Below are 56473 nucleotides of genomic sequence, written 5' to 3' on the forward strand. Positions count from 1 at the left end.
TTCTCCATCGTGCTTGCAAGTGGCGGGCAGAAGGAAGCCCATGCCTTCCTCGATGCGCTGGAGATTTTCGGTCTAGGCTATTCCTGGGGCGGTTATGAAAGCCTCGCGGTTCATGTGCGTCTCAATGACCGGACCGTAGCCAAGGGTGACTATCCGGGACCGGTGATCCGCCTGCAGATCGGTCTGGAAGACGTGCCGGATATCATTGCCGATCTCGAAAAAGGCTTTGCAGCGATCTAAGCCGGTTTTGCAGCGGTTATCTTGCGTGACCGCGCTCGAACCTTCTTTTTTGCCGTTTTCAAGGGTTTAGGCTCTCTTTCGGAGAGCCCTTCCACAACGGCCTCTATCATGGTGCAGGCGACGAAATCCGCCTGCATTTCTTCCCGCAGCGCCTCCCGGTCAACGGATCGTGCTTCGCCTGGATCATACCACAGCACCACACCGATGCGCAGAGAAGGTTGCAGCCGTCGCAGACGGCGAACGGCAAAACGGGCATGACGTGCCGCGCGACGATCCAGAAAGCAGATCATCAGCGTATCTTTACCGGAAAGATCCAGAGTCCTGAGATTGGCAGGATTGAGCGCATCATGAGCGGCGGCTTCTGCTGAAGCGCCCTGCACGGCAAGCACCTGTGCCAGCATGATCGCCGCCGTGTCGTCGAGTCCCTTTCGTCCCCCGAATGTCAGAAGCGATCGGCCTTCGCCGGACGGAAGCTCCAGATCGGATGCGCTTCCATCGCCATCAGGATTTTCAATCGCGATCTCTTCGTCATCACCCTCCTCTTCGCTCGCAATCTGCTCCAGATTGGCCACCAGCGTCTTTGCGCTTTCGGCGACAACCTGCAATTGCGGTTCAGTCAGAACCCCGCGAAGACGATCCTGCTCTGCCATCAAAAGGGCCGGGATCGCCACCGAACCGTAAAACTCGACCAGATATTTCCGTTCCAGCATTTCCTCGGCATTATCCGTGGCTTCGTCCGGGTCGCCTGCCAGAAGGCGCTGATAGAGGCGCTCCTTCGGGTCGAGCACCGGCTCGTTGCCAAACAGGATTTCCAGAAACTCGAATTGCGGCACGTGACGCCCCAGCACGACGAGGCAGACCGTCAGCGGTGTCGACAAAACGAGGCCAACCGGCCCCCATAGCCACGTCCAGAAGATGGCAGATACGATGATTGCAAGCGGTGAAAGGCCAGTACGCGAACCATAAAGCCACGGCTCGATCACATTGTTTATAAGAAGTTCGATGATGACGAAGAGCCCGATTGTCCACAGCAGCAGGTTCCAGCCGGGTGCAACGGCAAAGGCGAGGAACAACGGCAGGATCGCCGCTATGACCGGGCCGATATAGGGCACGAACCGCAGAACGATTGCCAGCATTCCCCAAAGGGCAGCGTTGGGAATACCCAGAATCCAGAGCCCGAAAGCGAGAGGCACGCCATAGGTGATATTCACCACAAGCTGCGTCAGCAGATATTGACCGACCCGCTTTCCGGCATCCTGCAAGGCTTCCGTCGTTCGGTGAAGATCACCATAGCCGACAAGCCTTATGAAGCGATCCCGCAACTCCTCCCGTTCCAGCAGCATGAAGATCACGACGACCACAACGAGGCCCGTCGTCGCCAGCGGGCCGATGAGCGGCTCGATGATGCTCCTGAGCGTTTCGACCGGATGACGGGGTGCGAATATCTGGACGAGAAGCGGTTTTTCCTCCGGTTGATCCGAAGGCAAGGCCTGGGTCTTCTGTTCCGGCCTGTTGATTTCAGTACCGATACGCTCGGCAAAGCGGTTGAGCCTGTCGAAGAAACTGTTGTCTGAGCTGGCTTCCTTGAGCGTCCTGATCTTCTCGATGATGTTGTACTGATAGGTCGAGATATTCTGCGCGACTTCCGAGACCTGAAAGGCAACCACGGCACTGAAAACGGCCACGATCAAGAAGCCACCGGCCACACTCGCAATCACCGCGAAGAGCCGCGGAAGGCCGGCCCTGCGCAGAAAAGCGACGATCGGCGCAAGCGCGAATGTCAGAAGCACCGCTATGGCGAGCGGCAGAAAGACGTCTTTTGCAAAATAGAGAATGGCAACGGCCACAGCCATTGCAGCCAGGGTTGGCAGGCGTGGCGGTGCCGACGTGATCGGACGCACCGCAGAATCCGGATTGTCGATACTCTCCATGAACCCCTCTTTTGCCGCGTTATTATTTTCGGCTTGTTAGCCGCAATAACTGAACAGGAGGCGTTCGGTTCCATTTGTCGAGAGAGCAGAGATCAAATTACATTAGTGAATACTAATAATAATATTGATTAAAATATACGCATAGCTTGATAAGTAAATATTAATATAATTAAAATACCGACGAGATCGAGATTACCGTAAGTACTGGAAATATGTGGGGACCTGCTTTGTCGTTCATGTCGCTGAAAACCTTTAACAATCATAGCCTATGCATAGCCCTGCTATCTCTACTTTTAGTAGCAGTTTCGTCAATCTCCTATGCTCAGCAAACAGCGAAGCCTGCGCAGGTCGGCGTCTATGTCAGCGAACCATTCGTCAACAAGCAAGGCGATTCTTATTCCGGGATGGCCATAGATATCTGGCAGGACATTGCCGCGCGCATGAACCTTGCTTCGCAATATGTCGAATATCCGAACTATACCGAACTGGTGAAAGCTGTCTCCGAGGGCAAAGTTGACGCTGCCGTCACAAATCTGACTATCACGGAAAGCCGCGCAGAAATCGTCGATTTCACGCATCCATGGTTTGACGCAGGCTTGCGTATCATGGTCCACACCGAGGCGGGCAGCGGCTGGGACGACCTTATCAGCCGCCTCAATGATGCGGGACATCTGGCAACCTATGCCTGGATACTCGGTATTCTCGTTGCGGCCACGATATTACTCACGATCTTCGACAGGCGTTTCGATGAAGGCTTTCCGAAGCGCTGGCGCGAGGGGCTGGCGGAGAGCTTTTATCATGTGGTTTCCGTTGCAACATCCGGAAAGACCTCGCGTAAGAACCTGTTCGGCTGGGTGGGGCGCATCTGGCAGACATTCTGGATGGTGTTCGGCATAGCGATCATCGCCTACATGACCTCATCGATCACGAGCGTCATGACGGTCGCTCATATCGACAACAATATTTCCAGCCTTTCTGATCTACAGGGGAAATCCGTTGGCGTGCGGGCGGGCAGCGTTGCAGAACAATTCCTGAAGTCACGTTCCATCGCGACCGTTGCTTTCGATCACATGCCGGAAGCAACAAACGCGCTCGTCAACGACGAAATTGCAGCCATCGTCGGCGACGGTCCTGTGCTGGAATATTACGCCCACCAGCACGCCGACCAGCCTCTCGATCTCGTCGGCAATGTCTTCAGTCCCGACAAATATGGCTTTGCTTTTCCGCGCCATAGCGAGCTTGTCAAACCCGCCACGGTGGCGATCATCAGCGCCCACGAGAATGAAGAGGTTGCCAAGCTGAAAGCCAAATATTTTGGCCCTGAGAATTAATGGCAGATGCAAAAAAGGCGGCCATTGGCCGCCTTTTTATTGTTCCTGCGAATGAATTACCGGCCCGCTACGATGGACGAAATAATGCCGGTTGCGATGCCGATCAACATATAATCATTGTTGACCTTGACCCAGTGGTAGCCACGCGGCGGCTGGCGCAGCTTGTAGCTCGAATAGTTGTTCACGACATGACCGCGATAGTTTGGCGGCAGACGGTTGCCCTTCTTCCAGCTCTGGTGGCGGCGGTTGTCATACTTGCGCGCATCATATTTCGGACCACCCTTGTGCATCTGGCTGTGCGAAGGCTGGCTGTGATGCGACGGATAAGGCTGTGCCATTGCGGCAGGGGCTGCGAGAAAGGAAAAGGCAGCAAGAGCAATAACGATCTTCTTCATGTCGGCATCCTTTGTTGTATTCGATGTGGGGACAATGCGCCTGCTAATGTGAATGCCAAGTGAACGCTCCCATTAAATAAATTTAATGATTTCATCGGTCTAGCGCAAAGGCATCATCCTGCATTTCCCATCCGTTCAAAATGCGCTAGGTAGAAGCCAAATTCGTACGTACCTCTCAACGAGGTAAGTGTCAGAGGACTGCATCATGATGAACTGGGTTTTCATTCTGCAAGGCGTTATCGCGTTTGGGCTAGCTGGACTGGCCATTGTAGTCATCCTGCGTCATCGCCGCCACTGAGGCGCCCCGGACTGGGCCCCGGACTGGGCCTGGGCCTGGGCCTGCGATATTTTTCGCACCGGCCTGCCGGTTCAAAGCAACCGAACACGAAATCAATCGTTTAAACTTAGTCTGATTTTTCTCAGGAGGAGACAGGGATGCGGAAAGTGGCGCTTGGGTTGGTTGCCTTACTCGCAATTACGGGCTGCACAACCACGGAAAAGGACATTTCCATCGGCACCGGCGCAGGTGCCATCATTGGCGGCATTGCTGGCGGTGGACGTGGTGCGCTGATCGGTGCCGGTGCGGGCGCATTGGGCGGCCTGCTGGTGCGCGAATTGCGCAACGGCAATTGCCAGTATCGCGACCGTCATGGCCGCATATATGTGGCTCGCTGCAGACGATAGTCGCGGACATATTCAACGATCATCAAAAGCGCCGGTTTTCCGGCGCTTTTTGTTTTCGACAACTTTGGACTGCCTGACTTGCCGAGCGGACCTGATTGGAACCTTCTCTCGCCGATGTCGTTTAACAAGCAATAAAGACAGTTCAGGGAGAACTCCGATGAAGCTTGCTTTCAAAGCCGCCCTTGTTGCCTTGGGCGTATTTGCGGCGGGCGCGGCGCAGGCGGCGAACGCCATATCCACCACCAACCTCAATATTCGTACAGGTCCCGGCACACGCTATGCGACGCTTGGCTCCATCCCCAGCGGAGCGCCTGTGAATGTGCGTGGCTGCACATCCGGCTACGGCTGGTGTCAGGTGAGCTACGGTCCGACCTATGGCTGGGCATCTTCGCGCTATCTGGCATTTCGAGAGGGAACATCCAGCGGTTATTCCGATGATTTCGGTCGAACGGCTGCGCTAATCGGTATTCCGCTCATTGCTGGCGTCGCCATAGGCTCCGCACTCAATGACCGCGACGACTATTGGTATCGTGATCGCCGCTATTATCGCGACAGACATTGGGATCGTCGTGGATGGCACGACCGTCCCGGCTGGCATGGGCGCCCCGGCAATCACGGGCCGCGAGTCTATATGAGACACCGCGTTCCTGACGGACCGCACGGACAGTAATGGACATAGGAACGAAACTGGAAACGCCGCGAAGTGCTCGCGGCGTTCTGTCATCGCGGGAAGCTCCACACAGTCTCTATTCTGTCTTCAGATAAACTTCATGCCAGAGGGTGATGCGGTCAGTTTCATCGAATTTCAAAAGCAGCATCGCTTCGAATTGATCCGTTGTTTCATCAAGACGCACGACTGTAGCAGTCATTGCCAGCACCGCCGAACTTCCTTCCGCAACAACCTCCTGCACATCATAGTCGATAGCGTGGATCGTGCTGCGGAAACCATTCAGAAACGTCAGATAATTGGAATGATTGGCAGGATGGACGCGTCCATTGGCCTTGACGACAAACTGGTCCGCGAATCTCTCCGCGATGATTGCCTCGGTAAGCGTTTCGCTTTGAACCAGATGCTTTCGGTTCCAATCCAGAAGGCCCAACGCCAATTGTGTTGTGGTTTGCTTGTGCAAGATGACCTCCGGAAATTAATTGACGGGTGGGCGGTGTGCCCCGCATGACATCAAACAGGTGAACGCTAAAAACTCGCTCAATCGGGCACAAAGAAACTGAAGAGAACATGATACTCCCCTCACATCAAAAAAGGGGGAGCTATTTCAATATGTTGGGTGGGTGGAAAAATAAGGTGGCGATCCCGACAGGATTCGAACCTGTGACATTCAGCTTAGAAGGCTGACGCTCTATCCAACTGAGCTACGGGACCTCGCCTTTCGAAAAAGATCGAAGATATTTCAATGAACGCAGGGCTTTGCCAGCAAAGCCCTGCCGAATTATCGCATCGTCCGGCCTGAAACAAGTGTCAGGCCAGACAGGCAATCAATGCGTCTCAATGCGTCCAGGGCATTGTCCGGTCGAAGCGGAAATTATCCGAATAGGAAACCTTGCGGCGCTTCGGCTCATTCGGCTCGATAATGCGATAGGCGATGCCGTTGCGCTTTGCGTAATCGACTGCTTCTTCCTGCGTGGCGAAGAACAGACGAATCTGGCTCTTCATATCGCCGGAAGAAGTATAGCCCATCAAAGGCTCGACCATACGCGGGCTTTCCGGCTCATATTCCAGAAGCCACTGATCTGTCTTGGCCTGACCGGACTGCATGGCAGTCTTAGCTGGACGGTAAATACGTGCAACCATTTGAAGAACCCTGAACTACTCTCTTGCCCCGCTGGGGAGCTGAAAATCCACCAAGCCAATAGTTTACACGGGAATGCATGTCAACGCGATAAAGGCGCACGCCACAGCCTGTGCCGGGACGTTCATATATCGACCAAATCAAATCTTGGGGAAGTTGGTCGGAGCGGCAGGATTCGAACCTGCGACCCCCTGATCCCAAATCAGGTGCGCTACCAGACTGCGCTACGCTCCGTGGCCCTCTCGGACGTTGAGTTCCCTAGAGAATTCGCATTCCTAAGGCAAGAGCTATTTTCAATCTTCAATAAAAAAATAAGCCGAACCGCTCATTGCAGGAGATGTTGTGCCCTCGAACCTGACGCTAGTGGATTGAATTTGACGTTTGATACCCTTCCGATATCAATCCCGTTTCAAACGTCAAATTTGAAAAATCCTCTAGATTCATAAAGTTACTAGTGGTCTTTTTGATTCCAACATTTGCTCAGCGCTCATATCCGAGGGATGCAAATGTCGAAAGCAGAACCACTAGCACAAAGGCTATGCTCAGCTTCGCATCGTCGGTCCGAATCTTTCGGAGCGCAATCACAGGATGTTCAGCGTGTTAGGAGAGTTGACCACTCCACGAGGAACCAGCGGAGATTTAGGCCGTTCATTTCAGCGGCGGGCGCAAAACCAACGATGGATAGGTGCCATGTACAAATTTTCGGCAATCGCAGCGGTGATTATGGTGGCTGCTTTTTCAACCGCCTCCGCACAGGCACAGAGTATCGAAATAGGTCCCAATGGTATCCAGGTTAATCCTGATGGCGACCGGCGCCCCATGCATGAGGGTGGGGAAATCAGCGAACGAAGAGCAGCGCGAATCGCACGCAGTGAGGGAATGGACGAAGTCGAAAGCGTTTCACGGCGCCGTAACGTCTACGTTGTTCGGGGGATAGACCGTCGCGATAATGATATGCGCGTGGTGATTGATCGTCGTACTGGCGAAGTGCTTGAGGTACGCTGACAGCCCCCGAACGATGTATTCAGCAGCCGCGCCCGCAGGCGCGGTTTTCCTCTTGGGGATTTGCAAAAGATGATGACCAAGCGCGATCTGCACGAAGGCTTGGTGATTTCGCGCCATTTTTGTGCGCGAATCTTACCAGTTTCCCATTGCATGACGTAACGAGCAGTTGATGGATACCCTGCCTGGGTACAACTTGAAGCAGCACGGACCAGACTACATGCAAGCGCTTGAAGCGCTTTCCCGTCCGAAAGTAGCAGAATCAGCGAATTGACAGCTCTGGTAAAGTAAGCTTACCAATTATCTGTCTACATAAATTAGCACTTCGTAATTCAACTGCCATTCGGGAGAGGATGGTCGTTCATTGCATAACCGTCGAAAAAATTGCGACGGCGCATTCATTATCAAGGAGAGGAACTGCACATCCAGGAAGGGAGGACCTATGCCCTGGAATCAAGTTTATGACCCTTTGGGGAGCATGTTCTGGTCGACATTGCTTGCCGCCTTGCCAATTGTCGTCCTGCTGGGCGGTATCGGCTTTTTCCACATCAAAGCACACACCGCAGCCATACTCGGGCTTCTGACAGCGCTTGTCATCGCAGTCGTCGGCTTCGGAATGCCTGCCGACATGGCGGGTGCCACCGCCGTTTACGGTGCCGCCTATGGACTTCTGCCCATTGGCTGGATCATTCTCAACGTCATATTTCTCTATCGGCTGACCGAACAGACCGGCCAGTTCAATATTCTGCGTGATTCCATCGCCGGCATCACGCCGGATCGTCGTCTCCAGCTTCTCTTTATCGCCTTTTCGTTCGGTGCTTTCTTTGAGGGTGCCGCGGGTTTCGGCACGCCTGTAGCCGTGACGGCTGCGATGCTGATGGGGCTGGGTTTTGCTCCCCTGCCCGCGGCTGGCCTTTCACTGATCGCCAATACGGCGCCGGTCGCCTATGGCGCGCTTGGAACGCCGGTCATTGCGCTTTCGGCGGTGACCGGAATTGACCTTTTGCAACTCTCCGGGATGATCGGACGCCAGCTTCCGTTCTTCTCCGTCATCGTGCCCTTCTGGCTGATATGGGCCTTTGCCGGTCGCAAAGGCATGCTGGAAGTCTGGCCTGCATTGCTGGTGGCAGGTGCTGCCTTCGCCGTTCCGCAATATCTGGTGTCCAATTTCCATGGGCCGTGGCTGGTGGATGTGGTCGCTGCGATCTGCTCGATGGCGGCACTCGCCGGTTTCCTGCGCATCTGGCAACCGAAGCGAATCTGGACCTCGACCGGCAAGGAAGGCGAAGCGGATTCGGCCCCTATGCCAGCGCCGCCGAAGCATTCCACCGGAACCGTTTTCCGGGCCTGGACGCCCTGGCTTATCCTGTCGGTGTTCGTGTTCCTCTGGGGCACGCCGCAATTCCGGACATGGCTCGACTCGCTCTGGGTCTGGAAAATGCCGATCCCCTATCTGCACAACCTGGTGTTCAAGGTTCCGCCCGTCGTGGCCGAAGCGCATTCCGAGGCCGCGATCTATACGCTCAATCTGCTTTCGGCCACCGGCACGGGCATCCTGCTCTCTGCCGTGGTCGGCGGACTTGTGCTCGGCTTCAACCCGCTAAGGCTTCTGAAGGAATATGGCGAGACCGCCTACGTGGTTCGCTTCTCGCTGATCACGATCTCGGCCATGCTGGCGCTTGGCTATGTCACGCGCTATTCGGGCACCGATGCGACCCTCGGTCTCGCTTTCGCGCAGACCGGCTGGGTCTATCCGTTCTTCGGGGCGATGCTGGGCTGGCTCGGCGTTGCGCTGACAGGGTCCGACACGGCGTCGAACGTCCTGTTTGGCGGCCTGCAGAAGATCACGGCGGAACAGCTCGGCCTGTCGCCTGTCCTGATGGCGGCTGCAAACTCCTCTGGTGGCGTGATGGGCAAGATGATCGACGCACAGTCCATCGTCGTCGCCTCAACCGCGACGCAGTGGTACGGGCATGAATCGAAGATCCTGCGCTATGTGTTCTTCCATTCCATTGCGCTGGCCGCACTCGTCGGCCTTCTGGTGATGGCTCAGGCCTATCTGCCGCCATTCACCTCCATGGTTCCGACCGAAACACTACCGGCCATCACGCACTGACGTGAAGTGAACGACAGACGAACCCACGCGAGCCCCCTCGCGTGGGTTTTCTGCTTTTCTGCGAAGCCTCTCGGGGGAACAAAATCGCACGCGCACGCGTTTTCACTTCACTACCAATAAGCTGGAGACTGAATGTGAATAGAAACGGGCTTTATCTGATTATTGGCGCGCTGATTGTCGTGGCTGCGGGTCTTGCGGTTTATGTCTATCGTGAAGAGACCAAACCCGCCGGAATCGAGATGAAAATCGGAGAAGGTGGTGTTTCCATTCAGGAAAATTGAAATCGGCAAGACGTTATAAACATATAAACCGATTAAGATTTCAAACGCTTACGCTTTTTGATGCAACATTTCGGACTTCGCCATGTTATTTGGGGCACCAGATAAAACGGAGGACCGAAATGGGTATCCAGACTGTTTCCGACGAGCTTTATCGTCGTCATGAACGCGAATGGGCAGAGCTGCGCAACGCAGTTGAGGCAAGCGAAGCCAACCAACGGCAGCAAGAGAAGGCATCAGGCCAGACCTCTTGCGATGACAAGACGTCTGGGCACCAGTAAGTCTTCACCAATCTACCTTGAAACGCCGCGAAAGCGGCGTTTTTTGTTTCCGCTTCGTCGTTCCAGCGTTCGCGCCAGACGCTGTGGTAACCAAATGCGAAGGAACAATTGGTAGTGTCTCCCCATCGCGATTCGAACAGGAGACAGACGATGGCTGCACGGAAACGCACCACCCGCTCGCCCCAGCGCTCCACAAAGCGCTCGGCCAAGTCGTCGGGCAAGTCTTCCGGCTCATCCACCCCCGTTCTCGCGCTTGCCGCAATTTTGGGTCTAGGTGCCTTCAGCTTGTGGGCAACCTCTCAGCATAAGAGCCCGCAAGCCGCGATAACAGCCCTGTTCCAGCGCCCCGCTTCCAAGCCGAATACACAGCCCGCAGCACGAACCGAGCCAAAGGCGACCGTCACCAGCAAAGCCTCCGAGAGCAAGCCCCCCGAGAGCAGGGCGCCGTCGAAGGATTACGGCGCCGCTGTCGGCCCTGTACCGCGTCCATCGGCACCCGTTGTCGCGGCGCCCGTTGTGGCACCCGCACCGCAAAAGCCGGCGCAGCAGGCGGCAATCCAGACCGCCACCCCGCCGCGCCCCACAAATCAGGTTGTCGTATCCTCGCCCGCCGCTGCGCTACGCTCCATGCCGCCGCGTGGCGTCAACACTCCGGCAAGCTCCCCATCGGTGATTTATGCCAAGGCGCGGCTCACCATCCATAAGAATGCCTGGGACAAGTCGCCATCTATCGGCGTCGTGGAAAAAGGTCGCGAGATGCGCTCCTATGGAAAGACCGGACGCTGGCATCGCGTGATCGTCCCGAAGACGAACATGATCGGCTGGGTGCACGAAGATCAGCTTATCGGTGGGCGCAACAAGCCTGACAGCGCAAGCCTTATCACCGGCTCGATTGCCAGGAAGACGCAAACTGCAACGGCAGCCGCACCCAAACAGGCTCCAAATCCAGCGCATTCACGCATGGAGCCGCCAAAAGCTGTCGGCCAGAAAAACTAGAGCGGTTCCGGTTAAAACGGAGCCGCTGGAACCGCTCTATCTCTTTGTTTTTACGCATGTCTTTTTCCCAAAAACGGTTCCGACTTTTGGGAGACATGCTCTAATCCAGACCACGCGCCATTGCTTCGAGCTGCCGGTCGCCCGGCAGATAATCGAATCCTGCTTCAATCAGTGATGAACTGTCTGCGACCAGATCACCGTAAAGCTGGTCGTAGAGACCGCTTTTGCCCGCCGCCGATAGCAGGAGCCGCATGAAGACCGGTGGAACGGGTACAAGACGCAAAGGCTTTCCCAAGGCAGCACGCAGCTTCGTCACGAGTTCTTTTGTGGAGCGCGGTTGCGGCTCAGCAAGATGAAACACCCGCCCGGCAACCTTTTCGGCAGGCGCCACGCTTAAAAATGTCAGCGCATGTGCGACGTTTTCAAGCGACACGAAACTGCGCCTGTTGTTTGCCAGACCGAACGGTAACGGCAATCCGCTGTTGCAGAGCTTTATCAAGGCTTTCAAGTTCGCCCGCGCTCTAGGACCGTAAACGAGAACCGGGCGCGCAATGACGATCTCGATCCCGTTGATTCCGCGCAGATCGGCTTCCGCCTTCGCCTTGGCACGGCCGTAATCATCACGCGGCTTCAGCGGCATGTCCGGCGTCAGCGGCGACGGATTTCCCACAATCGTATAGATCGTGGATACAAACACGAAGCGCTTTACGCCGGCGGCTTTTGCCTTTGTCGCGAGTTCTACGGCCAGTCGATGATTGACCGCATCGAATGTATCTGCATCCGGTCGTTCCGCGCCGGTGCGGTGAGCAAGTGCTGCAGAATGAACAACCGTTTCAACACCTGAGAAATCCGGATCAGTCAGTTCATTCCGGGACAGAGGCAGGACTTCATGCCCTTCCCCGACCAGCACTTGAGTGAGTGCGCTTCCGATAAAACCACCCGCCCCGGTAACCGCTATCTTCATCCTCAGCGATCCGGCTGTTCGCTGCCCGCCAGAACCTGTGCGGCAAGCGTGCGCGTGATGCGGCTTTTCTGCTCAAGCGCCGCCCGGTCGAGCTTGTCGACGATCAGGATCGCCGACAAAAGCGAGCGCTCGATCCGGCTCACCAGATAGGCGACGACATGCGGTTCGACGCTTACCTGCCGGTCCGCGAAGAGCTTGTGAATGACGCCGGAAAGCAGCAGGTCGTCCGGTTCTGAAATTTCCACGACGGTTGCGGCCTTGAGACGCGAGGCAAGATCAGGAAGCTTTACGTTCCAGTTGGCTGGCCACAGACGAGAGGTCATGAGCAGGGAAGGCCCAAGCCCCTGAGCCGCATTCTGCCGAACGCTATTGATGAGATGGAAAAGTCCGGTTTCATCGAAAGGCGCAGCACCAATATCATCGATCAGCACCGGATATTCGGCAGCGCCGTTCACGGCTTCCTCGGTAATGTGCGTGGGGTCTACCAGAAGTGCGCCTGTTCCGGCGCGCCAGATTTCCGCCAGATGTGTCTTGCCTGATCCGGTCGGTCCGGCAAGGATCGTGACAGGCGACAGCCAGTTCGGCCAGCGATCGATAAGATCGACGGCGGCACGGTTGGAATCCGTGACGATCATGTCTTCCCGATGATAACCGGGCTGATGCTCAAGATTCAACGGAATCTGGCGCGGTGCCTCACGCATCGCGGCCTCCTGCAAATCCCGTTTCAAATCCTGCCCGGTTACGACCCAGTCTCATTTCTCTTTGCCTGCATTCTCGCCTGCCTCGATCAGCGGCCCGGCGTCGGGGTTCGGCTGATGGTAGGCAGGATCATACATCGGTGAGTGGAGATAGCTATTCAATGCGAACCGCACAAGCACCCCGACTGCAGCCGCTGCGGGCACTGCCACCAGCATTCCGGTGAAGCCGAACAGCGAACCGAAGGCAAAAAGAGCGAACATGAGCCAGACCGGATGAAGCCCCACGGACGAGCCGACGAGCTTCGGCTGGAGGATGTTTCCTTCCACAAACTGACCAAGGAAAAACACACCCGCGACGGCACAGATCATGATCCAGTCAGGCCAGAACTGGACCAGCGCCACACCGATGGCGAGCGCCAGGCCGACAAAGGAACCGATATAGGGAATAAAGCTGATGAGACCGGCAAAAAAGCCGATCAGCAGACCGAAATTAAGCCCGGTCAGCGTGAGACCGATGGCGTAATAGGTTCCCAGAATGAGGCAGAGCGTTCCCTGCCCGCGAATGAAACCGGCGACGGCGGCATTCATCTCGGCGGCGATGCGGCGCACGGTATGAAGCTGGCGGCGCGGCACCCATGAATCGATGCTGCCGACCATGCGGTCCCAGTCCAGAAGCATGTAGAATGCAACCACCGGAGTGACGACGAAAAGCCCCGCAATATCGATCAGCGATTTCCCCGAATTCCACAGGGACTGAAGCAATGTCGACAGGAAACCGGCACCCTGCTGGAGCAGCGAACTCAGATTCTGCTGAATGACCGAACTGTCAATGCCGATATATTTCTTCAGCCATTGCGAATCCTCATTTGCCAGCAACGACTGCAACTGGGTGATGTATTCGGGGATTTTGGAAATGAAATCAGCGAGCTGCGTTGCGAGGATCGGCACGACGATCATCAGGCCGAGGATCAGCGCCATCAGGAAGATGAGCAGGATGACGATTGTGGCCGCAAGCCGGGACAGGCCGAAACGTTCGAGCCTGTCTGCGACAGGGTCGAGGAAATAGGCCAGCGCCATGCCCGCAACAAAAGGCAACAGCACTGAACTGAATACGACGAGAAACAGAATGAAGACCGCGACGGTCCCCACCCAGAACATCGCCTGACGACGTACCGAAGAGCCGGTCAGCGCGCCGACTTCCACATTGACGTGGATATCACCATCGCGAACTGTCGCTTCCGACTGACGGATCGTTCGGCTGGCGCTCGTGCGCGTGGGTGTCGGTTTCTTGACCATGTGCATCTATTTCCAGGAAACGTATTGGATAGAGCCAGTCCTGATAGCAGAATGGCGTTACGGATATCTTAGTGCGAACGGGAACAAGTTAGAACGGTTACTGAGGATTGCAATGTCTGTGCGAAAAGCCTGACGAAACACAACCTTCTATCGAGTTATGGACGGTGCTTTACGATTTCAGGCAGAATCCTGCGCTGTTTGGCTCTTTTCGGGCTTTGTGGCCTTGCAGGCAGCGCCGTCTCGTGCCATTGCGCGCACATTCTCTGTTTATCGCATTTTTCTTGAGCAAAACCGTTACACGCTTTTGCCGAAAATGCATTAAACAGCTGCGTGGATAAGCACCCAATTTCAGGAGCAGGCCATGACCATGGAAAATAAGCCCGCCGATAAGCCTGTTGGCCAGAACGGCCTGACCTATGCGCAGGCTGGTGTCGACATCGATGCTGGTAACCTGATGGTCGAGAAGATCAAGCCCCTCGTGCGCTCCACGCGCCGCCCCGGTGCGGACGGAGAGATTGGCGGCTTTGGCGGCCTGTTCGACCTCAAGGCCGCTGGTTTCAAAGACCCGGTACTCGTTGCCGCCAATGACGGTGTCGGCACCAAGCTGAAGATCGCCATCGATGCCGACAAGCACGACACGGTAGGCATTGATCTTGTTGCCATGTGTGTCAACGATCTCGTCGTTCAGGGTGCTGAACCGCTTTTCTTCCTCGACTATTTTGCGACCGGCAAGCTTTCGCCGGATCAGGGTGTCGATATCGTTGCGGGCATCGCCGAAGGATGCCGGCAGGCCGGTTGCGCGCTGATCGGTGGTGAAACCGCTGAAATGCCCGGCATGTACCGGGATGGCGATTATGATCTTGCCGGTTTCGCCGTTGGTGCGGCCGAACGCGACCGTCTACTGCCGCGTGGCGATGTTGCCGAAGGCGATGTCATCCTTGGCCTTGCTTCGTCCGGTGTGCATTCCAACGGATTTTCTCTGGTGCGCCGCATCGTCGAACTCTCCGGCCTTGGCTGGAAGTCCGATGCCCCGTTCCAGCCGGGCGCGACGCTCGGCGAAGCGCTGCTGACCCCGACACGCATTTATGTGAAGCCTCTTCTTGCCGCGATCCGCGCTTCGGACGGCATCAAGGCGCTGGCACACATCACGGGCGGCGGTTTTCCCGACAATATTCCGCGCGTTCTGCCGGAAGGTCTCGCTGCCGAAATCGATCTTGCGTCCATTTCCGTTCCGCCAGTCTTCTCCTGGCTTGCCAAGACGGGCGGTGTCGAGCCGAATGAAATGCTGCGCACATTCAATTGCGGCATCGGAATGATTGCCGTCGTGAAGCCTGAGAAGGTTGAGGAAGTCGTGGCTGTCCTTGCCGCAGAAGGCGAAAAGGTCGTCACGCTCGGCCGGATGGTGAAGCGTGAAAAAGACGGCGTCGTCTATAAGGGTACGCTTTCGCTATGAGCCGCAAGCGGGTCGTCATCTTCATTTCGGGCGGCGGATCCAACATGGAGGCGCTGATCCGCGCTGCGCAAGCCGCCGATTTTCCGGCGGAAGTAGTGGCGGTTTTTTCCGACAAGGAAGAAGCTGGCGGCCTTGCCAAGGCAAAGGCTGCCGGAATTGCGACACAGGTTTTCAAGCGCAAGGACTTTACCTCGAAGGATGCGCATGAAGATGCCATTCTGGACGCACTCGCCGCGTTGAAGCCGGATATGATCTGCCTTGCTGGCTATATGCGTCTTCTGTCGGGCCGTTTCATTGCTCCCTATGAAGGCCGCATTCTCAACATTCACCCTTCCCTGCTCCCGCTTTTCCCCGGACTGCATACCCACCAGCGCGCGCTGGATGCGGGTATGAAAGTCGCAGGCTGCACCGTTCATCTTGTAACGGAAGGGATGGATGAAGGTCCGATACTGGCACAGGCAGCGGTGCCGGTGCATGCTGGTGACGATGCCGAAGCGCTCGCGGCCCGCGTTCTGAAAGCCGAGCATCAACTTTATGCATTGGCCCTTCGCAAATTTGCCGGCGAACAAAACAGCCAGCCGGATTTCACCGGAGCGATGGTTCTCAGTGCGTGATAGCGCGCGACAAATTAATCACATCCCAATTTTTTTGTTAATAAAACTTTAATTTCCCGCAAAAAGCTCTAATTCCCATTCGTAACGGAACTTGCTTCGGCAAATCTCGTTAAGGGACGTGTAAGCGTCTCTTTCAATATGTGTTTTAGAAGAGGACAAAGACATGTCTCTCCGTTTTTCGACTTCCTTCCTTTCGGCAATGACCGTCATTTCCGGCATTGCGGTCGCGGCTCCAGCCATTGCTGCCGACTACGTAGCTCCTCCCGCTTCAGGTCGCACCCAGCCGCGCTCGGAAGTCGGCACGCTGTCCTGCGATATTTCTCCTGCAATCGGCGTCATCATCGGCAGCCAGCAGGATGTGGACTGCGTATTCAGCCCGGCCCGTGGACGTGGTCCGGCTGAGCGTTATACAGGGACGATTACCAAGCTCGGCATCGATGTCGGCTTCATAAATGGCGGCCGTGTCGCCTGGGCCGTCTGGGCTCCGACCGTTCGTCCCGAAGGCGCTCTTCAGGGCCGTTATGTCGGCGCATCTGCCAATGCAGCGATTGGCGTCGGCTTCGGCACCAACATCCTGACCGGCGGTTCGTGGAAGACGATTTCGCTTCAGCCGATTTCGCTTCAGGGCCAGCGCGGCCTGAATGCTGCTGTGGGTGTTTCCAAGCTGAGACTGCGTTACGCTGGCTAACAAGCAGCGCGAATAAACAACAACGCCGGGACGCATATATATTTTATATATGCGTCCCGGCGTTGTTGGATAAATATTTATGCGTTTATTTTGCGTATCCAGATCTTGGTGTCGTGCACCGCCAGCCCGCCATAGGGGGCGGCAGGTTCAGCGCCGATCAATATATTGATCCCCTCGCCGCGCTCGAATGTCGAGTTCGGAAAAATGCCCTCCGACACGACGACCCCGCGTTTTTGTCCGGCGCGCAGCACGGCATGAAGCACCAGTTCGCCACGATGATTGCCGATCTCGATCCGCTCGCCATTCTCGATGCCAAGTTCTGCCGCATCGTCGGGATGGATAAGCAGTTCAGGCCGGATTTCCTTGGCAAGCGATGTCAGCGTCTCGGCGAAGGTCGAGTTCAGGAAATTATGCGCCGGTGAAGTCGTCATGCGGAAGGGATGTTCGGCATCCGCCGTTTCAATCACTTCCCAATAATCCGGAAATTCCGGTATCGACTGGAAATCACCCTGAAGCCCCATGACTTCCGGTGGCTTGTTCGGCGACGGGCTTCCGGTCCAGTCAGGACGAAAGCGGAACTTGCCATCCGGCCATTTGAAACCATTGATATAATGCGCATCTTCGAAAGGCGGTTGCAGATCGACAAAGCGCTTTTCCTTCAATTCATCGAATTGTGGCAAGTCGCTATTGGCGTTCATGTTGTTAATCAGCGTGCGCTCATCCAGATCGAAGCCCGGCAGATCGCCAACACCGAGGCGCTTTGCCAGTTCGTTGATTACGAAGATATTCGGACGCGCATCGGCGAGAGGCTCGATCAGCTTCGGCCCCAGAACCACATGCTGCTGCCCGCCGCCGCGATAAATATCGTCATGTTCGAGGAACGTCGTGGCTGGCAATGCAACATCGGCCATCTTCGCCGTATCGGTCATGAATTGTTCGTGCACGGCGACGAAAAGATCCTCGCGCGCAAAGCCTTTGCGAACCAGCCGCTGTTCCGGCGTCACATTCATCGGGTTGGTGTTCTGGATCAGCATTGCCATGACGGGCGGGCCGCCATAAAGCGCCTGCGCGTCACCGGTAAGAATGCGACCGATCTTCGACTGATCGAGAAAACGAAGCCCCATATCCTGCATGGCGCGACCTTCGATCTCGCGCTTGTCCATCTTGAAGATGCCGGAGTTCGAGTGGAATGCCCCGCCGCCTTCATAAAGGAAAGCACCTGTCACGCAGGCAATCGAAGCGGCTGCATGCATGTTCACCGCGCCGTTGCGTTGGCGGGTGAAACCATAGCCGAGGCGGAAATAAGTTCGCTTGGTTTTGCCGACGAGATGGGCAAATGCTTCGATCTCTTCAACGGACAGGCCGGTGATCGCGGCTGCCCATTCCGGTGTACGGGTCTGAAGATGTGCTTCCAGCCCCTTCGGATCGTCGGTGTAGCGCTCCAGATAATCCCAGTCTGCAAAGCCGTCACGAAACAGCACATGCATGACCGCGCAGGCAAAGGCGCCATCGGTTCCGGGTTTCAGCACAATGCCCATATCCGCCTGGCGGACGGTCGCATTGGCATAAACGTCGATGACGACGATCTTGGCGCCGCGTTCCTTACGTGCCCGGACCGCGTGGGTCATGACATTGACCTGCGTGGCGGCGGCGTTGGTGCCCCAGATCACCACCACATCGGCCTTCGCCATTTCACGCGGATCAGGACCGGTCAGGCTTCCTGTTCCCGCAAAATAGCCGGTCCAGGCCATATTGGTACAGAAACTGTCGAACTGGTTGGAATAGCGCTTGGCAAAGCGCAGGCGATTGATCGAGTCGCGCTGCACCAGCCCCATGGTGCCCGCATAGTAATAGGGCCAGACGCTCTCGCTGCCATAATCGCGCTCGGCTTTCAGGAAACGCTCGGCAATGAGATCAAGTGCGGCTTCCCATGAAGCTTCCTTCCACTGCCCAGCACCTTTCGCACCGGCACGAACCAGCGGATGCTTCAGGCGATCAGGATGATGAACCCGTTCCGCATAACGCGCCACCTTGGCGCAGATGACGCCAGCCGTGTAGCTGTTGTCCTTCGCGCCGCGCACGCGCCCGATGGTCCGCTCATCGAGAATTTCGACATCGAGTGCGCAAGTTGACGGACAGTCGTGCGGACAAGCCGAATGACCGGTTTTGATGTTCGAGATTGGAGCGTGCTGGTTCATATTACTTTATTAGCCCAAGCCACTTCCTGCAGAAACGAATTTCTGCCGGAAGATTGTCACTGTGACGAAATAAATTTTCAAGACAAGCGCAATGCAATCGCACCGAGAACAATAAAGCCGGCAGCCACGAAACGTGGTAGCCCGACTTTTTCTTTCAATACCAGAGCCGAAATGAGCACACCGAAGAGTATCGCGGTTTCGCGGAGTGCCGCCACGACGGCAATCGGAGCCATGGTCATCGCCCAGAGTGCAAGGCCATAGGAACCGAGCGTACCAACGCCACCGATCATGGCCGGTCGCCAGTGATTACGCAGATACTGGATGAAACGGTCCGGTTCGCGGTAAAGGGCCCACCCCGCCAGCGGTATGGCGTTCATCAGGAACAGCCACAGCGTATAGGAAATCGGCTCGCCCGACACACGGACACCGAGGCCGTCAATGATCGTATAACTTGCTATGAAACCGGCATTGGTCAGCGCAAGCAAGGCAGTGCGACTTGAAGCTCCACGATTTCTTCGCCGCGCATCAAGCGCCATCGCCAGAACGCCGGAGCAGATCAGCACGATACCAAGCCAGCTCTGCCAGCCCATGATCTCGCCGACCAGCGGCGCACTGACCAGCGCCACCAGCAAGGGCGGAGTGCCGCGCATGATCGGATAGGCTTCGCTCATATCGCCGGATTTATAAGCCGCCGCCACGAGCGACATATAGAAGGTCTGCGTAACCGTAGACAGAAGCATGTAAATCCAGCTTGCCGGGTTCGGCAGCGGCAGAAAAGGCAAGGTGAAAAGGGCGATCAACCCGGCAGCGCTGGTCACACTGGCCGCACTGAAGAACTTGTCTCCGCTTCCCTTTACAATTGCGTTCCAGCTCGCGTGGAGGAACGCGCCAAAGAGGACGATCAGAAGGACGCCACCAGACATTTCGGGACTCGACTCAAAGGATAAGGAGCGGATGTTGAAGGTTGTATGTCACATTTGTGACAGGAGTGATATTGCAGGAACGACGCAGAGCGAGGTCTTTTTGGATATCACTGCCTCTTGCCGAAAAGAGACCGACATGAAACAAGCGCAACCATGAATTATCGTCACGCCTATCACGCCGGAAATTTTGCGGATGTCGTCAAGCACGTCATCCTGACGCGCCTTGTCGAGTATCTGAAACGCAAGGATCAGGCCTTTCGCGTCATCGACACCCATGCAGGCATCGGCCTCTACGACCTGAAGGGTATCGAGGCAGGCAAGACCGGCGAATGGGCAGGCGGTATCGACCGCATCCTGGACGCGGTGAAGAAAGGGCAGATCGAGCAGCCCGTGCTGGATTTGCTGGAGCCTTATCTTGCTGCCGTCCGCGCAGTCAATGAAGGCGAAAAGCTGCGCCATTATCCGGGATCGCCCTTTCTCGTGCGGCATTTGCTGCGCAAGCAGGATCGCCTGTCCGCACTGGAACTGCATCCGCAGGACTCCACCAAACTGGCGAAGCTATTCGACGGTGATTATCAGGTTCGGGTGACCGAGCTGGACGGCTGGCTGGCGCTTGGCGCTCACCTTCCACCGAAGGAAAAACGCGGCATGGTGCTTGTTGACCCGCCTTTTGAAAAGGAAGGCGAATTCGATCGTCTGGTTGATGGCCTGGCCAAGGCGTACAAGCGTTTCGGCGGTGGCATTTATGCGCTGTGGTATCCGGTGAAGGACCGTAAGGAAACGGAACGTTTCACCAGACACTTACGTGAAACCGGCATTCCGAAGATCATGCAGATCGAACTGGCGATTCGTGCGCCCTCCGAAGAACCACGCCTGGATGGCACCGGTATGATTGTCGTCAACCCGCCCTATACACTTGAAAGTGAGATGCAAACCCTGCTTCCCTGCCTTACCAAGCTTCTTGCTGAGGAAAAAGGGAGCAATTTCAGCATCAAGTGGGTGAGAAGCGAGACGGATCGCACTTGACCCGCGTGAATTGCTGACGGAAACTGCGCCTCAATGCTTCGGCTATCATAGACTTGAACGGGTGCCAGCCCGCAATTTGGGACAGGACAGAGATATGCAACGAACCCTGGAACGTATCGGACAGTATTCACGCGCAGCCCTGTTTGCGGCGTCTGTCCTTCCTCTGACGCTTGTGTCTCTGCCGGCCAGCGCCGCAGACTATCTCACTTCTGCTCCAGCAGGCGTTGCCGATGCAGGCGCTTGCAGCCAGCAGAGCGTTTTGCGTTCGGTGGTTTCCGATTTCGGCTATCAGGTACGTCATGTCCCGAACCTGCCGCAGGTCGGTATTTCGGCCATGAGCGATGTTCAACTGACGCGCTATGAGCCGAAGACCAATCCGGCCCAGATCGAACGCACCTATTGCAAGGCAACCGCCGTTCTGACCGATGGTCAGTATCGTTCGGTCTGGTATATGGTCGAAGAAGGTCAGGGCTTTGCCTCGATGGGCCGCAATGTCGAATTCTGCGTCGACGGTTTCGACCGCTGGTATGTGTACGACGCAAGCTGCCGCGTTCTTCGCTAAAAATTAAGCGGCTTGATACGGTCAGCCGTTGATTAAGTGGAGGGCACATGCTGCGGAAGTTTGGTGCAGCGGCGGTTACGTTGCTCGCAGCGGCGGTTGCGAGTATTTTGGCAATTGCGCCGGGTCGGGCAGATGACGTTCCGGGCGAGTTCGACTTTTACGTCCTAGCCCTCTCCTGGTCGCCCAGCTATTGTGCATCGGAAGGCCCCCGCGCCAACAAGCAGCAATGTGGAACCAATCGTCCCTTCGGTTTCGTGGTGCATGGTCTCTGGCCGCAGAATGAATGGGGTTACCCAGCGAACTGCCAGCTCGACAATGCCCGCAGCCGGGGCAGCTATGTGCCCCGCCCGATCATCTCCCGCCTTTCCGATATCATGCCTTCTGCCGGTCTCGCCGCTTATCAATGGCGCAAGCATGGCAGTTGTTCGGGTCTGTCGCAGGATGAATATTTCTCAACGCTGCGCAACGCTTTCGATCAGGTCAAAATTCCGCCCAGCCTGCGCAATCTGGCGAGCGGTCGGCGTGTTGATCCCCTTCTCGTTGAAAAAGCTTTTATCGCAGCCAATCCCGGCATGAAACCGGATGGTATCTCGATTAGCTGCAAGCGGAACTATCTTCAGGAAGTTCGCATCTGCATGACAAAAGACCTGCAATACCGTGCTTGCGGTCAGGTCGATGCCAATGCCTGCCGAAGCCGCTCTGTCATGATGCCCGCCACGCAATAAACTTTACATATCCGGTTTAGGAACGAACGATGACACAGATACTCTATTCGCCTGCTTCGCCCTACAGCGCGAAGGTGCGCATGGCCGCTCACCATGCCGGCATTCCGTTTGAAAGCGTTGTCGTCAACACCTCGGCGGAACCGGAGAACCTGATCCACGCCAATCCGCTCGGAAAAATTCCGACGCTGGTGACGGATGACGGCAAATCGGTTTTCGACAGCCGTGCGATCACCCAGTATCTGAACCGGGTTTCGGGCAACAAGATTTTCCCGCGCAATGCCGAAAAGCGCACCGATGCAGAGCGCTATGAAGCCATCGCCGACGGTCTTTGCGACGTGCTTCTGGCGCATGTCTACGAACGCCGCATGCGTCCGGAAGAGAAAATTCATCAGCCCTGGCTCGACCTGCAATGGCGCAAGGCCGAACGCGCACTCGACCTTCTCAACGAAGCGCCGCCGCGTCTGGCGGGCAAGCTGCATGGCGGCCATATCGCCGTTGCTGCCGCGCTTGGCTATCTGGCGCTGCGCTTTGAAGGCAAATGGGAACGCAACCGCTCCAAGCTCAAGCGCTGGATGAAGCGTTTTCAGGAACTGCACCCGGAACTGACGGAACTGCTGCCGCGCGGCTAACCGGTCTGGAAAGAATGAAACCCCGGATTTCCGGGGTTTTTTTGCAGATTATTGTTTCTTGTCGAGCGCCTGCAATATCCGATAAGCGGCTTTTACGCGCTCATCGATCAGATAATTCCGGTTGGCAAGCAGGACGATTCCGGTCTTCTTGGCGGGAATAAAGGCCGCATAGGCACCGAAACCGTTGGTCGAGCCTGTCTTGTTGACCAAGACATCGGCTGACGGCTGCAAGGGCTGATCGAATTTGCCGATTTTGTGCGACTTCAGCGCCATGTCCGACGAATTGCCCGCAAGAAGTGTCTTGAGCGCAGTCGGATAGCTGTAGAACTCCCAGCCAAGCCCCTGATTGTTGGCACCGACGTGATAATAACCCGTATGTGTCGCGGCGACGGCCTTCTGGAAATCAGGCTCCAGAGATGAGCTGTCGATATTCAGCTCAATGAAGCGGGCGAGATCAAGCGCTGTGGTCTTGATGCCATAGGCCTGCGCATCCAGCGCGCCGCCAGATACCCGGATCGGCTTGTCGGCTTTGGAATAGCCGTAAGCGTAGTTCTTCATCCGGCTTTCCGGCACATTGACGAAAGTGTTCTTCAGACCAAATGCAGGCAGAAGCTTTTGCTCCACCAGGACATCGAACGGCTTGTCCATGCTTCGTGCCGCCAGATAGCCGAACAGGCCGATGCTGGGATTCGAATAACGGCGCTGTGTGCCTGCCGGATAGTCCGGCTTCCATTTCTTGAAATATGCCAGCATCGAACTGTCATCGGTGACAGCATCGGGAAATTGCAGGGGCAATCCGCCCGGTGTGTAGGTCCCAAGATCGAGCATGGTGATCTTGTCGAAGCTGCTGCCTGCCAGTTCGGGAGCCCATTTGGTCGCGGGATCGGACAAGGAGAATGCGCCGGTCGCCAGCCCATAGCCGCTGAGCGTCGCAGTAAACGTCTTGCTGACCGAACCGATCTCGAAAATCGTGTCTTCGTCGACTCTCTGTCCGCTTTCCTTCGATGCCACGCCATAACCGAAGAAGTGGCTCTTGCCGTCGATGGTTATGGCAACCGCCATGCCGGGAATCTTCTGCTCGGCCATGAGCGGGCGCATGGTTTCATCGACGATACGGCGCAAATCGTCATCGTTCACCTTGCTTGCAGCCAACGCACCGCTATTCGGGATAATAGCGGCGGTGGCGAGGAAACCGATCAAAAATGTCGTAGATTTTCTCATGACAGATGAATAAACCTCATGATTATGCGTTCCGCTACGTCTTTCTCAAGACATAGCCGGTATTGCGCGATTCATTATATTGAAGCCCGTTTACAGCATTTTTTCAACGCTTCTGCGGGATATAAGCCTATCAGGCCCTGCTGATATACGATGCTTGCGCAAAGAGGACAAACGACGTTATCTAGCATTTGGCATTAGAAAAATTTGGGGCAACATGGTTCGACCGCATCTCCCGCTCAATTCCCTGCGCGCCTTCGAGGCGTCGGCGCGTCACTTGAGTTTTACGAAGGCCGCGATTGAACTTTGCGTTACACAAGCCGCTGTCAGCCATCAGGTCAAAAGCCTCGAAACCCGCCTGAATGTGACTTTGTTCGAGCGCCTGCCGCGCGGGCTGATGCTGACGAGCGAAGGAGAAACGCTGCTCCCCACATTGAAGGACGCATTCGACAGGATTGCCGGAACGCTTGAACGTTTCGAAGCGGGGCATTATCGGGAAATATTGCGCGTGGGTGCAGTCGGCACGCTGGCCGTCGGCTGGCTTCTGCCACGTCTGCGCGATTTTCAGAATCGTTATCCGTTCATCGATCTGCGGCTTTCGACCAACAACAACCGGGTGGACATAGCGGCGGAGGGCCTCGATTACGCCATCCGTTTCGGCAGCGGCGCCTGGCATGGCATCGACGCAACCCGATTGCTGGAAGCACCGTTGTCACCGCTTTGCATTCCGGAACTGGCACAGGAATTGCGAACACCAGCCGATCTCGCGCGGCATATTTTATTGCGCTCCTACCGTGCCGATGAATGGACGCAGTGGTTTATGGCAGCAGGCGTCACGGGCGACATGCCCCTGCCCCGAAGCATCATGTTCGATTCGTCGCTCGCGATGATGGAAGCAGCCATGCAGGGAGCGGGCGTAGCACTTGCGCCGCCGCTGATGTTCTCCCGTCAGTTGCTCTCGGAAACGATCATTCAGCCATTCGACACAACGGTGACGATGGGCAGCTACTGGCTGACGAGGCTGCAATCACGGTCGGAAACGCAAGCAATGGCTGCATTTCGCGACTGGCTGGTTGAGATAGCGAGCCTCTAACCCTAAAAAACATAACAAAAAACCGGGCAGTTGCCTGCCCGGTTTTCCGTGTTCAATTATCAGATAATTAGAACTTGTAGCCAACGCCGACGCGGATGTCGTGGGTGTCGAGCTTGTTACGAACCGTTTCGGTGCCAAGATCATAGTTCTTGTTGCCGAACTGGGTGTAACGGTATTCGACGCGGCCCAGGATGTTGTCCGTGAGCTTGGCTTCCAGACCGGCACCAGCAGTCCAACCAACGCGGAACTTGCTTTCGTCGTCAAAGCCGTTGTCGAGCTTAACCTGCGAACCGGCAACACCAGCAGTGATGTACGGCATAACCGGGTTCAGGTCGTAGCCGAGACGTGCGCGCAGCGAGCCTTCGAAGCCCTGCTTGACTTCCAGACCGTCCTTGGACTTCTTGGCCCAGGAGTAACCGGCGTCACCTTCAACACCGTATACGAACTGGTCCTGCTGGAAGTTCCAGCCAGCGTAAGCGCCAGCCTTCATGTCGTCAGGCTTGATGGTGCCAACGGCGTCGGTCTTGGCCTTGTTCCAGCCGTAGCCGAGGTACAGACCGGTGTAGCCACCAGCCCAGCTATACTGCGGAGCCATTTCAACCGGAGCCGGAACAGGAGGCTGTTCCTGAATGGCATCAGCAGCGAAAGCAGTCGCAGAGAACGGCAGCAGCGCAGCCGAGGCGATTACGAGAGACTTAAGAGTGCGCATAGCATTCTCCTTACACAAATTACCTTTTGCGCGGTCCCTTATCGGGCGGGCGATGTTGGGAGCAAATCGTCCATGCCGCGCTGACAGGACCGACATATCGGCGGTAATTGCGGCACGAAATGCCCGCTTCTGTGGAGAGAACCTGACGAGAACGTGGCAAAAATGCGATGTTGCATTATCGCAACGCCGGATTCAGCCACCTATATAGTGGGAGAGTTTCGATTGCGGCGACCGCAACAACCGGCAGAAAGAAACGAAGTCGCTGAAATCTCTATCAATTTGTCAGTTATGAATGTTGCAGCCGCTGTTTTTAGCTGCAATCTTCCGACCGAAATGGCATGAAATCGACTGAAGAATCTCGATAAGAAAGTGTTTACCGTGTTGAACGATCACGAGCCCCGCCTGCTTGCTAAATGTCCGGTTCTGGTCACCGGCGGCGCACGGCGTATTGGCAAGGCAATTGTCGAGGACCTTGCCGCCCATGGCTTCCCGGTCGCCATACACTATAATCACTCCATCGATGAAGGCGCGGCCCTTGCAGCGGCCATAAACGAACAAGGCGGGAAGGCCTGTGTCGTGCGCGCAGACCTTTCATCCGAATCCGATGTTCGCAATCTTGTGGAGGATGCGTCACGCCAGATCGGGCCGATCCGGCTTCTGGTCAACAATGCATCGCTCTTTGAAGATGATCGCATCGGCCAACTGGATATGGCGCTGTGGGACAAGCACTTTGCCATCCATCTCAAGGCGCCGGTCCTGCTGGCCGAAGAAATGGCGAAAGCCCTGCCCAGCGGCGAAGAGGCGCTTGTCGTCAATGTCATCGACCAGCGCGTCTGGAAGCTCAACCCGAATTTCTTTTCCTATACGCTTTCGAAGACAGCCCTCTGGAATGCCACCCGAACCATGGCGCAGGCGCTTGCACCGCAAATCCGGGTCAATGCAATCGCACCCGGCCCAACATTGCCGAGCGAACGGCAGAAGCCTGGCGATTTCGAACAGCAGGTCGAGAAACTTCTTTTGCAGCGTGCGCCGGAATTGTCGGAATTTGGGCGTACTGTTCGCTATTTCTGGGAAAGCCGCTCCGTCACCGGCCAGATGATCGCACTTGACGGCGGACAGCATCTGGCCTGGGAAACCCCGGATATTGCAGGAATTACGGAATGACTGGAAACCGCAAGAACAATGAGGATGCCGTTGCAAATCTGCCGTCCGATGACGAGCAGGATGTGGCCGGTATTATCATTGGTGACGCGGAAACCGACGATGATGACGAGACCGACGATATAGCCGATGTTCCGGCCTCTCCGTCCGCTGCCGATTCCATTCAATGGGATTCCTCGGATGGCCTGCCGGATATTGAAGGCCTGAGCGGTCAGGACATCATCAATGCTTTCGTGAAGCGCCTGCCGAACAATCCGGGCGTCTACCGCATGTTCAACAGCGATGGTGACGTGCTCTATGTCGGCAAGGCACGCAATCTCAAGAAGCGCGTTTCCAACTATGCGCGCGGCGTCGGCCATTCGAATCGCATCACGCGGATGATCCGCGAAACGGTGACGATGGAATTCGTCGTCACCCGGACGGAAACCGAAGCCTTGTTGCTGGAAGCCAATCTCATCAAGAGGTTGCGTCCGCGCTTCAACGTGCTGATGCGCGACGACAAGTCGTTTCCCTATATTCTTCTGACCGGCGACCATCGGGCACCCGGCATTTTCAAGCATCGCGGTGCGCGGTCCCGCAAGGGAGACTATTTCGGTCCCTTCGCCTCTGCCGGTGCCGTTGGTCGCACGATCAACGCGCTTCAGCGCGCCTTCCTGCTGCGGACCTGCACGGATTCGGTTTTTGAAACGCGTACCCGTCCCTGCCTTCTCTTTCAGATCAAGCGTTGTTCCGGCCCCTGCACGCACGAGATCAGCGATGAGAACTATGCCGAACTCGTCAATGAGGCCAAGGCGTTTCTTTCCGGCAAGAGCCAGTCGGTAAAGGACCACCTCGCAACGGCAATGCAGGCCGCGTCGGCGGACCTTGATTTTGAGCATGCAGCCGTTTACCGGGATCGTCTGGCGGCGCTTTCTCATGTGCAATCCCATCAGGGCATCAATCCGCAGACGGTTGAAGAGGCTGACGCCTTTGCCATCCATCAGGAAGGCGGCATGACCTGCATTCAGGTCTTCTTCTTCCGTACCGGCCAGAACTGGGGCAATCGCGCCTATTTCCCCAAGGCGGACAGTTCGCTCGGCCCGGCAGAGGTTCTGGGGGCATTCCTGTCCCAGTTCTATGACGACAAGCCATGTCCGCGGCTGGTTCTCCTGTCCGAGACGGTTGAGGAGCAATCGCTTATTGCCGAAGCGCTCTCGACGCGCGCGGGCCATAAGGTACAAGTCAACGTCCCCCAACGCGGAGAGAAGAAGGATCTTGTCGATTACGCGCTTACCAATGCGCGCGAAGCGCTTGGACGGCGGCTTGCTGAAACATCTTCGCAAGCCCGGCTGTTGCAAGGCATGGCCGAAACCTTCGGCCTGTCCCAGCCACCGCGCAGGATCGAGGTCTATGATAACTCGCATATCATGGGTACGAATGCTGTCGGCGGCATGATCGTCGCGGGACCGGAAGGCTTCGTCAAAAATCAGTACCGCAAGTTCAACATCCGCTCGACCGATATTACGCCGGGCGACGACTTCGGCATGATGCGCGAGGTAATCGAGCGGCGCTTCTCACGGCTGGTCAAGGAACATGGCACGCCGGAAGAGTCGACTGACGCAGAGGTAACCGACACGTTTCCTGCGTGGCCCGACGTCATTCTGATCGACGGCGGGCAAGGTCAGGTTGGCGCGGTCAGGCAAATTCTCGGCGAGCTTGGGATCAGCCATCTCGTCAATGCAATCGGCATTGCCAAGGGCGTCGACCGTGAAGCAGGGCGCGAACGTTTCTTCGTGGAAGGCAAGCAGGCCTTTACACTGCCGCCGCGCGATCCCGTGCTCTATTTCATCCAGCGCCTGCGCGATGAAGCGCACCGGTTTGCCATCGGCACACACCGCGCCCGGCGCAAGAAGGAAATGGTCAAGAACCCGCTCGATGAGATTGCGGGAATCGGTCCGTCGCGAAAGCGTGCGCTTCTGCACCATTTCGGAACCGCAAAGGCCGTCTCCAGAGCCGCGGTTGCCGATCTGATGCAGATCGAAGGCATCTCTGAGGCCATGGCCAAGACGATTCACGATCATTTTCGTGACAGATGACGTAATTTTGTCCGGAATTGAGGCGCAAGCGTCATTAGGTCCCGGTAGAATATATTCGCAGGTGTTGATTTTAACGGTCATCCCTGTTGATGTGCGGCTGACAACGATGCGGCGGAACAATGCAGAAAAAACATACCCTCTCCTTGCCCAATATCCTCACCTATGGCCGGATCATTGCCGTGCCGCTTGTGGTGTTGTGCTTCTTTATCGAGGGGAGACTGGAATCGAGCGATTTCGCCCGATGGACCGCCCTGGGATTGTTTGCCGTCGCCAGCATCACGGATTTTTTCGACGGCTATCTCGCCCGCATCTGGAAGCAGACCTCGACCATCGGTCGCATGCTTGACCCGATTGCCGACAAGCTTCTCGTATCCGCCATCCTGCTGCTCCTTGCAGCCGACGGAACCATTGCCGGCTGGACGCTTTGGGCTGCGATCATCATCCTGTGCCGCGAAATTCTGGTTTCGGGGCTGCGTGAATATCTTGCCGAGCTGAAGGTCAGCGTTCCCGTTTCCCGTCTCGCCAAATGGAAGACGACAGCACAAATGATTGCGCTCGCATTTCTGCTCGCAGGCCCTGCCGGTGACAAAGTTATGCCCTATGTAACGGAAATTGGCATTGTACTGCTTTGGATCTCGGCGCTTCTGACGCTTTATACGGGCTGGGATTACTTCAAGGCGGGCCTCAAACACGTAATGGATTGATCCAGTGGCGGTAAAACTCGTCTATTTCGCATGGGTGCGCGAGAAAATCGGCAAGGGTGAAGAAGTCATCGAACTCCCCTCACCCAAAACAACCGTGGGCGATCTGATCAGCCACCTGAAATCGCGCGGCGAGGAATATGAAGCGGCTTTCGAGCATGAGCATGTCATTCGCGCCGCGATCAACCAGGAACATGCCGAGCATATTGAACTCGTGAATGACGGCGATGAAGTTGCGCTCTTTCCTCCCATGACGGGGGGATGAGATGAGCGGGCCAGAGCATTTCCAGCAAAGGCGCGGAGCGCCTACGCGGGGAAATCAGTCCACAGGACTGATTTCTAATCCCGCTCCGATGCGCAGGATAATGCGTAAAAACAAAACGATAGGGCATTTTCAATGATTCAAGCAAAACCGGAAATGCCCTAATGACATGCCCACTTTTCGTCGGCATAAGAAACGAAGACTTCGACACGGCAGCGGAGCTGCGCAAGCTTGAGCACGGGCGAACGGATATCGGCGCCATCGTCACCTTTACCGGCCTGTGTCGCGATGAAAGCGGCACGCTTTCCGCTCTGGAGCTGGAGCATTATCCCGGCATGGCCGAAGCGGAAATCACCCGCATCGCCCGACAGGCTATCGAGCGCTGGCCGATAACAGCCCTCACGATCATTCATCGTTACGGGCTCATCAAACCGGGCGAAAACATCGTTCTGGTCGCAGCAGCATCATCGCATCGACACGCGGCTTTCGAAGCCGCCTCTTTTCTGATGGATTACATGAAAACCGATGCCCCATTCTGGAAAAGGGAGCATCTTGCAGACGGTTCGGTCGGCGGTTGGGTGTCGTCCAAAGAGGAAGACGAGAAGATTCGCGACCGCTGGCAGCAGTCATAAGCTTTCGATTACTGGCTATTCTATTGATCCCCTTTCTCATTTTAATTGCGAATTAACTATTTAACCCCCTAAAATAACGGGTAATTTGGTTAGCACGTTCTTGCGCTGCCACAATTTTCACATGAAGATTTCGCTAATGTCGGCATTATGAATCAGGCGCTGACAAGCGATGATGACAGACAGATTGGAATCCGCATCAGCGCCATCTGTCTTGCAACAAACAACGCGTGCGGGAACGGAAGTTTCGGGCTTTGACGATGCGAAATGGATTGGCGAAAACCCTCTCAATTGCTGCGGCACTGGTGGTCGGCATTGGCGCGCTTGGCGGCGCCGCCTTGTTCCTGACCACATCGATGCCGACAAGCAGCATGGCGGCGGAAAAAACCGTCAGCGGCAAGGTAATGTATCGCGAGCGCATCGCGCTGCCGCCGGAGGCGAACCTGACGGTTCAGCTTTCCGACATCTCGCTGGCCGATGCCCCGTCGAAAGTCATTGGTGAAACGCGGATCGAATCCGTTCAGGGATCACCGATCCCGTTTGCCATCAACTTTGATACGGACCAGATCCAGCCGGGCCATACCTATGCCCTGCAGGCACGCATTTCGGCAGGCGATACGCTGTGGTTCGTCAATGACGAACGCTATTCCATCGATCCGGAGAACCCCGGTACTCCGGCAGAGATCAAGGTTGTGATGGTCCGCAAAAGCGGTGACGAAGGCGCTGCCATCGGTATCGAGGGCAAGGACTGGCTCGCGGAGGACATTCAGGGCGGCGGCGTGATCGACAATGCGCAAACCACCCTGACGGTTTCGACCGACGGTGCCGTCAGCGGTTCAGGCGGCTGCAACCGTTATTTCAGCAAGGCGGTCGTGACCGGGGAAAACATTTCCTTTGCCGATATCGGATCGACCTATGTTCAGTGCCCGCCTGCCCTCATGAACCAGGAGCGCAAGTTCCTCGACGTGCTCGGTAAGACCAAGTCCTACAAGATCGATATGGGCAAGCTTGTTCTCTTCGATGACGAAGGGAAAGAAATGGCAAGGCTCGCGCAAAGTCTCTAAAGCAAAAAAGCCCGGCAATGCCGGGCTTTTTCTTTGAATTCCGAGCGGGATCAGCCGACGATTTCGGTGCCCGAGAACCAGTATGCGATTTCTTCTGCGGCGGTTTCAGGAGCGTCCGAACCGTGCACGGAGTTTTCGCCGATCGACAGGGCGAATTCCTTGCGGATGGTGCCTTCGTCAGCGTTGGCCGGGTTGGTCGCACCCATGACTTCGCGGTTCTTGGCGATGGCGTTTTCGCCTTCCAGAACCTGAACGATCGTCGGGCCGGAAGACATGAATTCGGTCAGTTCGCCGAAGAACGGACGATCTTTGTGAACAGCATAGAAGCCTTCAGCTTCACGCAGGCTCATCCAGACGCGCTTCGAAGCGACGACGCGCAGGCCAGCTGCTTCGAGCTTGGCAGTGATTGCGCCGGTCAGGTTGCGGCGGGTCGCATCGGGCTTGATCATGGAGAAGGTACGTTCGATTGCCATTATGACACCTTGTTCGCTGGGAAATTTCAGAAAAGTGAGGCTCTATACCGTCGATAGGCCGAATTGCCAAGAGGCCACGCCATTTTGAACACATCGCATACCGCCTAGCAGCTTGAGACGACGGAAATTTGAAGGCATAGATAATGCCACTCTGATTCAGGCTATCGGGTAGCGGGGGACTTGTATGGAACAGCATTTTCAAATGTTTGCGTGGTATAATCGCTGGGCTAATGAACTGCTTTATGCCGCCGCCGCCGATCTGAGCGACGAGGAATACCGGCTCGATCTTGGGCTGTTCTTCGGCTCAATTCATCGCACGCTCAACCATCTTCTGGTCACCGACCGCATATGGATGAAGCGGTTTACCGGCGAAGGCGACCATCCAAAGCAACTCGATGCCATCATAACCGATAATTTCATCACGCTGCGCGATCTGCGTAATGCCGAAGATGAACGCATCTGCCGCTATACCGACGGATTGGATGCCGACAAGCTTGCGGGACGTTTTACCTATACGACCGTTTCGGACATGCGCACGATGAGCCAGCGGCTTGCGCCCTCGCTGGCGCATCTGTTCAATCACCAAACCCATCATCGCGGCCAGATCCACGCGGCATTGACGCGGCTCGGTACTGACGCTCCATCGCTCGACCTCTCACAATTCCAGCGAACCGAAGGCGGACGCCGCTTCGCCTGACTGATGTTGATACTTGCGGAAACGCTTCAAGCCGTGCAAAAGCGCTTTCACCATGCTTATCCTTGACGACATCTCCGTACGCATTGCCGGACGCCTCCTGATCGACCACGCCAGCGTAACGCTGCCAGCGGGATCGAAGACCGGTTTTGTGGGCCGCAACGGCACCGGCAAATCGACCCTGTTCCGTGTGATTACGGGCGATCTTGCGTCGGAAACAGGCAGCATCTCGCTCCCGAAAAATACCCGTATCGGTCAGGTGGCGCAGGAAGCGCCCGGCACAGAAGATGCGCTGATCGAAATTGTCATGAAGGCTGACAAGGAGCGCACCGCACTTCTTGAAGAGGCTGACACGGCAACCGATCCGCACCGCATTGCCGAAATTCACACCCGCCTTGCCGACATCGACGCTCACTCTGCGGAAGCTCGCGCAGGTGCCATTTTGTCCGGTCTCGGTTTCAATGCCGAAGCACAACGCCAGCCCGCATCCGCCTTTTCCGGCGGCTGGCGCATGCGCGTCGCTCTGGCAGCGGTTCTTTTTGCCGAACCGGACTTGCTGCTCCTCGACGAACCGACCAACTATCTCGACCTTGAAGGCGTGCTGTGGCTGGTCGACTATGTGAAGCGCTATCCGCACACGGTCATCATCATCAGCCACGACCGTGATCTCCTGAACTCGGCGACCAGTTCGATCATGCATCTCGACCAGAAGAAGATCAGCTTCTGGCGAGGCAATTATGATCAGTTCGAGCGCCAGCGCCACGAAATGCTGGAATTGCAGCAGAAGGCCCACGCAAAGCAGGAAGCCCACCGCAAACACATGGAATCCTTCGTGGAACGGTTCCGCGCCAAGGCCACCAAGGCCCGTCAGGCGCAATCGCGCATGAAGGCTTTGGAAAAGCTCAAGCCAATCGAGCTCTATGTGGAAAGCAATGTGCAGCCGTTTCGTTTTCCCGATGCCGACAAAAAGACAGCATCGCCTGTCATCGCGCTTGATAATGCCGATGTCGGTTATGTGCCGGGCAAGCCCGTCCTTCGCAATGTAACCCTGCGTATCGACAATGACGACCGCATCGCGCTGCTCGGCTCAAATGGTAACGGCAAGTCGACGCTGGCCAAGCTGATTGCCGGTCGCCTGACGCCGGAAAAAGGTACACTTACGCTTTCGCCAAGCCTGAAGGTCGCATTCTTCGCACAGCATCAGATGGATGATCTGATCCCCGAAGACAATGCCATCGAGCATGTGCGCAAGCTCATGCCGACGGAACCGGAGGCGAAGGTGCGCGCGCGTGTTGCGCAGATGGGCCTTTCGACCGAGAAGATGCTGACACCGGCCAAAGACCTGTCCGGTGGCGAGAAAGCGCGTCTCCTGATGGGACTTGCGACCTTTCACGGTCCCAACCTGTTGATCCTCGACGAACCGACCAACCATCTCGACATCGACAGCCGCGAAGAGCTTGTGCATGCGCTCAACGCTTTCAACGGCGCGGTTATCCTGATTGCCCACGACCGCCATCTTATCGAAGCTACGATGGAACGGCTCTGGCTGGTCCGCGAAGGCGGCGTAAAGGCGTTTGAAGGCGATCTCGATGAATACCGGCAGATTGTTCTGGCCGATGCCAAGGGAGAACCGGCCGCCGACCGCGACGATAACGCCAAAGTCAACAAGGCCGAACAGCGAAAATTCGCCGCCCAGAAACGTGAAACCATGGCGCCACTGCAGAAAAAGATCAAGGAAACCGAAGCCTTGATCCAAAAACTGCAGAAACAGATTCAAGGCTTCTCGTCACAACTGGAAGATCCGGCCCTTTACGAGAAGGAACCTCAGAAGGCTATCCGGATCAACAAGGACATGAGCGACGCCCGTTCTGCACTTGCGGATGCTGAGGACAAGTGGCTGGAACTTTCCACCGAATATGAAGAAGCGATGGTGGATTAAAACAGCCATTGCTTCGGCGCACCACCGCCTAGGCGAACATCAACAAGGCCACGATTGCCAGCGCCAGCCAACCCACGATGCGCATGGCAACCGGCAGAGGGCGGGGCATGAACTGCACCGCGAGAAGCGCGAAAATAACGGTCAGAGTGGGAAAGCCGAAATAAAGGGCAGCGTAACCGCTCTGCCCTTCAAAGGAAGAGCCGAAGACGCCCAGCTTTTCGAGCGGTATCAGCGTAACCAGCGCGGCAAGAGCCGAAAGCAGCAACAGCAACAATCTGTCGGAAATTTTGCAGAGCATCGTCATCAATCAGCTCTGGGGACGCAGGCGCGTGCGCATCAGGGCATAAAGACCGAATGCACCGAGGATCAGCCCGATGGTCGTATAAACCTCGTCAGGCGTTTCGGCCCCACGGCGCAATACGAGATCGGCTTTTGAAACCTGAAGCCCATCCGTGTTTCCCTGCACCAGACGAAATGCATAAAGCCCCGGAATGACCGGATCGATGTCCCCGGCGCTCTGGCGCAGAACGCTGCCATCCTGCGGGCGGTCCGTATTGATGGAACCGCTGGTGGAGGCGAAATCGAGTCCCTGGGAGAGAACCGGCTGGCCGTCGCGGCTGACCGCAAGCGTAACCGCCGAGCGCCTTTCCGCAGGCACGTAACCCGGCAAAGGCGTGGCATCGATGAACACACGCACAGGCCCATCAGCCGCCGACAGCCTGACTTCCTGTATCTTGAAGCCGCTCTGACGATTTTCAAGCATGGTCCAGCGGCCAATCTCGCTGCCCGTGAAATGGCGCATATACCAGGGATAGCCGATGCCAAAGCCAAACCCGGCGACGATCATCGAAATGAATAGAGCCCGTATCACGCCTTGCGCTCCCAGCGGCGATCCGGCGTCTGCTGCCAATAGGTCAAGTCGTGATTTCCTGCCTTGAAATTCTTCCACTGCCCTCGGGCAATATCGAGCTGATCCTGATCATGCCCGTCAAACATGACGACAAGACGCTCATAGACATCCGCCTGTTCCAGCCCGGCGCCTTCAACGAGAAAGCGCACCGTCGCTCCATTCGGATTGGCTTCACTGGTGGTCAGCAATACCGGCTGGTGTTCGGGATGGGGCTCTTTATCCGTGCCATGCGCCACAAAGGATGTATCGGAGAAGGTCCAGAGCAAGCCGTCCAGCGCATCGCGTCTTTCCTCGCTGACCGTCTGGATCGTGACGCGCCAGCCGCGTCCGAGCGAACGCTCGACCAAACCGGGCAAGGCCTCATCGAGTGTCGATTCCGTCAGATGGTAGAAGAGAATTTCCGCCATGCACTATCCGTTTCGGAAACGGGTGAAGAAATTGATTCCGCTTCTCCACCCATCCTTTTGTTTGGAAAAGATTTTAGCTTTCGAAATGGTCCCGGACAAGGCGGTCCAGCAGGCGCACGCCATAGCCGGAAGCCCATGTCTGGCTATACTCGTTTGCTGGCGATCCCATGGCTGTTCCGGCAACGTCGAGATGCGCCCAAGGGGTCTCGCCGACAAAGCGCTTCAGGAACTGTGCTGCCGTAATCGATCCGCCGTAACGGCCGGCACTGTTCTTCATATCGGCAAACTTCGAATCGATCATCTTGTCGTATTCAGTGCCGAGCGGCAGGCGCCACAGCTTTTCGCCGGTCGACTGGCCCGCATCGTAAAGCTGGTCCGCAAGCTCGTCGTCATTGGAGAAAAGGCCGGCATGATACTGGCCGAGTGCAACCATGACGGCACCCGTAAGGGTGGCCAGATTGATAATGAAGCGCGGCTTGAAACGATCATTCGTATAGTGCAGCGCATCGGCGAGGACGAGACGGCCTTCAGCATCGGTATTGATGACTTCAATCGTCTGCCCCGACATGGATGTCACGATGTCGCCTGGGCGCTGTGCATTGCCATCCGGCATATTTTCGACAAGGCCGATAATGCCGATGGCGTTGACCTTTGCCTTGCGACCAGCCAGAGCGCGCATCAGGCCCGTGACGGCTGCCGCACCGCCCATGTCGCCTTTCATGTCCTCCATGCCACCGGCAGGCTTGATGGAAATACCGCCCGTATCAAACACCACGCCCTTGCCGACAAAAGCAACCGGCTTTTCCTTGCTCTTCGCGCCCTGCCATTCCATGACAACCAGTCGCGGCGGGCGAACGGAACCCTGTGCTACGCCCAGAAGCGCGCCCATACCGAGCTTCTTCATTTCCTTCTCGCCGAGGACTTCAACTTTCACGCCAAGCTTTTCGAGCTTCTCGGCTTCCTGTGCAAACTCGACCGGACCAAGAATATTCGCAGGCTCGTTGACGAGATTGCGCGCCTGGATAACACCGTCCGCGACCGCTTCTGCAACTTCAAAAGCACGCTTTGCCGTATGCGGGTCAGCGACGCAGATGCTGACCTTGGCAGCATGTTTCGGATCGCCATTTTCCTCATTGTTCTTGCGCGTCTTGTAGCGTTCGAACTTGTAGGAGCGCAGAATCATGCCAAGCGCCAAATCTGCCGCTTCGTCACCGGCGATGGTGGTTTCAGGCAAGGCCAGCGTCACGGTTGCACGCTCGGCCTTGCCGATTCGTGAAAACGCTGCGCCACCAATCTTGAGCCAGTCGTCATTGCCAAGCTTGCCGGTTTCGCCGACGCCGACCAGAACGATCTTGTCGATGCCACTGGAAGTTGTCTCGATCGCTTCCGCCGTCTTGCCCAATGCGCCGGTGAATCCGGAAATTTCGGCAATACGCTTGATCTTTTCCGCGCCGCCCACGGCCTGAGCCGCTTCATCCGCAAAACCGCCGCCCTTGGCGACGAGGACGATGGACACGCCTTTTTCCGGTACTGCAAAATCGCTGAAAGAGATCGAAGGACGTTTAGACATGACAACTCCAAACTTGGTGTCGATTTGAGAATGACACGATTGTGTCGCGACTTTTCCCCACTCATGTGAGACGAATATGGCGAAACAGCAAGAGCAGATCCCAGATTGTCCAGTTTTAGCCCGAGGAAAACCGTGCAGGACACAATTGCAAACCCGTCTTACATGCTTCCCGCAAAATACTGGCTTCCCGCAAAAACCGGTTGCCTTGAGCCCACTCATCACCCATTAAGGGAAACAGCAGAGCTGGCATCTTCATGATGCTTTTAGTAATCTGTTAACCGCGTTTATTGGGCCAATCTTAGCCAAGCGTCATTAAGTTTAGTGATTATCACGAGTGCCGCAGCCATTTTCAGGTGCGCACTCTTCAACGGAACCGGGATGTAGACTCCACCTATGCGATTGATTGAGTTGTACATCTTGCGCCGGGTGGCGATCATGTTCCTCGCAGTGCTTGGGGCGGCAGTCGGTATTACCTGGACCGTGCAGGTGCTTCAGCGCATCGACTTTCTGACCACAAGCGGCCAGACATTCCAGACAATCATTCAATTCAGCTCGCTGTTGATTCCGTCAGCCATCCCGCTCGTGATGCCGTTTGCGCTGATCATTGCGATCACACAGACGCTGTCCACCATGAACCAGGATTCCGAGCTGGTCGTTATCAATGCATCGGGTGCCCCGCGCAGTGCGGTGATGCGCCCTATTCTGATTCTTGCGGCCGTGATTTCCGTCGTCTCGTTTCTCGTCGCCAATTATGTCGATCCCTATGCGCGCATGAACATGCGCGCCATGATCGCCAATGCCAGCGCCGATCTGATGAATGTCATCGTTCAGGAAGGCAATTTCCGCAAACTGGCGGACAATCTTTATATTCAGGTCGCGGAACGACGCGCCGATGGCAGCATTGGCGGACTTTTCATCGCCGATTCCCGCGATCCATCGCTTGACCTCATCTATTATGCTGCCGATGGCGCAATTGCTTCGACGCCAAGCGGTGACATGCTTTTGATGCAGAACGGCGAAGTGCAGCGGCGTGACGTGTCGGATGGCACGGTTTCGATCATCAAGTTCAATTCCTACGCATTCGATCTCAGCCAGTTTGCCTCGGCTGGCGACGATTTCGTCATCTATGCGAAAGACCGTCCGCTGTCCTATCTTTTGAACCCGGACCCGAATGACCCGATCCTTCAGACCCGCCCATTGCGCTACAAGGCCGAATTGCACCGGCGTCTGACGCAATGGCTCTATCCGGTTGTCTTTGCAATGATCGCACTGGCTTTTGCGGGCGATTCCCGTTCGCATCGGGAAGCTCGTGTCTCTGCGTCCTTCTCGGCGATCAGCACCGCCCTCCTCGTCTATTGGGCAGGCTATTTCGCATCCGACCGGGCCGACAAGGATGCAGGCTATATCGTCGTCATGTATCTCGTGCCCGCCGCCGTCATCCTTGTGACTGGCTTTGCGCTCGCCACCGGGCGACGGATCGGCCTGCCGGACAAATGGAACGACCGTATTCTCGACAATTTCGACAGTCTGAGAAACCGCGTTTCGGAGCTTTATGCCCGTCTCACCGGACGTTCCCGCAATAAAGCCGGAGGTCAGGTATGATCGGCTGGACGCTCGGGCGCTATTTCTTCATCCGCTACGTGCAGATCACGTTCTATTTTCTGCTCGGCATCTTCGCATTGTCGCTGCTTCTCGATTTCACCGAGAATGCGAGCAAGCTTTCAAACCTGCCGGACTATTCGGTGTGGGCTGCGCTTGGCCTTTCCGCCATGCGCGTACCCTTCATCATGCAGCAGATGATCCCGTTTGTTGCCCTGTTCTCCGCAATGGCGACGCTCATCTCGCTCAATAGAAAATACGAACTTGTTGTCGCTCGCTCCGTTGGCGTGTCGGCCTGGCAATTCCTTCTGCCTGCCTGCTTCGGCGCATTCCTGTTTGGCCTGGCGACGATCTTCATCCTCAATCCATTCGCCGCCTACGGTTTTGCCAAGGCCGACGAGATTGCATCGACATGGAAGACCGGCAAGGTTACCGACGTTTCCGCCCTGCGCGACCCGTGGCTGCGCCAGAAAACGGATGAAGGCGAAACCATCATCGGTGCAAAGAGCATTCTGGATCAGGGCGCGACACTTGCTGACGCGACATTCATTCAGTTCGATGAGAAGAAGAATATCAAGGTACGCTACGACGCGCGGACCGCACAACTGAAGGACGGCCACTGGGAGCTTACCGACGTGACGCGATTCGCGCGCGGCGAAGAACCCCAGAAAATGGCGAGTTTCCAGATCGAGACGCAGCTTCGTCCGGAATATGTGGAAGAGAAGCTCGCGACGCCCGACACGATCCCCTTCACGCAGTTGCGCCACAAGATCGAGGTCGCGCGTTCCTTCGGTTACTCCGCAAACGCATTTGATATGCAATACCAGTCACTTCTGGCATTGCCGGCATTGCTGATGGCGATGACTCTCATTGCTGCAACAGTGTCGTTGAAATTTGTGCGATTTGGTCAGTCAGGAGCTATGATTCTGGGTGGCGTTATCGCAGGCTTCATGCTTTATGTCGTTTCGGTGCTAGTGAAGGCATTCGGGAATGCGGGATTCGTTCCGCCATTCGTGGCTGCCTGGGTTCCGGTTATTATCGCAACATTCTTTGGTGTCTCCTTTTTGTTGCATAAGGAGGATGGTTAGTGGGTTCGAGTAACGCCCGCATGGTATTGCCCCATTCGTTCTCGCGCCTGACGCGCGGGACGGCTTTGGCGTGCGTCCTTGCTTTGCCTTTCATTTCTGTCGCGGCCCTGCCCTCACCCGCATCGGCACAGGACGCTCTTGCTGCCAATTACAAGAGCGATCCGAACGCACGCATGCTTCTACAGGCTGACGAGCTTGTCTATGATCGTGACGTCAATACCGTCACGGCTCAGGGCAAGGTGCGCATCGAGTATGACGGCAATCATCTCGTCGCCGACAAGGTAACCTATAACCAGCAGACGCGGCGCATGACTGCGACGGGTAATGTTGAGGTCGTCGAGCGCGACGGCAACAAGATCTACTCCGACCATATGGATGTCACCGACAGTTTCCGCGATGGCTTCGTAAACGGCCTGCGCGTCGAGACGACGGATAACACCCGCTTTGCCGCTGAAAGTGCCGAACGCAGCAACGGCGAAATCACGACGTTCAACAATGGCGTCTATACGGCCTGCGAACCCTGCGCGAAGAATCCGGACAAGCCTGTTCTCTGGCAGATCAAGGCGCGCAAGATCATCTGGAACAGCACGACGAAGACGGTCCGTTTCGAACATGGCCGCTTCGAGTTCTTCGGCATGCCACTTGCCTACTTCCCGGCATTCGAGATGGCCGACCCGACGGTAAAGCGCAAGAGCGGCTTCCTGTTTCCGGGTTTTTCCTACAAGGACGATCTCGGCTTCGGCATCAAGAACTCGTATTTCTGGGCACTTGCTCCAAATTACGATCTGACGCTTTCCACGACCGCCTATACCAAGCAGGGCTTCCTGACCGAAGCTGAATGGCGTCATCGTCTTGAAAACGGTACCTACAATCTTCGTATTGCTGGCATTCACCAGAACAAGCCCGGTGAATTCGATCTGAACACCGTTGATCGCGAAGAAGACAACCGCGGCATGGTTGCGTCGAAAGGTGATTTTAATCTCAATTCGCGCTGGCGTTTTGGCTGGGATGTGATGGCACAGACCGACCGGAATTTCAGTCGGACCTATGATATCGAGGGTTACAATCAAGGAACACAAATCTCCAAGATCTATCTCAGAGGTATCAATAACCGTAACTACTTCGACCTCAACTTCTATCGCTTCAACGTGCAGGAATCTCTTCTGTCGAATAATTTGCGTGAGATGCACTCGAAGCAACCATGGGTTTTCCCCAGCGTGGACTATTCCTATACGTTGCCGGATCCAGTCTATGGCGGTGAATTGAACTTTACGAGCAATCTGCAAGTTCTTTATCGAGAGAATACCAACTATTCTACGAACCGTAGAGGTGGCGTTGCAGATTTTCCACGTATTCCAGGTTTTGATGGAACGAACGTCCGTCTAACTAGCGAAGCTGAATGGAAACGCACGTTCATAACGCCCGCTGGCTTGGTAATCACGCCGTTATTGGCATTGCGCGGTGACGCGATTGGTGTCAATACGGACTTCAATCCTATAGACGCTGGATATACGGATGCACTGGTGCGTTCTGAAGCGCTTCGTGCTATGGCAACGGCCGGGCTTGAGCTTCGCTGGCCCATTCTGTTTTCAAGCACCAGTTCTACCCATATCATCGAGCCGATCGCCCAGCTTTATATTCGTAACAATGAACGCTATGCGGGCGAACTGCCGAATGAAGATGCCCAGAGCTTCGTCTTCGACGCGACGAACCTGTTTTCGCGTGACAAATTCTCCGGGTATGACCGTGTTGAAGGTGGTACACGAGCCAATCTCGGTTTGCGCTATTCGGGCAACTTCAACAATAGCGACTGGGCTCTTTATGCTCTCGGCGGCCAGTCGTTCCAGTTAGGCGGCGTGAACTCATTTGGGACGAGCGATTTTGTTAATGCCGGCGCGGATTCGGGTCTTGAAGATGCCCGTTCCGATTATGTTGCAATGATCGGCACATCCAACTCGAGAGGACTTGCCCTTGCTGCCCGCGGTCGTTTCGACAAGGATAGTTTTTCTGTTGAACGCGGTGAACTTGAGGCCCAACAGAACTGGAAAAAACTTTCGCTTTCAGCACGATATGCTTATATCGCTCCGCAACCAGCTTATGGTTACTCTGATCTTCGTCAGGAAGTCACGGGCTCGGCAACGGCACGTATTACGCCAAACTGGCGCGTTTTTGGTTCGGGTACCTACGACATGGTATCCGAGACGTTGGTTCGAGCGTCCGCTGGTTTAGCATATGACGACGAATGCTTCACTTATTCCATGGCTTATTTACAAACGCGAAATCCATCGCGGGTTGATGATAAGCCATCCCATAGCATAGGCTTCAACATTTCGCTGCGTACCCTGGGTGACATAGGTAGCGGCAATCAGATTTTCTAAATTTGACAGACCGGAAGCACTAGAAATGCTTCCGGTCTTTTCATTTCATTCGACAAAGAAATTTGCACATCAAAGCCTAATTTGGCTTTCTTTCTGTAGTATTCACACGATACAACCTTCGCAAAATAGCTTTTGGGTCATTGTTTCGCCGCACTGGGTCATCTATACAGGCAGCTTATGATCAGCCGCTGATATGATTGATTGATTGTTTGGCTGCCGACGATAATGACCATAAAGGGATACGTCCGGTAAGGATTGTCGTTCATCGACCGGAAGGAATCGGGAAAGAAAGATGATGATTGCAAGACCTCTCTTCGCCTCCATGCTGAGCGCCGCAGTCTGCTTGACGACGCTTGGAACGGTTGCGGTTCCAGCATTTGCTGCAGGTGCAGGTTCCGAGGTCAAGGTTATCGTCTCCGGCAACGCCATCACCAACAGCGATATTCAGCACCGCATGGCCTTTTTGAAGTTGCAGCGCAAGGGCGGAAATCTCAGCCAGATTGCCAAGCAAGAGCTGACTGATGAAATGCTGAAGCGCGTCGAGATGAAATCGCGCGGCATCAATATTTCCGAACAGCAGGTCGATGAGGCTTATGCCGGTTTTGCCAGCCGTAACAAGATGAGTCTGGCACAACTCAATCAGTTGATGAACCAGTCGGGTGTTACGCCGGATCATTTCAAGAAATACATCATGGTCCAGATGGGCTGGGGCCGTCTCGTCAGCGCCCGTTTCCGTGCGACCGGCATGGTCAGCGAACAGGAAGCCGTTCAGCGCATGTTGAAGGATGGCGGCAAGAAGCCTGTGGCGACCGAATATCGCCTCCAGCAGGTCATTTTCGTGGTGCCGGCTTCCAAGCGCTCTCCTGCCCTGCTCGCCAAGCGCAAGCAGGAAGCCAATGCACTTCGCTCGCGCTTCCAGAATTGCGATGCAACCCGTCAGCAGGCCAAGGGCATTCTTGACGTAACCGTCCGCGATCTTGGCCGCATTATCGAACAGCAATTGCCTGGCGAATGGTCCAAGGCGGTCAAGTCCACATCGGTTGGCGGCACCACCCCGCCGCAGGAAACCGAAAAGGGCGTTGAATTCCTGGCCGTCTGCTCAACCCGGCAAGTGTCGGATGACCGCGTCGCCCAGCTCGTCTTCTCCATGGAAGGCGCGGATTCCGCTGCCGGTCAGGAAAAGAAGGCGGAACAGCTCAGCGAGAAATATCTCAAGGAACTGCGCGAAAAGGCGACGATCGTCAATCGCTAAACCGACCTGACGGATTCATCCGTATTCATTGGACTATTGACGCGATGTCCGCATCACCTGTTCCTCCTCTCGCCATCAGCATTGGTGATCCGTCCGGCATTGGCCCCGACGTTGCGCTTGTCGCCTGGCTCCGGCGCGACGAGCTTGCGTTGCCGCCTTTCGCCTTGCTGGCAGATCCGGTTCAACTGACTGCGCGCGCAAAGCATCTCGGACTTGACGTCGAGATCGAGGTCATCACCACCATTTCTGCCGCAAGCCGTGTATTTGCGCATGCTTTGCCGGTTCTCCCTCTCGACAACAAGCTGACGGATAGTGTCGGCAAGCCCTTGCCGGAAAACGCTGCAGGCATCATCGAAGCCATCGAGCGCGCTGTCGAACTCACATTGAAAGGTGAGGCTTCAGCAGTTGTCACCTGCCCTATTTCAAAGAAGCCGCTTTATGAAGCCGGGTTCCAGCATCCGGGCCATACGGAGTTTCTAGCGGAACTCGCCAGCAAATATCTGGGCAAACCTGTCACGCCCGTCATGATGCTTGCCGGGCCGCAGCTTCGCGCCGTTCCGGTCACCATACACATTCCGCTTGCCGAAGTGCCCGCCCGTTTAAGAACTGCCGATATCATCGAAGTTTCGCGGATCACCGCCACCGAACTGCGAGAACGGTTCGGCATTCTCGCACCGCGTCTCGCCATATCCGGACTTAACCCGCACGCCGGTGAAGGCGGAGCTATGGGCAAGGAGGATGACGCTATCATCCTGCCAGCAGTCGAGGCATTGCGCAGTGAAGGGATAGACGCTCGCGGCCCCCTGCCCGCCGATACGATGTTTCACGCGCCAGCCCGCGCGACCTATGATGCTGCGGTCTGCATGTATCACGATCAGGCCCTTATCCCGGCCAAGGCACTTGCTTTCGATGAGACTGTGAATGTGACCTTGGGGCTTCCCTTCATTCGCACGTCGCCGGATCACGGCACGGCTTTCGACATTGCAGGCAAAGGCATTGCCCGCCCGGACAGCCTTGTCGCGGCCATTCGTCTTGCACAGGAACTGGCTGAAAACGCCGCCAACGCACACTAACGAGTACAAATGGCATGAGTATTGATGGCCTTCCCCCGCTTCGCGAGGTAATCGAACGGCATGATCTGATGCCGAAGAAATCGCTCGGCCAGAACTTCCTTTTCGACCTCAATCTGACATCGAAAATCGCCCGTCAGGCGGGTAATCTGCAGGATCAGCCTGTTATTGAGGTTGGCCCAGGCCCTGGCGGCCTGACCCGCGCGCTTCTGGCACAAGGTGCCTATGTTACGGCAATCGAGCGCGATGAACGATGCCTGGACGCGCTCGCAGAGATTGAAGCGCATTATCCGGGTCGTCTGCGCATCATCTCCGGTGATGCGCTTGAGCAGGATTTTTCGGCGCTGTTTCCAGACGGGCCGAAGCCGCGCATCGTCGCCAATCTGCCTTATAATGTCGGCACGCAGCTTCTTATCAACTGGCTGCTGGTCGAGCCATGGCCACCCTTCTATTCGTCCATGACATTGATGTTCCAGCGGGAAGTCGCCGAACGTATCGTCGCGACACCGGACAGCGATCACTATGGACGTCTGGGTGTGCTTGCCGGGTGGAGAACAGTTTCCAAGATCAGTTTTGATGTGCCCCCGCAGGCATTTACGCCGCCGCCGAAAGTCATGTCGTCGGTCGTTCATATCACTCCGCGTGAAAATCCGCTGCCTTGCAACGCCAATGCTCTTGGACAGATCACGCAGGCCGCTTTCGGACAGCGTCGCAAGATGTTGCGCCAGAGCCTGAAACCGGTGGGCGGAGCCGAGCTTCTCGAAAAGACCGGTATCGACGGAACACGGCGCGCAGAAACGCTCAGCGTCGAAGAGTTCGTCGCGCTGGCAAACGCCTATCGCCCGATAAAGTAATCAGTGATGGCGCCCACCCTTCCCCGAAGTTGACTTCGTGACTTCGGGTGCAGCAGGCATGACTGGCAGCTTCATTTCATTGACGATCTGACCCACATGGTCAATTTCTTCGCGGAAGCTATTCAGGGATGAGCCTGTCAGTTTTTCACCTGCATTGAGACGCGCCGTCAACGGATCGACATATTGGTCGCCGACCTTGAGTTCGTAATAGAGGTGCGGGCCGGTCGAGTAGCCTGTCGATCCGACATAGGCGATCACGTCTCCCTGCTTCACGCGATCACCGACCTTCAGGCCCTTCTTGGCCGATGCAAGATGCGCATAGGTCGTACTGTAGCCGCCCTGATGGCGTATGCGGACATATTTGCCATATCCCTTCTGATACGAGATCAACTCCACCACACCGTCACCCGCCGCAACGATGGGCGAGCCGATCGGCGCATCGTAATCGACACCATTATGGTGTTTGCGAACATGCAGAACGGGATGGATGCGCCAGCCGAAACCATCATTGAGACGGCCATTCGGCAGCGGCTTCTGCATGAGATATTTCGTCATGGACGAACCATCTTCATTGAAATAGTCAGCACCGTTATTGCCTTCGTGACGGTACAGGCGGTGGCTTTTACCGTCGGTCGTGAACTCAACGAAAACCAGTTCCGGTTCGGTGTCTGCGCTTTTGCGGAATAGAAGATCGATCAAATCGGGCTTTTTACCGCCATTCAGCGAAATACCATTCTGTGAAGCCAGCTTCTCGACTTCACCGACGATTGCCTTCGGTGCGCCTGCCTGCTCCAGCCGCGACGAAATGGAGCCGCTATTGCTGACTGCATTTTGCGGATGATAGGCCGTCAGCATCGCATCGCGCGACAGGCGAGCAAAAAGGCGCTCATTGCCCGTGGCGCGGAAAACGCCATCGTCGGCACGTCCATAAATTGCCTTGTCGATATCGCCATGCTCGAAGCGCGCAAGCGCAATATGCTGCTCTCCATCGGCGTGCTGCCTCGACTTGTCCACCAGCAGTTCAAGATTGTCACCGGGCACCAGTTCTGTTCGCGCCAGGGCCTCCTCAAGCCGCTTGCTGTCTTCAACCGCAATCCCCGCCGCTTGCAACAATGCGCCCAATCGCTCGCGCGACTGCGGTGCGACAATGATTTCGTGAACCTTTGCGCCCGAAGCAACAGCCGGTTTGGCGAGGCTGACATTGATCGGAACACCCCGCTCCAGCTCTTCCTCAGGCCGTTTCGGCAAGGATTTCGGTACGGAAATCTCTCCGCGGAGCGTGTCGTCTATGGCAGCACGGCTGGAACCTTTGAGATCGAGCACCACATGCTGGTAGGTGTAGAGACGCGCGTCACCATCCTCGACGCCTTCAGCAATATCAATGCGTCGGGATACCCGGCTTCCCTGGTCAGTACCGATCTCCGGTGCCAGTCTTGCCTCTTTCGGCGCTGCGCGTCTCCTGTTTAGCGTCGCCGGATTGACCATGACCGGCTGTGCCGCGCGGCCATGACGGACAAGCCGTCCGGTCGTAAACAGAAGCCCGCCGCCAGCAATGACCATTGCGGCTATCAGCGCCAGACAGAACCGCAAATGCGTATGCAAGGAAAACCGGACCTGCCGGAATGGCTTCAGGCTGTGAGAAGAAAGCGGCTCGCTCTTCAAGGCCGCCTTGAAAGCCGCAAAATCTGGCTCCGCCGTCGCAGCAACTTTTCTTTCGTTTGCTGGCGCTGACCAGAAGACCATTTTGAACAATTCTCCACCACTGGATTATCGGCGGATGAGTGGTAAAGACAGCGGCCAAAATAAGGCTTACGGCAGGATATCCACCGTAAGAGAATCACATTCAGCGAATTGTGAAGATCAGGCCTCTAAAGCGCCGTGCGTCCTCTTGGACGCACAAAGGACGCTCTGACTTATTAATCTACGCATCGTGCTTTCCGAAAATCATTTCCTATTTTCGGGCCGATGCAGTAGCTCGCCCCCGGCGATGTTCAACCAGCATCGACCATGTATAGAGCGCAAGCCCGGCCCAGATCAGCGCGAATGCGCCGAGCTGCGCGGTCGAGAACGGCTCGTGGAAGATGAAGATCGCAAAGAAAAACAACATCGTCGGCGTCATGTACTGCATGAGGCCAAGCGTCGTATAGCGCAACAGCTTTGCGCCACCGGCATAGAGGATCAGCGGAATAGCCGTGAAAGGCCCGGCCAGAAGCAACATCGACACGTTAAACGCCGGGCCTGTCGAGAAATGATCCTGACCGTTTGCCGCCAGCCACAACACATAACCGAGTGCCGGAATGCACAGGATGAGTACTTCCAGCGTGAAGCCCTGAAGCGGCGGCATTGGCAGTGATTTGCGGAAGAAACCATAAAGGCCGAAGGTCAGCGGCAGCGCCAGCGATACCCATGGCAGACCGCCTGCATTGACGGTCAGCAAAAGCACAGCCGCAAAGGCGAACCCGACAGCGACATACTGAACTCTGGTCAGCCTCTCGCCGAGAAACAAACCGCCCAGAACGACATTGAACAGCGGATTGATGTAATAGCCAAGTGCCGCTCCCATCACCTGATCGTGGGCAACGGCCCAGACATAGATCGACCAGTTAATCGTAATAAGCCCGGCTGTCAGAGCAGCCATGGCCAGCATGCGCGGCTGACGCACGGCATTGAGAATATCCTTGAACTGCCCCAGGACGAAAAGGAGCATCAGCGCAACCGGAACTGACCAGATCACGCGGTGCGACACGACTTCCATTGCAGGAATGTGTCCGAGCGCCTTGAGATAGAACGGCAGCGCGCCCCAGAGGCCATAGGCTGCGATGGCCATCAGAAACCCGCGCGACCCGTCAGACAGGTGCGTATCGGTGATGGTCTGATCGGACATGCCTCTCTCCTCGGCGAAACTGAAGATGTCGCAAGCCAATTACGGCAGGCGAAGCATCGAACTTCACCTGCTATGCGCTCAACAATCCATAAAATCCATTCAATTAAACTGATCGAAACATCAATCGTCGTGAACAGATGGCTTTACTCGGCGGCGGCCAATCCGGCCATCGAACGGTTCTTCATCAGCTTGTAGTTGACCGAATCCATCAGGGCCTGGAACGACGCATCTATGATATTGTCCGACACGCCAACCGTGCGCCAGCGGGCACCGGTCGCATCCCCGGATTCTATCAGAACGCGGGTGATAGCCGCCGTCCCGCCATTGAGGATACGCACCTTGAAGTCCACCAGCTCAAGATCCTCGATCTCGGCCTGAAACCGCCCGAGGTCCTTGCGTAGCGCTATATCGAGCGCATTGACCGGGCCGTGCCCTTCGGCGACCGACATGCGAACCTCGCCATCGACCTCAACCTTGACCACGGCTTCGGACACGGTCTTCAACATGCCGTTGGCATCGAAACGCCGCTCGACAAGGCAACGGAAGGATTCGACTTTGAAGAATTCCGGCTGTGGCGTCAGCATGTTGCGCGCAAGCAGCTCGAAGCTTGCATCCGCGCCTTCATAGGCATAGCCTTCGGCTTCGCGTTCCTTGACCACGGCAATCAACGTGTCGAGACGGACATCGTCCTTCGCAACGCGAATACCGCGACGTTCCAGTTCAGCGATAAAATTGGACTTTCCGCCCTGATCCGACACCATGACACGCCGGCTGTTACCGACGGTTTCCGGCGGCACATGCTCATAGGTCTGCGGTTCCTTGAGAAGCGCGGAAGCATGAATTCCGGCCTTGGTCGCAAATGCGGAAGTGCCGGTATAGGGCGCCTGCTCCGTCGGCGGACGGTTCAAAATATCGTCGAAGGCACGCGAGATCCGCGTGATCCCCTTCAGTGCAGCAGGCTTGATCCCCAGTTCGAAACGCTCTGCCCAATAGGGTTTCAGCGCCAGTGTAGGGATCAGCGAAACGAGATTGGCATTGCCGCAACGCTCGCCGATACCGTTGAGCGTCCCCTGCACATGGCGCACACCCGCATCGATAGCTGCGAGCGAGACGGCCACCGCCTGCTCGGTGTCATTATGGGCGTGGATGCCAAGGCTTTCACCCGGAACTACAGCCGTCACGGCGGCAACAATTTCGGCGATTTCCGACGGCTGTGTGCCGCCATTCGTATCGCAAAGCACAACCCAGCGCGCACCTGCTGAATAGGCAGCCTTGGCACAGGCAAGCGCATATTCGGGATTGGCCTTGTATCCGTCGAAGAAATGCTCGCAATCGACCAGCGCTTCCCGCCCTGCCATACGTGCAGCCGTGACGGAAGCCGTGATCGACTCCAGATTTTCCTCATTGGTACAGCCCAGCGCCAGGCGGACATGGTAGTCCCAGCTCTTGGCAACGAAACAAACGGCATCGGCAGAGGCTTGAAGCAGACTGGAAAGGCCCGGATCGTTGGATGCCGAAACGCCTGCGCGCTTCGTCATGCCGAAGGCCACAAATTTTGCGCGTGCGGTCTGGCGACGCTTGAAGAAGGCCGTATCAGTCGGGTTGGCTCCCGGATAACCGCCTTCCACATAGTCGACACCCAACTCCTCCAGCAGCACGACAATCGACTTTTTGTCCTCAACGGAAAAATCAATGCCGGGTGTTTGCTGTCCATCCCGCAGAGTGGTGTCGTAGATATAGATGCGTTCGCGTGCCATTGTGCCTGCCTGTCGGTGGGTCTGCGGTCCGGTCAACCTTGCTGTTGCGGCCAGCTTTCAGTGTCGTAATCGGGATGCTGGTAGGAAATCATCGTTCGTACAAATTCGATGCTCTCCGGATCGCGTTCCGTTGTGTAGCCGGGAAGATTTGCAAGTTCCGGCACATAGGGCAGCTGCTTCTCGATGCCCCACTGAACCGTCGGCTCGATTTCCTCCGGCGCATCGAATGCACCGATGGCGAGCGCGATCCCGTCGGGTGCCTCGTAAGTAAGCGGCGTACCACACTCAGGACAAAAGCCCCGCTGCACATGATTGGACGAACGGAAGCGCTTAGGCTCGTTGCGCGTCCATTCCAGCTTCGCATCACTTACCGACACCAGAGGCGCATAGAAATTGCCAAACGCTTTCTGGCACATGCGACAATGACAGATCGATGCGGAACCCATCGCACCGTCAACGCGAAAGCGAACCGCACCGCACTGGCAACCACCGGTATAGATCGGTTTGTTATCAAGCGTCATGTCATCCTCCCTACTCCGCAAGCCTGTTAGCCTACCACATCCCAGTTGGTTATGCGTTCGCCCGTTGCCGGGTCCTTGCCATCCTTGAGCTGAACACCTTCCTGAAGCAGTTCATCGCGAATGCGATCAGCCTCAGCCCAGTTCTTCTCACTGATGAAGCGCAGGCGCTCCGCAATACGTGCTTCAATGGCTTCGCTATCCACCTCGACCTTTGCAAAGACCGGAATGGCTTCAGCCGTAACGAAATGCGGATCGAACAGGCCCAACAGAGCCATGCCCTCGCCCAATCCCTCGACATCGCGTGCCTTGAAAGCCTTGCGCAAAGCCGTGATTGCCGTCCAGCTGTTCAGATCGTCAGACAGGGCCTCCACCACCTCGCCAACTGTTGTCAGCGTTTCCGGCAATTCGAAATTCCTGTCGCGCAGCAAGCCATACCAGCGATGCAGTTCGTCGGCAGATTCTGCCAGACGCTGCGCCGTCCAGTTGATCGGCTCGCGATAATGCGTCTGCAACATCGAAAGGCGAGCCGCCAGGCCAACCCAACGATCATGCGCATCGACGTCGTCCCATACACCCAATTGCGGCAGGCCTTCGTTCAGCACATCGCGAATGGTGATGAAGTTGCCAAGCGATTTCGACATCTTCTGCCCTTCGACCTGCAGGAAGCCGTTATGCATCCAGATGCTCGCCATCCGCTCGGTGCCGAATGCGCAGCATGATTGCGCAATTTCGTTCTCGTGATGCGGAAATACGAGATCGATACCGCCGCCATGAATGTCGAACTGATTCTTCAGCGGATCATCGCATTTCAATCCGCCACCAAACGGCTCAAGCAGCTTGGCCATCGACATGGCCGAGCACTCGATATGCCAGCCCGGACGGCCCAATACCGCGATCCCTGCAGGAGAGGACCAGCCCGGCTCGTCCTCCTTCGACGGTTTCCACAAGACGAAATCCATTTCGTCCCGCTTGTAGGATGCTACGTCGACGCGGGCGCCTGCCAGCATCTCATCCAGCGAGCGGCGGGCAAGCGCGCCATAACGCGGCCCGGTCCGCTCGTTCATGGCCGACGGCGAGAAGAGCACATGATCCTCGGCCACATAGGCTACACCCAGCTTCACCAGACGATCAATCATGGCGCGCATCTCGTCCATATGCTCGGTAGCGCGCGGCTGAACGGTCGGCTGTAGATTACCAAGCGCCGTCACGTCAGCCTGAAACTGTGCATTCGTGCTTTCCGTCACCCGACGAATGGCTTCATTGAAGGATAGATCAGGGTAATCGCGCGCGGCGCGCGCATTAATCTTGTCATCGACGTCGGTAATGTTGCGGGCATAGGTGACGTGTTCCGCGCCATAGACATGACGCAGCAAACGGAACAACACGTCGAAAACGATCACCGGACGAGCGTTGCCTATATGCGCGAAGTCATAAACCGTTGGTCCGCAAACATACATGCGCACATTGTCGGCATCGATGGGAGAAAACTCCTCCTTCGTGCGGGTCAGCGTGTTGTACAGACGCAGTTGCGGCGCATAAGCCATTGTAAATATTCCCCAAAAAGACCTACTGGAACGTTCCGCTCAAACAATATGCGGCACTGCTCCAGCTACTGTTTTCACGCATTATCCCACGCAAAACCGCTTCGCACTTTTGCTGGAAATGCTAAGCGCAACTGACCGCAGCCGACTGACCGGGGCGTTATCATCCAATTTTTATGAAAGGGAGACGAAAACGGCCGGGCCAGCAGGCTGCTAGCCAATAATAATCGCACAAATACAAATGATCGTGGTCGGCGTTTTCATGATTGCACTTATCCTCAGCGGGAGTGCCTCCGTCAAGAGCTTTCGCTAAGTGCCTGTTCCAAAAGTCACCCTGCCCTGCCGCAAACAGCCGGATCGCCGTCTTTGTTGTATTTTTGCAACCTGTGAGCGCCCTCTCCAGCGTTAACCGGAAAACCGCAAAACCGGCTCCAAACAGCCTTCATTCGGTCTCAATCAATCACAAAATGGTGAGCAGGCATTATCGAAAGGAAGGACCAATGTCTAAGAGTGAACTGCAACCCCGCCAAGACCGACTGGTTGATAAATACCGCGAAATCGGGCCTGCCGTGCTTGTTGCAGCATTGCTGAACGCAACGCAGCGCAGCAGCGACGGTCGTAACGACAATCGCCGGCGTTCCATTCTCGCCGTCAAGAAGACAGGCTGAAGAAGCTGATATCGTTCAGCGCCTGGAGCATTTCCAGCAAAAGTGCGAAGCGGTTTTGCGTAGGATAATGCGACAAAAAACCCCTTGGAGCGCCGCGGGCTCGGCGATCAAAGTCGTTGGATGCGTAACACATAGCGCCAGTCCAGCAAGACCGGCGGTCACTGTCAGAACATCGAAAGCTGCCCGCCATTTCCGTCATCGGATTCGGGCTTGTTCTTTCGTTTCGGCACTGCACGCTCCGAAGAAGCCTGCTCCTCTACACGTTCCTGCAAATCGGGCGTCGTGTTGGCGACCTTGTTGACCTTGTCCGACACCGGTATCGCTTCAAACAAATCATCCTGAGCCGGACGCATGATATCCGCCACTTCGCGCGGCAGAAAACGTTTGCAATCCAGCCAGCGCGCAAAATCTTCCGGCTGTACGACAACCGGCATCCGCTCATGGATCGGTCGTAACAGGCCGTTAGCACTCGTCGTCAATATGCCTCCGGTATCGATCTGCGATCCGTCCGCATTGCTCCATGTCTCGATCAAGCCGCCAAAAGCGACAATGCCGCCCTTGCGCGGGCGCACCCAGTAGGCTTGCGCCTTGTTCTTGCCTTCACGGCGCCACTCATAAAAACCCGATGCCGGGATCAAGGCGCGTCGGTGGTTCAGGGCGGCGCGAAACGAATTCTTCTCCGCGGCCGTCTCGGAGCGGATGTTGAACATGAGCGGCCAGTCGTTCGGGTCTTTGCCCCATGACGGAACAAAACCCCATCGCACCAGCAACCCGACGCGATCCGGCCTGTTACTGCCTGGCGGCAGCGTTTCCCCGCCCAGAATGGTCAATATGGGCTGCGTTGGCGCGATATTATATCGTGGAGGAAAATCCTCTGCGATCAATGCGGCCACGAAGGCTTCCAGCTCTTCCCGGCTTGCAGTCAATGAAAAACGTCCACACATAGTAAGCATGTTTAGCGTTTTTCTGCGCCGGTCAAGAGGCGCTTTTCCATTGCCAACCGGTGTCTGCACGATCATAGCTGGAGCGCATCCCGAAAAGTGTGAAACGGTTTTCGGAACAAGATGCGTGTCAAAACATAAAGCTAGAGCATGATGAAAACAGTTCCCGTAGTTCCGATACCTGCAAAGGTTCATGGTGTTTCGCTGATCTGCAGACGCGAAGGGCGCTTTCTTCTGGTCGAGCGCGGGAAAGAGCCATGGAAAGGCTGGCTTGCTTTTCCGGGTGGAAGCATCGAACCGGGCGAAACGTCCGAACAAGCCGCGATCCGTGAACTCAAGGAAGAAACAGCGCTTGATGCAAAGACCCTGTCGCACGTCATAACCGTAGATCTGGCGCTTGAGGGGAAGGCATATGAAAAGAGCTATTATCTGTCCGTCTTCCGGGCCTGGCAGGTTTCGGGTCAGGAAGTCGCCGGAGACGATGCTGCATCCATTCACTGGCTGTCGATAGAAGAAATGGCGTCTGCAAAGGTGACGGACAGTACTCTCGATGTCGCCCGCGCGGTGGCGGAAAATGAAGACGAGCGCTTGGATATTAATCCTGTTTAGCGATCTGCCTTGAAGAGGCCCCTATTTATAGCAATAGCTCATTTTCAGGTGAGAGGTTTTCGATTGAAAAGCATTCCGTTTTTTCGACCGGCTATCTGCTTCTCGATCGCTTTGTGGGTCGGGGTGGCATCTCCGGCTTTGGCTCAGGACGCGCCCTATGAAGGGAAGATGTTGCGGCTCGCCGAAATTCTCGGCTCGCTTCACTATCTGCGCAATCTGTGCGGCGAAGCTGGCAGCGAATGGCGCGATCGGATGGACGCGATTGTGTCGGCGGAAAAGCCTTCCGAAGCCGAACGGGTGCGGCTGATTTCGAGCTTCAACCACGGGTATCGCGTGTTCAGCGACAATTACACCCGCTGCACCCCTTCGGCGCTTGCGGCGATTGATCGTTACATGAAGGAAGGCGAGGACTTGTCGAACGAGATCATCTCGCGCTATGGAAATTAACCAATCATTCACTCTTGTGCGGATTGACGGGATTAGTTCGTTCAAATCCGTGATAATCTGTTAACACTGTCTTAAGAAGGCAGTCACGTTGCCAGGTGGTTGAGCTCCCGCGAAACGGTGAGACACCGACAGTGCAACAGAAAGGCGAAAGCCAGGATGAAATCTATGGAACATGCACCGGCCGATCTGGACGAAATGATTGAGCGCGAGAAGAAACTCGTCGCAATCGAATATCACAACGAGGCCTGGGCAGACGGTATCTCGGAAGGTATCGAACCGGAAATCCTTGCCGAAGCAGCCTTTACGACTGCACTTACTGAACTGATCCGTGAAGCAGGCGACGATTGTGCGCTGGAGCTGATTGAGAAGATGCGTGAACAGATTGTAGCGGGAACCTTCCTGCCGCAGCGCATTCTTCAATAGCATTGATACGCCGGTCGCGGGACCAGACCGGCGCAGCAGTTCCCTCCCGGCGTCCCTCTTCTTGCGCCCAATGTCATTCCCGATCAGGAACTCCGCCTCGCCCCGAGCTTTTTTGACCGGGTTATTCCTTGCCTGCGGCATTACCTTGCCCGCCGCCGCAACAAACTCTTTTAACGTCGCACTGACGGATCAATCAGACTTACTGCAACGCCCCGGTGCCCGCGCCGTTGCCGATGAAGGCGACACCCCCTCCCCAATCCCCATACCCGGAGCACTTCCTCGCGCGGTGCCAAAAATGTCCCCTGGCAATGAACCTGCCCCGGCGGCATCCTCCAAACCCATGCCGGAAATCCATCGCGATTTCGACAAGCTGCCCGAACCTGTAAGGCTGACGCGTGAACGCATGCTGGAAGCAGCACGTTCCGGTGACATCGAGAAGCTGCGACCGCTCCTCGGCGTCGAGGACAAGGCCACCCAGCTCTCACTCGGGGACCACGAGGAAGACGTTATCGATTTTCTCAAATCGCTCTCGGGTGACGAAGCGGGCCGTGAAGTTCTGGCTATCATCGTCGATCTGCTGGATACGGGCTATGTGCACCTGAATGCAGGCAAGGACGACGAGGTTTATGTCTGGCCCTATTTCTACGCCATGCCTCTCGACAAGCTGACCCCGCCGCAGATCGTGGAGCTTTTCGAAA

General features: G+C 56.1%; 58 protein-coding genes and 2 tRNA genes (2 of these 60 only partly in view). 36 read left to right on the forward strand and 24 right to left on the reverse strand.

Going from position 1 to position 56473, the window contains the following annotated elements; all coding sequences use genetic code 11:
• Nucleotides 1-240: the final stretch of a cystathionine beta-lyase gene (locus F9K91_RS13180; protein ID WP_151677955.1), read on the forward strand. The gene continues 930 nt to the left of window position 1, outside the view; 240 of the gene's 1170 nt are visible here — the last part of the coding sequence; its start codon lies beyond the left edge, outside the window; its stop codon occupies nt 238-240.
• Here the strand turns inward: F9K91_RS13180 and F9K91_RS13185 are convergent.
• Nucleotides 237-2171: an AI-2E family transporter gene (locus F9K91_RS13185; RefSeq protein WP_151677956.1), complete on the reverse strand. Its 1935-nt coding sequence runs from the start codon at nt 2169-2171 to the stop codon at nt 237-239. The genes F9K91_RS13180 and F9K91_RS13185 overlap by 4 nt on opposite strands.
• Before the next feature lie 404 nt (nt 2172-2575).
• Here F9K91_RS13185 and F9K91_RS13190 point away from each other — a divergent pair, with 404 nt between their 5' ends.
• Nucleotides 2576-3502 (forward strand): transporter substrate-binding domain-containing protein, encoded by a 927-nt coding sequence (locus tag F9K91_RS13190; RefSeq protein WP_235912977.1) that lies wholly within the window; start codon nt 2576-2578, stop codon nt 3500-3502.
• A 56-nt stretch (nt 3503-3558) separates the two neighbouring features.
• On the opposite strand, the gene F9K91_RS13195 is transcribed toward F9K91_RS13190, so the two are convergent.
• Nucleotides 3559-3897, reverse strand: a complete 339-nt coding sequence (locus F9K91_RS13195) for an RcnB family protein (RefSeq protein WP_151554801.1) — start codon at nt 3895-3897, stop codon at nt 3559-3561.
• Between the two features lie 435 nt (nt 3898-4332).
• Between F9K91_RS13195 and F9K91_RS13200 the strand changes: the two genes are divergently transcribed.
• Together F9K91_RS13200 and F9K91_RS13205 are read left to right on the forward strand one after the other, a co-directional pair.
• Nucleotides 4333-4581: a YMGG-like glycine zipper-containing protein gene (locus F9K91_RS13200; protein ID WP_061347348.1), complete on the forward strand. Its 249-nt coding sequence runs from the start codon at nt 4333-4335 to the stop codon at nt 4579-4581.
• Between the two features lie 157 nt (nt 4582-4738).
• On the forward strand, nt 4739-5251 hold the full coding sequence (locus F9K91_RS13205) for an SH3 domain-containing protein (RefSeq protein WP_061347347.1): 513 nt from the start codon (nt 4739-4741) through the stop codon (nt 5249-5251).
• Nucleotides 5252-5327: 76 nt separating this feature from the next.
• Here F9K91_RS13205 and F9K91_RS13210 read toward each other — a convergent pair whose 3' ends face one another.
• From F9K91_RS13210 to F9K91_RS13225, 4 genes are all read right to left on the reverse strand, one after another.
• A complete protein-coding gene (locus F9K91_RS13210; protein WP_235912981.1) occupies nt 5328-5711 on the reverse strand; it encodes a hypothetical protein in 384 nt (127 codons plus the stop codon).
• A gap of 174 nt (nt 5712-5885) precedes the next feature.
• Nucleotides 5886-5962, reverse strand: a tRNA-Arg gene (locus F9K91_RS13215).
• 123 nt (nt 5963-6085) lie between these two features.
• Complete coding sequence (locus F9K91_RS13220) at nt 6086-6391, reverse strand: ETC complex I subunit (protein WP_061347344.1); 306 nt, start codon at nt 6389-6391, stop codon at nt 6086-6088.
• 155 nt (nt 6392-6546) lie between these two features.
• Nucleotides 6547-6623 (reverse strand) — tRNA-Pro (locus F9K91_RS13225).
• A 456-nt stretch (nt 6624-7079) separates the two neighbouring features.
• Here F9K91_RS13225 and F9K91_RS13230 point away from each other — a divergent pair.
• The 5 genes from F9K91_RS13230 (at nt 7080) to F9K91_RS13245 (ending at nt 11062) form a co-directional block, all read left to right on the forward strand.
• Nucleotides 7080-7394 carry a PepSY domain-containing protein gene (locus F9K91_RS13230; RefSeq protein ID WP_151554803.1) on the forward strand — a complete coding sequence of 105 codons (315 nt, stop codon included), beginning with the start codon at nt 7080-7082 and terminating at the stop codon, nt 7392-7394.
• 439 nt (nt 7395-7833) lie between these two features.
• A complete protein-coding gene (locus tag F9K91_RS13235; protein WP_151554804.1) occupies nt 7834-9507 on the forward strand; it encodes an L-lactate permease in 1674 nt (557 codons plus the stop codon).
• A 134-nt stretch (nt 9508-9641) separates the two neighbouring features.
• Entirely contained in the window at nt 9642-9788 is a 147-nt protein-coding gene (locus F9K91_RS13240) for a hypothetical protein (RefSeq protein ID WP_010661698.1), read from the forward strand.
• A gap of 119 nt (nt 9789-9907) precedes the next feature.
• A complete protein-coding gene (locus F9K91_RS26005) occupies nt 9908-10066 on the forward strand; it encodes a hypothetical protein (RefSeq protein ID WP_010661697.1) in 159 nt (52 codons plus the stop codon).
• A gap of 150 nt (nt 10067-10216) precedes the next feature.
• The gene (locus F9K91_RS13245) at nt 10217-11062 is read left to right on the forward strand and encodes a hypothetical protein (protein WP_151677957.1); all 846 of its coding nucleotides are present in this window, start codon (nt 10217-10219) and stop codon (nt 11060-11062) included.
• 100 nt (nt 11063-11162) lie between these two features.
• On the opposite strand, the gene F9K91_RS13250 is transcribed toward F9K91_RS13245, so the two are convergent.
• From F9K91_RS13250 to F9K91_RS13260, 3 genes are read right to left on the reverse strand one after another with little or no spacing between them, the layout of a single operon-like run.
• Nucleotides 11163-12026 carry an NAD-dependent epimerase/dehydratase family protein gene (locus tag F9K91_RS13250; RefSeq protein ID WP_151677958.1) on the reverse strand — a complete coding sequence of 288 codons (864 nt, stop codon included), beginning with the start codon at nt 12024-12026 and terminating at the stop codon, nt 11163-11165.
• A gap of 2 nt (nt 12027-12028) precedes the next feature.
• Entirely contained in the window at nt 12029-12727 is a 699-nt protein-coding gene (gene hdaA, locus F9K91_RS13255; protein WP_151554807.1) for a DnaA regulatory inactivator HdaA, read from the reverse strand.
• Between the two features lie 51 nt (nt 12728-12778).
• Nucleotides 12779-14020, reverse strand: coding sequence for an AI-2E family transporter (locus F9K91_RS13260; protein WP_176037488.1), 1242 nt, complete (start codon nt 14018-14020; stop codon nt 12779-12781).
• Nucleotides 14021-14381: 361 nt separating this feature from the next.
• Here F9K91_RS13260 and purM point away from each other — a divergent pair, with 361 nt between their 5' ends.
• The 3 genes from purM (at nt 14382) to F9K91_RS13275 (ending at nt 16775) form a co-directional block, all read left to right on the forward strand.
• Nucleotides 14382-15473 (forward strand): phosphoribosylformylglycinamidine cyclo-ligase, encoded by a 1092-nt coding sequence (purM, locus tag F9K91_RS13265; RefSeq protein ID WP_151554808.1) that lies wholly within the window; start codon nt 14382-14384, stop codon nt 15471-15473.
• Nucleotides 15470-16087 (forward strand): phosphoribosylglycinamide formyltransferase, encoded by a 618-nt coding sequence (gene purN / locus F9K91_RS13270; protein WP_151554809.1) that lies wholly within the window; start codon nt 15470-15472, stop codon nt 16085-16087. Before purM ends, purN begins: the two co-directional genes overlap by 4 nt.
• Before the next feature lie 163 nt (nt 16088-16250).
• Nucleotides 16251-16775 carry a DUF992 domain-containing protein gene (locus tag F9K91_RS13275; protein WP_151677959.1) on the forward strand — a complete coding sequence of 175 codons (525 nt, stop codon included), beginning with the start codon at nt 16251-16253 and terminating at the stop codon, nt 16773-16775.
• Between the two features lie 77 nt (nt 16776-16852).
• Here the strand turns inward: F9K91_RS13275 and F9K91_RS13280 are convergent, their stop codons facing one another.
• A complete protein-coding gene (locus F9K91_RS13280) occupies nt 16853-18973 on the reverse strand; it encodes a molybdopterin oxidoreductase family protein (RefSeq protein ID WP_151677960.1) in 2121 nt (706 codons plus the stop codon).
• A gap of 77 nt (nt 18974-19050) precedes the next feature.
• Nucleotides 19051-19896, reverse strand: a complete 846-nt coding sequence (locus F9K91_RS13285) for a DMT family transporter (protein ID WP_151554811.1) — start codon at nt 19894-19896, stop codon at nt 19051-19053.
• A 153-nt stretch (nt 19897-20049) separates the two neighbouring features.
• Here F9K91_RS13285 and F9K91_RS13290 point away from each other — a divergent pair, with 153 nt between their 5' ends.
• The 4 genes from F9K91_RS13290 to F9K91_RS13305 all read left to right on the forward strand — a co-directional run bounded on the left by F9K91_RS13290 (nt 20050) and on the right by F9K91_RS13305 (nt 22838).
• Nucleotides 20050-20922 (forward strand): 23S rRNA (adenine(2030)-N(6))-methyltransferase RlmJ, encoded by an 873-nt coding sequence (locus tag F9K91_RS13290; protein ID WP_151677961.1) that lies wholly within the window; start codon nt 20050-20052, stop codon nt 20920-20922.
• Nucleotides 20923-21016: 94 nt separating this feature from the next.
• Entirely contained in the window at nt 21017-21484 is a 468-nt protein-coding gene (locus tag F9K91_RS13295) for a phage portal protein (RefSeq protein WP_151554813.1), read from the forward strand.
• Between the two features lie 47 nt (nt 21485-21531).
• Nucleotides 21532-22209 carry a ribonuclease T2 family protein gene (locus F9K91_RS13300; protein WP_151642978.1) on the forward strand — a complete coding sequence of 226 codons (678 nt, stop codon included), beginning with the start codon at nt 21532-21534 and terminating at the stop codon, nt 22207-22209.
• 29 nt (nt 22210-22238) lie between these two features.
• Nucleotides 22239-22838 carry a glutathione S-transferase gene (locus F9K91_RS13305; RefSeq protein ID WP_151554815.1) on the forward strand — a complete coding sequence of 200 codons (600 nt, stop codon included), beginning with the start codon at nt 22239-22241 and terminating at the stop codon, nt 22836-22838.
• Between the two features lie 48 nt (nt 22839-22886).
• On the opposite strand, the gene blaOCH is transcribed toward F9K91_RS13305, so the two are convergent.
• Complete coding sequence (gene blaOCH, locus F9K91_RS13310; protein WP_151554816.1) at nt 22887-24059, reverse strand: OCH family extended-spectrum class C beta-lactamase; 1173 nt, start codon at nt 24057-24059, stop codon at nt 22887-22889.
• Between the two features lie 214 nt (nt 24060-24273).
• Between blaOCH and F9K91_RS13315 the strand changes: the two genes are divergently transcribed.
• On the forward strand, nt 24274-25149 hold the full coding sequence (locus F9K91_RS13315; protein WP_151554817.1) for a LysR family transcriptional regulator: 876 nt from the start codon (nt 24274-24276) through the stop codon (nt 25147-25149).
• Between the two features lie 67 nt (nt 25150-25216).
• Here the strand turns inward: F9K91_RS13315 and omp25 are convergent, their stop codons facing one another.
• The gene (gene omp25, locus F9K91_RS13320) at nt 25217-25858 is read right to left on the reverse strand and encodes an outer membrane protein Omp25 (protein ID WP_061347327.1); all 642 of its coding nucleotides are present in this window, start codon (nt 25856-25858) and stop codon (nt 25217-25219) included.
• A 378-nt stretch (nt 25859-26236) separates the two neighbouring features.
• On the opposite strand from omp25, the gene F9K91_RS13325 reads away from it, so the two are divergent.
• The 6 genes from F9K91_RS13325 to F9K91_RS13355 all read left to right on the forward strand — a co-directional run bounded on the left by F9K91_RS13325 (nt 26237) and on the right by F9K91_RS13355 (nt 31750).
• Nucleotides 26237-27022 (forward strand): SDR family oxidoreductase, encoded by a 786-nt coding sequence (locus F9K91_RS13325; RefSeq protein WP_235813522.1) that lies wholly within the window; start codon nt 26237-26239, stop codon nt 27020-27022.
• Nucleotides 27019-29094, forward strand: coding sequence for an excinuclease ABC subunit UvrC (uvrC, locus tag F9K91_RS13330; RefSeq protein WP_151677962.1), 2076 nt, complete (start codon nt 27019-27021; stop codon nt 29092-29094). Before F9K91_RS13325 ends, uvrC begins: the two co-directional genes overlap by 4 nt.
• A 119-nt stretch (nt 29095-29213) precedes the next feature.
• Nucleotides 29214-29798 carry a CDP-diacylglycerol--glycerol-3-phosphate 3-phosphatidyltransferase gene (gene pgsA, locus F9K91_RS13335; protein ID WP_151554820.1) on the forward strand — a complete coding sequence of 195 codons (585 nt, stop codon included), beginning with the start codon at nt 29214-29216 and terminating at the stop codon, nt 29796-29798.
• Between the two features lie 4 nt (nt 29799-29802).
• Nucleotides 29803-30060, forward strand: a complete 258-nt coding sequence (gene moaD / locus F9K91_RS13340; RefSeq protein WP_151554821.1) for a molybdopterin converting factor subunit 1 — start codon at nt 29803-29805, stop codon at nt 30058-30060.
• Between the two features lie 161 nt (nt 30061-30221).
• Entirely contained in the window at nt 30222-30689 is a 468-nt protein-coding gene (locus tag F9K91_RS13350) for a molybdenum cofactor biosynthesis protein MoaE (protein WP_061347322.1), read from the forward strand.
• Nucleotides 30690-30946: 257 nt separating this feature from the next.
• On the forward strand, nt 30947-31750 hold the full coding sequence (locus tag F9K91_RS13355) for a YbaY family lipoprotein (RefSeq protein WP_151554872.1): 804 nt from the start codon (nt 30947-30949) through the stop codon (nt 31748-31750).
• A gap of 50 nt (nt 31751-31800) precedes the next feature.
• Here F9K91_RS13355 and ndk read toward each other — a convergent pair whose 3' ends face one another.
• The gene (gene ndk, locus F9K91_RS13360; RefSeq protein WP_010661674.1) at nt 31801-32223 is read right to left on the reverse strand and encodes a nucleoside-diphosphate kinase; all 423 of its coding nucleotides are present in this window, start codon (nt 32221-32223) and stop codon (nt 31801-31803) included.
• 184 nt (nt 32224-32407) lie between these two features.
• Between ndk and F9K91_RS13365 the strand changes: the two genes are divergently transcribed.
• Nucleotides 32408-32920, forward strand: a complete 513-nt coding sequence (locus F9K91_RS13365; RefSeq protein ID WP_151677963.1) for a DinB family protein — start codon at nt 32408-32410, stop codon at nt 32918-32920.
• A gap of 52 nt (nt 32921-32972) precedes the next feature.
• A complete protein-coding gene (locus F9K91_RS13370) occupies nt 32973-34856 on the forward strand; it encodes an ABC-F family ATP-binding cassette domain-containing protein (protein ID WP_151677964.1) in 1884 nt (627 codons plus the stop codon).
• Nucleotides 34857-34884: 28 nt separating this feature from the next.
• Here the strand turns inward: F9K91_RS13370 and F9K91_RS13375 are convergent, their stop codons facing one another.
• From F9K91_RS13375 to F9K91_RS13390, 4 genes are all read right to left on the reverse strand, one after another.
• Nucleotides 34885-35160, reverse strand: a complete 276-nt coding sequence (locus F9K91_RS13375) for a hypothetical protein (protein ID WP_151677965.1) — start codon at nt 35158-35160, stop codon at nt 34885-34887.
• Nucleotides 35161-35163: 3 nt separating this feature from the next.
• On the reverse strand, nt 35164-35724 hold the full coding sequence (gene bspB / locus F9K91_RS13380) for a type IV secretion system effector BspB (protein WP_412842163.1): 561 nt from the start codon (nt 35722-35724) through the stop codon (nt 35164-35166).
• Nucleotides 35724-36173 carry a DNA polymerase III subunit chi gene (locus F9K91_RS13385; RefSeq protein WP_061347315.1) on the reverse strand — a complete coding sequence of 150 codons (450 nt, stop codon included), beginning with the start codon at nt 36171-36173 and terminating at the stop codon, nt 35724-35726. The genes bspB and F9K91_RS13385 overlap by 1 nt, the downstream gene beginning before the upstream one ends.
• A 73-nt stretch (nt 36174-36246) precedes the next feature.
• Nucleotides 36247-37743 carry a leucyl aminopeptidase gene (locus F9K91_RS13390; protein WP_151677966.1) on the reverse strand — a complete coding sequence of 499 codons (1497 nt, stop codon included), beginning with the start codon at nt 37741-37743 and terminating at the stop codon, nt 36247-36249.
• Between the two features lie 393 nt (nt 37744-38136).
• Between F9K91_RS13390 and lptF the strand changes: the two genes are divergently transcribed.
• The 6 genes from lptF to rsmA all read left to right on the forward strand — a co-directional run bounded on the left by lptF (nt 38137) and on the right by rsmA (nt 45984).
• Nucleotides 38137-39345 carry an LPS export ABC transporter permease LptF gene (gene lptF / locus F9K91_RS13395; protein WP_151677967.1) on the forward strand — a complete coding sequence of 403 codons (1209 nt, stop codon included), beginning with the start codon at nt 38137-38139 and terminating at the stop codon, nt 39343-39345.
• Complete coding sequence (lptG, locus tag F9K91_RS13400; RefSeq protein WP_151554829.1) at nt 39342-40430, forward strand: LPS export ABC transporter permease LptG; 1089 nt, start codon at nt 39342-39344, stop codon at nt 40428-40430. The genes lptF and lptG overlap by 4 nt, the downstream gene beginning before the upstream one ends.
• Nucleotides 40431-40450: 20 nt before the next feature.
• Nucleotides 40451-42808 (forward strand): LPS-assembly protein LptD, encoded by a 2358-nt coding sequence (locus F9K91_RS13405; protein ID WP_151677982.1) that lies wholly within the window; start codon nt 40451-40453, stop codon nt 42806-42808.
• A 292-nt stretch (nt 42809-43100) separates the two neighbouring features.
• Nucleotides 43101-44060, forward strand: coding sequence for a peptidylprolyl isomerase (locus tag F9K91_RS13410; protein ID WP_061347310.1), 960 nt, complete (start codon nt 43101-43103; stop codon nt 44058-44060).
• Nucleotides 44061-44104: 44 nt separating this feature from the next.
• On the forward strand, nt 44105-45133 hold the full coding sequence (pdxA, locus tag F9K91_RS13415) for a 4-hydroxythreonine-4-phosphate dehydrogenase PdxA (protein WP_151677968.1): 1029 nt from the start codon (nt 44105-44107) through the stop codon (nt 45131-45133).
• A gap of 14 nt (nt 45134-45147) precedes the next feature.
• A complete protein-coding gene (gene rsmA / locus F9K91_RS13420) occupies nt 45148-45984 on the forward strand; it encodes a 16S rRNA (adenine(1518)-N(6)/adenine(1519)-N(6))-dimethyltransferase RsmA (RefSeq protein WP_151677969.1) in 837 nt (278 codons plus the stop codon).
• Here the strand turns inward: rsmA and F9K91_RS26785 are convergent, their stop codons facing one another.
• From F9K91_RS26785 to cysS, 5 genes are all read right to left on the reverse strand, one after another.
• A complete protein-coding gene (locus F9K91_RS26785; RefSeq protein ID WP_151677970.1) occupies nt 45985-47727 on the reverse strand; it encodes a M23 family metallopeptidase in 1743 nt (580 codons plus the stop codon). It lies immediately after the preceding gene.
• Between the two features lie 208 nt (nt 47728-47935).
• Nucleotides 47936-48868: an EamA family transporter RarD gene (gene rarD, locus F9K91_RS13430; RefSeq protein ID WP_151677971.1), complete on the reverse strand. Its 933-nt coding sequence runs from the start codon at nt 48866-48868 to the stop codon at nt 47936-47938.
• 143 nt (nt 48869-49011) lie between these two features.
• Nucleotides 49012-50625, reverse strand: coding sequence for a citramalate synthase (gene cimA, locus F9K91_RS13435; RefSeq protein WP_151554835.1), 1614 nt, complete (start codon nt 50623-50625; stop codon nt 49012-49014).
• 32 nt (nt 50626-50657) lie between these two features.
• A complete protein-coding gene (locus F9K91_RS13440; RefSeq protein ID WP_010661658.1) occupies nt 50658-51146 on the reverse strand; it encodes a GFA family protein in 489 nt (162 codons plus the stop codon).
• A 26-nt stretch (nt 51147-51172) separates the two neighbouring features.
• Nucleotides 51173-52690: a cysteine--tRNA ligase gene (cysS, locus tag F9K91_RS13445; protein WP_151677972.1), complete on the reverse strand. Its 1518-nt coding sequence runs from the start codon at nt 52688-52690 to the stop codon at nt 51173-51175.
• 497 nt (nt 52691-53187) lie between these two features.
• On the opposite strand from cysS, the gene F9K91_RS13455 reads away from it, so the two are divergent.
• Entirely contained in the window at nt 53188-53355 is a 168-nt protein-coding gene (locus F9K91_RS13455; RefSeq protein ID WP_061347302.1) for a hypothetical protein, read from the forward strand.
• A 164-nt stretch (nt 53356-53519) separates the two neighbouring features.
• On the opposite strand, the gene F9K91_RS13460 is transcribed toward F9K91_RS13455, so the two are convergent.
• The gene (locus tag F9K91_RS13460) at nt 53520-54299 is read right to left on the reverse strand and encodes an SOS response-associated peptidase (protein WP_151677983.1); all 780 of its coding nucleotides are present in this window, start codon (nt 54297-54299) and stop codon (nt 53520-53522) included.
• A gap of 150 nt (nt 54300-54449) precedes the next feature.
• Here F9K91_RS13460 and F9K91_RS13465 point away from each other — a divergent pair, with 150 nt between their 5' ends.
• From F9K91_RS13465 to F9K91_RS13480, 4 genes are all read left to right on the forward strand, one after another.
• On the forward strand, nt 54450-54905 hold the full coding sequence (locus F9K91_RS13465) for an NUDIX hydrolase (protein WP_208852696.1): 456 nt from the start codon (nt 54450-54452) through the stop codon (nt 54903-54905).
• A 72-nt stretch (nt 54906-54977) separates the two neighbouring features.
• Nucleotides 54978-55352 carry a TIGR02301 family protein gene (locus F9K91_RS13470; protein WP_369798344.1) on the forward strand — a complete coding sequence of 125 codons (375 nt, stop codon included), beginning with the start codon at nt 54978-54980 and terminating at the stop codon, nt 55350-55352.
• A 165-nt stretch (nt 55353-55517) separates the two neighbouring features.
• Nucleotides 55518-55775 (forward strand): hypothetical protein, encoded by a 258-nt coding sequence (locus F9K91_RS13475; protein ID WP_061347299.1) that lies wholly within the window; start codon nt 55518-55520, stop codon nt 55773-55775.
• Nucleotides 55776-55845: 70 nt separating this feature from the next.
• A protein-coding gene (locus F9K91_RS13480; protein ID WP_151677984.1) for a hypothetical protein crosses the window boundary here: on the forward strand, nt 55846-56473 show its 5' portion. The gene runs 110 nt beyond the window's last position; only the first 628 of its 738 coding nucleotides appear in the window; the start codon lies at nt 55846-55848; its stop codon lies beyond the right edge, outside the window.

The organism is Brucella tritici (genome assembly GCF_008932295.1).
In the GTDB taxonomy this organism is placed as follows: Bacteria; Pseudomonadota; Alphaproteobacteria; order Rhizobiales; family Rhizobiaceae; genus Brucella; species Brucella tritici.

Bases quoted from the DNA above. Each gene is read 5' to 3' on its own strand.
- F9K91_RS13185 (WP_151677956.1), bottom strand. From the start codon at position 2,171: ATGGAGAGTATCGACAATCCGGATTCTGCGGTGCGTCCGATCACGTCG.
- F9K91_RS13190 (WP_235912977.1), top strand. From the start codon at position 2,576: ATGGCCATAGATATCTGGCAGGACATTGCCGCGCGCATGAACCTTGCT.
- F9K91_RS13195 (WP_151554801.1), bottom strand. From the start codon at position 3,897: ATGAAGAAGATCGTTATTGCTCTTGCTGCCTTTTCCTTTCTCGCAGCC.
- F9K91_RS13200 (WP_061347348.1), top strand. From the start codon at position 4,333: ATGCGGAAAGTGGCGCTTGGGTTGGTTGCCTTACTCGCAATTACGGGC.
- F9K91_RS13205 (WP_061347347.1), top strand. From the start codon at position 4,739: ATGAAGCTTGCTTTCAAAGCCGCCCTTGTTGCCTTGGGCGTATTTGCG.
- F9K91_RS13220 (WP_061347344.1), bottom strand. From the start codon at position 6,391: ATGGTTGCACGTATTTACCGTCCAGCTAAGACTGCCATGCAGTCCGGT.
- F9K91_RS13230 (WP_151554803.1), top strand. From the start codon at position 7,080: ATGTACAAATTTTCGGCAATCGCAGCGGTGATTATGGTGGCTGCTTTT.
- F9K91_RS13235 (WP_151554804.1), top strand. From the start codon at position 7,834: ATGCCCTGGAATCAAGTTTATGACCCTTTGGGGAGCATGTTCTGGTCG.
- F9K91_RS26005 (WP_010661697.1), top strand. From the start codon at position 9,908: ATGGGTATCCAGACTGTTTCCGACGAGCTTTATCGTCGTCATGAACGC.
- F9K91_RS13245 (WP_151677957.1), top strand. From the start codon at position 10,217: ATGGCTGCACGGAAACGCACCACCCGCTCGCCCCAGCGCTCCACAAAG.
- F9K91_RS13250 (WP_151677958.1), bottom strand. From the start codon at position 12,026: ATGAAGATAGCGGTTACCGGGGCGGGTGGTTTTATCGGAAGCGCACTC.
- hdaA (WP_151554807.1), bottom strand. From the start codon at position 12,727: ATGCGTGAGGCACCGCGCCAGATTCCGTTGAATCTTGAGCATCAGCCC.
- F9K91_RS13260 (WP_176037488.1), bottom strand. From the start codon at position 14,020: ATGGTCAAGAAACCGACACCCACGCGCACGAGCGCCAGCCGAACGATC.
- purM (WP_151554808.1), top strand. From the start codon at position 14,382: ATGACCATGGAAAATAAGCCCGCCGATAAGCCTGTTGGCCAGAACGGC.
- purN (WP_151554809.1), top strand. From the start codon at position 15,470: ATGAGCCGCAAGCGGGTCGTCATCTTCATTTCGGGCGGCGGATCCAAC.
- F9K91_RS13275 (WP_151677959.1), top strand. From the start codon at position 16,251: ATGTCTCTCCGTTTTTCGACTTCCTTCCTTTCGGCAATGACCGTCATT.
- F9K91_RS13280 (WP_151677960.1), bottom strand. From the start codon at position 18,973: ATGAACCAGCACGCTCCAATCTCGAACATCAAAACCGGTCATTCGGCT.
- F9K91_RS13285 (WP_151554811.1), bottom strand. From the start codon at position 19,896: ATGTCTGGTGGCGTCCTTCTGATCGTCCTCTTTGGCGCGTTCCTCCAC.
- F9K91_RS13290 (WP_151677961.1), top strand. From the start codon at position 20,050: ATGAATTATCGTCACGCCTATCACGCCGGAAATTTTGCGGATGTCGTC.
- F9K91_RS13295 (WP_151554813.1), top strand. From the start codon at position 21,017: ATGCAACGAACCCTGGAACGTATCGGACAGTATTCACGCGCAGCCCTG.
- F9K91_RS13300 (WP_151642978.1), top strand. From the start codon at position 21,532: ATGCTGCGGAAGTTTGGTGCAGCGGCGGTTACGTTGCTCGCAGCGGCG.
- F9K91_RS13305 (WP_151554815.1), top strand. From the start codon at position 22,239: ATGACACAGATACTCTATTCGCCTGCTTCGCCCTACAGCGCGAAGGTG.
- blaOCH (WP_151554816.1), bottom strand. From the start codon at position 24,059: ATGAGAAAATCTACGACATTTTTGATCGGTTTCCTCGCCACCGCCGCT.
- F9K91_RS13315 (WP_151554817.1), top strand. From the start codon at position 24,274: ATGGTTCGACCGCATCTCCCGCTCAATTCCCTGCGCGCCTTCGAGGCG.
- omp25 (WP_061347327.1), bottom strand. From the start codon at position 25,858: ATGCGCACTCTTAAGTCTCTCGTAATCGCCTCGGCTGCGCTGCTGCCG.
- uvrC (WP_151677962.1), top strand. From the start codon at position 27,019: ATGACTGGAAACCGCAAGAACAATGAGGATGCCGTTGCAAATCTGCCG.
- pgsA (WP_151554820.1), top strand. From the start codon at position 29,214: ATGCAGAAAAAACATACCCTCTCCTTGCCCAATATCCTCACCTATGGC.
- F9K91_RS13350 (WP_061347322.1), top strand. From the start codon at position 30,222: ATGACATGCCCACTTTTCGTCGGCATAAGAAACGAAGACTTCGACACG.
- F9K91_RS13355 (WP_151554872.1), top strand. From the start codon at position 30,947: ATGCGAAATGGATTGGCGAAAACCCTCTCAATTGCTGCGGCACTGGTG.
- ndk (WP_010661674.1), bottom strand. From the start codon at position 32,223: ATGGCAATCGAACGTACCTTCTCCATGATCAAGCCCGATGCGACCCGC.
- F9K91_RS13365 (WP_151677963.1), top strand. From the start codon at position 32,408: ATGGAACAGCATTTTCAAATGTTTGCGTGGTATAATCGCTGGGCTAAT.
- F9K91_RS13370 (WP_151677964.1), top strand. From the start codon at position 32,973: ATGCTTATCCTTGACGACATCTCCGTACGCATTGCCGGACGCCTCCTG.
- F9K91_RS13375 (WP_151677965.1), bottom strand. From the start codon at position 35,160: ATGACGATGCTCTGCAAAATTTCCGACAGATTGTTGCTGTTGCTGCTT.
- F9K91_RS13385 (WP_061347315.1), bottom strand. From the start codon at position 36,173: ATGGCGGAAATTCTCTTCTACCATCTGACGGAATCGACACTCGATGAG.
- F9K91_RS13390 (WP_151677966.1), bottom strand. From the start codon at position 37,743: ATGTCTAAACGTCCTTCGATCTCTTTCAGCGATTTTGCAGTACCGGAA.
- lptF (WP_151677967.1), top strand. From the start codon at position 38,137: ATGCGATTGATTGAGTTGTACATCTTGCGCCGGGTGGCGATCATGTTC.
- lptG (WP_151554829.1), top strand. From the start codon at position 39,342: ATGATCGGCTGGACGCTCGGGCGCTATTTCTTCATCCGCTACGTGCAG.
- F9K91_RS13405 (WP_151677982.1), top strand. From the start codon at position 40,451: ATGGTATTGCCCCATTCGTTCTCGCGCCTGACGCGCGGGACGGCTTTG.
- F9K91_RS13410 (WP_061347310.1), top strand. From the start codon at position 43,101: ATGATGATTGCAAGACCTCTCTTCGCCTCCATGCTGAGCGCCGCAGTC.
- pdxA (WP_151677968.1), top strand. From the start codon at position 44,105: ATGTCCGCATCACCTGTTCCTCCTCTCGCCATCAGCATTGGTGATCCG.
- rsmA (WP_151677969.1), top strand. From the start codon at position 45,148: ATGAGTATTGATGGCCTTCCCCCGCTTCGCGAGGTAATCGAACGGCAT.
- F9K91_RS26785 (WP_151677970.1), bottom strand. From the start codon at position 47,727: ATGGTCTTCTGGTCAGCGCCAGCAAACGAAAGAAAAGTTGCTGCGACG.
- rarD (WP_151677971.1), bottom strand. From the start codon at position 48,868: ATGTCCGATCAGACCATCACCGATACGCACCTGTCTGACGGGTCGCGC.
- cimA (WP_151554835.1), bottom strand. From the start codon at position 50,625: ATGGCACGCGAACGCATCTATATCTACGACACCACTCTGCGGGATGGA.
- F9K91_RS13440 (WP_010661658.1), bottom strand. From the start codon at position 51,146: ATGACGCTTGATAACAAACCGATCTATACCGGTGGTTGCCAGTGCGGT.
- cysS (WP_151677972.1), bottom strand. From the start codon at position 52,690: ATGGCTTATGCGCCGCAACTGCGTCTGTACAACACGCTGACCCGCACG.
- F9K91_RS13455 (WP_061347302.1), top strand. From the start codon at position 53,188: ATGTCTAAGAGTGAACTGCAACCCCGCCAAGACCGACTGGTTGATAAA.
- F9K91_RS13460 (WP_151677983.1), bottom strand. From the start codon at position 54,299: ATGTGTGGACGTTTTTCATTGACTGCAAGCCGGGAAGAGCTGGAAGCC.
- F9K91_RS13465 (WP_208852696.1), top strand. From the start codon at position 54,450: ATGAAAACAGTTCCCGTAGTTCCGATACCTGCAAAGGTTCATGGTGTT.
- F9K91_RS13475 (WP_061347299.1), top strand. From the start codon at position 55,518: ATGGAACATGCACCGGCCGATCTGGACGAAATGATTGAGCGCGAGAAG.